Source organism: Streptomyces sp. NPDC058221 (genome assembly GCF_042882365.1).
In the GTDB taxonomy this organism is placed as follows: Bacteria; Actinomycetota; Actinomycetes; order Streptomycetales; family Streptomycetaceae; genus Streptomyces.
The window spans coordinates 1-51,058 of record NZ_JBHVWF010000006.1 but is presented as its reverse complement, the minus strand read 5'-3'; the positions used below and the strand labels follow the sequence as shown (position 1 = coordinate 51,058).

Here is a 51,058-nt window from a genome sequence, read left to right as displayed (position 1 = left end):
TACCCCCCCCCCCCCCCCGGCCCCCCCCGACGGGGGGGGCCCCCCCCCGACGTGGTGGTGCAGCACGGGCGCCGTGCCCGCCGACGGTCCTACTTGCGCAGCGCCGCCAGGCCGCCGTAGCTGATCCGCGCCTGCTTCAGGGACTGTGCGAGGTCCGTGTCGCTCGGTGCGGTGTCCTGCTCGACCATCGGGTTGCGGTAGTTCGTCTGCCCGACGCGGCGGAAGAACGTCCGGTAGTCGATGACTCCGGTCCCGAAGGGGACCATCTCGTAGCCGTCGCCGTTGGTGGTGCTGACCACGCCGTCCTTGGCGTGGAACAGCGGGTAGCGCTTGTTGTGGCGGCTGACCAGTCCAGCGGGGTCGAAGGTGTTCTCCACCTGCGATCCGTCGTGCGCGGTGTAGGTGTGGAACTTGTACTGGGCCACGTGCGCCCAGAAGATGTCCATCTCCAGCCACACGGTCTTCGGATCGGTGACCTTGAGGAAGTACTCGAGCTTGCGGACGCCCGAGCTGCCGGTGGGACGCCCCTGGTCGTCCGGCGCACCGCCGTCGAGCAGGAAGCCGTAGGCCGCGTCGTGGTTGTGGGTGTACAGCTTGATGCCCGCGCGATGGGCGATCTGTCCCAGGGCGTTCCACTTGTCGGCGGCCACGTCCCAGTCGGCACGGTAGTCACTGCCGGTGGGGTCACCACCGGTACCCATGTGGTCCATGCCGAGGATGTTCGTTATCTCCAGGTGCCGCTTGAACTCGTCCAGATCGCTCGGGGTCAGTGGCCAGGACCCCGGAATGAAGCCGTGGTTGCCCTGGGCGCGCAGCCCGTAGTCGTCCAGCCACGAGCGCAGCAGCTTCGCGCCCTCCACCGTTTCGAGGTTGTTCCCGCCGGGGGCGTTGGCGTGCTGGCCGTACCCGGCGAACTCGACCTGCTTGTAGCCGTAGCGGGCCAGCTCCTTGAAGACCTCGCGGAAGCCGGAGGGAAGGGTGGTGCTGAGCGGGTCCCGGGCCGTGGCGTCGCGCACGGTGTACAGGATGATGCCGCGCTTCGACGCCGGGACCAGCGCCTGGCCGTGGCCATGGCCGTGCTCGTGGCCGTGCCCGTGCCCCTGGTGGGCGGCGGGCCGGGCGAAGGCCGGCGATGCGCCGAGGACGGGTGCGGCGATCGCCGCCGCCCCGACAGCTGTGCAGGTGCTGAGGAAGCGGCGGCGGTTGACGCCGAGACTGCGGCGCAGGGCGCCGTCCGTTCCGGATGCGTCGTTGTGATCGGTCACGGTCTCTCTCTTTCTCGAAGATGCTCGCAACGCTGGGTACGGACCGGTCTCATACGAGGCCGGCAAGCGTGAGGAGCAGCGGCTTCACTTCGGTGGCGCGGACGGGGCCGGTGAACGCGTGGGGGGTGGAGCAGAGGATGAGCGGACCTTCTTCGTCGCTCAGGGGGAGGCGGCCGTGGCTGCCCCGGATGGGTGACGGGTCCAGGGGGACGACCGCCATGCGGTAGCGCATGCCGAGCTTCTTGCGGGCGACGGCCGTGGCCGCCTTGACCCGGACGTACGGGTCCTGGGGGTCCAGGAAGAGTTCGACGGGGTCGTAGCCGGGCTTGCGGTGGATCTCGACGAGCTGGGCGAAGTCCGGCGCGCGGTCGTCGTCGAGCCAGTAGTAGTAGGTGAACCAGGCGTCCGGGTCCGCGACGGCGACCAGCTCGCCGGAGCGCGGGTGGTCGAGACCGTGCGCCTTCTTGCCCTCGTCGTCCAGGAGCTGCTCGATGCCGGGGAGGTCCGCCAGGGCTTCGCGGGTCGCTTCGAGGTCCTCGGGGCGGCGTACGTAGATGTGCGCGATCTGGTGGTCGGCGACGGCGAAGGCCCGGGAGGTCATCGGGTCCAGGTACTCCATGCCGTCCTGGGTGTGGACCTCCAGGAGACCGGCCCGGCGCAGGGCGCGGTTGATGTCGACGGGCCTCTCGACGCGGGTGATTCCGTACTCCGAGAGGGCGACGACGGTGCGGCCCTCGCGGCGGGCGTCGTCGAGGAGCGGGGCGACGGCCCGGTCGAGGTCGGCCGCGGCCTTGAAGGCGCGCGGGTCGTCGGGGCCGTAGCGCTGGAGGTCGTAGTCGAGGTGCGGGAGGTAGCAGAGGGCGAGGTCGGGGTGGCGGGTGTCGATGATGTGCCGGGTGGCGTCGATGATCCACTGCGAGGAGACCAGGTCGGCGCCGGGTCCCCAGAAGTGGAAGAGGGGAAAGGTGCCGAGCTTCTCGGTGAGCTCGTCGTGGAGGGCCGGCGGCCGGGTGTAGCAGTCGGGTTCCTTGCGGCCGTCGGCGTAGTAGACGGGGCGCGGGGTGACGGTCCAGTCGGTGTCGGCGCCCATCGCGTACCACCAGCAGATGTTGGCGACGGTGTAGCCGGGGTGGGCGCGGCGGGCGGCGTCCCAGAGCTTGTCTCCGGCGACGAGCCCGTTGTGCTGACGCCACAGGAGGACGTCGCCGAGTTCGCGGAAGTACCAGCCGTTGGCGACGATGCCGTGTTCGGCGGGGGTGGTGCCGGTGAGGAAGGTGGACTGGGCGGCGCAGGTCACGGCGGGGAGCACGGTGCCGAGCGGGGCGTGGGTGCCGGACTGTCCGATGGCCTTGAGGTGCGGCATGTGGTCGAGGAGGCGTGGGGTGAGCCCCACGACGTCGAGCACGAGGAGAGGGGTGGGGTCGGAAGCAGGGGTGCTGGTCGTCCCGGCGGTGGTCATGGCAGCTCCTTGAGGCCGAGGTCGACCAGGAGGTCGCGGGCGAGGGTGAGTTCGGCGGCGATGCCGTCGGCGAGCTGGGCACGGGTCCGGGGGCGCAGCTCGGCCGGGAGCGCCTGCCAGGTGTACGTCTCGACCTCCAGGTGCCGGGTGAGCGGCCGCGCCCCGCCGACCAGCCGGGTCAGCGTGGACCGGAGTACGGGGAGGGTGGAGGTGAGCGGGGGTGCGGGCGGTGCGTGCAGCGGTACGTGGAAGTGGGCGCGCCACGGGGCGCTGTCGGGCAGGGTGTCGCCGGTGACCGCCTCGTCGAGGTCGTCGGTGCCGCGCAGCCCCGCGGCGGTGGAGATGCGGGTCTGGTGGAGGAAGCGGGGTTCGGCGAACGCGGCGAGCGCGGTGCGTACCTCGGGGAGGTGGGGGTGCTCGGCGTGCAGGGCGGCGGAGAGCTGGGCCTTGACGGCGGGGATGCCGGCGGCGGTGAGTTCGTCGATCGCGCCGTCCGGGTCCTCGAAGGAGGTGGCGAGATGGCAGGTGTCGATGCAGATGCCGATGCGGTCGTGGCCGATCGCGGTGAGGGGGGCGATCGCGTCGGCGGTGGTCTCGACGGTGCAGCCGGGTTCGGGTTCGAGGCCGATCCGGATGGACTTGCCCGTGAGCTCGGCCAGCGCGTCGAGGCGTTCGCCGAGGGTGGTGAGCGCGGCGAGTGCGGTGCGGGCCGCCTCGGGGTCGTCCGTGTAGGGGGTGCGCCAGGCCAGGGGCAGCGTGGAGATGGTGCCGTCGGTGACGTCGTCGGGCAGGAGCGCGGCGAGGAGCCGGGCGAGGTCGGTGGTGTGGGCGAGCCGTTCGGGGTCGGTCCAGTCCGGCTTGTACACCCGGTACTTGACCTCCTCGGCGCCGAACCCCTCGTACGGGAAGCCGTTGAGGGTGACGACTTCGAGCCCTCGGCGGTCGAGTTCCGCGCGCAGGGCGCGCAGGTGCGAGGGGTCGTTGATCAGGGTGCGGGCGGCGTCCCTGGCGAGCCAGAGGCCGATGCCGAGGCGGTCGCGGCCGAGCCGTTTGCGTACCGGTTCGCAGTGGTCCCGGAGTTGGGCGCGGACACCGTCGAGGGTTTCGGCCGGGTGGACGTTGGTGCAGTACGCGAGGTGGACGACGGTGCCGTCGGGGTGGCGGAAGCGCATGGCCTCACTCCCCGCCGCGGAGGATGGAGTTGCCCTCGTGGAGCGGTTCCGGGGCGGCGGTGTCCAGGTGGAGGCGGCCGCTCTGGCCGTAGAAGGCGACAGGGTTGCGCCAGAGCACCTGATCGACGTCGTCCTCGGTGAAGCCGGCCGCGAGCATGGCGTCGGCGACGCCGCGGGTCTTCAGCGGGTCGCTCTTGCCCCAGTCGGCGGCGGAGTTGACCAGGATCTTCTCGGTGCCGTGCAGTTTGAGGACGGCGACCATGCGGTCCTCGTCCATCTTGGTGTCGGGGTAGATGGAGAAGCCGGCCCAGCAGCCACTGTCGACGGCGTCCTTCACCGTCGTCTCGTTGAGGTGGTCGAGCACGACCAGTTCCGGGGCGAGGTGGGATTCGCGGACGACGTCGATGGTGCGGCGCAGACCGGCGAGTTTGTCGCGGTGCGGGGTGTGGACGAGAGCGGGCAGCCCGTGGTCGGCGGCGAGCTGGAGCTGCGCGGCCAGTGCGTGGTCCTCGGCCGGGGTCATCGAGTCGTAGCCGATCTCGCCGACCGCGACGACGGAGTCCTTGACGAGGTAGCGCGGCAGAGCGTCCAGGACGGGGGTGCAGCGGGGGTCGTTCGCCTCTTTGGGGTTGAGGGCGAGCGTGCAGTGGTGCGCGATGCCGTACTGGGCGGCGCGGAACGGCTCCCAGCCGAGCAGGGCGTCGAAGTAGTCGAAGAAGCTGGTGGGCGATGTGCGGGGCTGGCCGAGCCAGAAGGAGGGTTCGACCAGCGCCCGGACCCCGGCGTCGTACATCGCCTGATAGTCGTCCGTGGTACGGGAGGTCATGTGGATGTGGGGGTCGAAGATGCGCATCAGGACTCCTCCGATGGGGCCGTGGGGGCCGTGGGGGCGGCTGGACCGGTGGTGGTGGCGGAGCCGGGGGCGTCCGGGCCGGGTGCGGTGAGCGCGAGTACGCGGTGCAGGTCGGCGGGCACGGACCGGCCCGCCGCGGTGCGCTCGGCCGCGAAGTCGCCCAGCATCCGGGCGAGTTCCGCATCTCCTGCGGCGCGCCCGGCGAGTTGGCCGATGGCGCTGACGGGCACTCCGGTGAACAGGCACTTGAGGACGGCGTGGCGCCAGTTGTGCGGATCGAGATGGTCACCGGCGTACGGGCCGACGGCGGCGGCGATCAGCGTGGTGTCGTTGGCGCGCAGGGCGTCCTCGACGAGCGGCAGGGCGGTGGCGCCGATGTCCAGGGCGGGCAGCGTGAGCAGGACGGCACGCCGTTCGGCGGCGGTGCCCTGCTCGTAGATCCTGGTCAGGGCGGCCTGCCCGGCTTCCGCCGCGACGAGCAGCAGGGCCCGTGCCGAGTCGGCGTGTTCGAGTCCGCAGTGCCGGCCGGCGGCGGCGTACCGCAGCTCCCACGGGGGCACGGCGTACACGTTGCCGGCAAGCGCGTCGTCCGGGTGGGCTGCGGCGTGGGCGGCCTCGGCGAGGGCTTCGTCGAGCCAGGCGCGTGCGGCTCCGCCGAGCTGTGCGTCAAGCTCCTTGCGGGTCAGCAGCGGGGCGTCCGGCGATGACATCGGCATGGCGTTGCTCCCTTCGGCGGTGTGGTTGCCCGGCTGTCCAGTGGCTCGGGTCCAGTGGCTCGGCGGTCAGTGGCTCGACGGTGCGTGCTTGCGGAGGAACTCGATGGAGTTGCGGGCGAGTTCGGGGCCCGCGTGGGAGTGGCGGGGCAGCTCGACGACAGTCAGCCCGGCATACCCGCTGTCCCCCAGGGCGTCGAGTGCGGCGAGCACGGGCGGGAAGTCGATCTCGCCGTCGCCGAACGGGAGGTGCTCGTGCACGCCTCGGCGCATGTCCTCTATCTGGACGTGGCGCAGCCAGGGTGCGGCGTCGCGTACGCAGTCGACGGGCAGGGCCGGCTCCAGGCACTGGCAGTGGCCGATGTCGAGGGTGAGTCCGAGCGGCTCGGGGTCCCCGCACAGCACGCGGAGGTGGTGGAAGTCGGCCAGGTTGGCGAGGAGGTGCCCGGGCTCGGGCTCGATCGCCAGCGGAACGCCCGCGCGATCGGCGGCCTCCAGGACCGGGGCCAGGGCACCGGTGAGCCGTTGCCAGGCGGTGTCGGGGGCGGTGTCCGGGGGCCTGATGCCGCTGAAGCAGTGCACGGCGTGGGCGCCGAGCTCCGCGGCGACGTCCACGGCCCGGACGAGCAGGGCGGTACGGGCGGCACGGGCATCGGGGTCCGGGTCGAGGAGGGACGGGCCGTGCTTGCGGCGCGGGTCCAGGACGTAGCGCGCCCCGGTCTCCACGGTGACGCCGAGCCCCAGCTCCTGGAGCCTGGCGGCGACCTGGCGGGTGCGGGCGGCGAGGTCGGGGCCCATCGGGTCGAGGTGCATGTGGTCGAGGGTCAGCCCGACGCCGTCGTAGCCGAGGTCCGCGAGGAGGCCGAGGGCGTCGCCGAGGCGGAGATCGGTGAGCCCGTTGGTGCCGTAGCCGAGACGGATCGTCATGTGGGGCTCACCTTCCGGGCGAGACTGCGGGCGAGCGGGACGAGGCCCATGACGGCGAGCGCCGTGCCTGGGGCTCCGGCGCGGGCGGCGAGGGCTGCCTGGAGCGGGATCATCGCCCGGATGCCGCTGCCGACGGCCCGCTGGGTGAGCGGTGGCGACGGGTTGAGCGCGGCGTGGGCGAGGGGCCTGGCGGCGGTGCGGACGTAGGCGCCGGTGAGCGCGGTGAGCAGGAGCCGGGCGGGGGCGCCGTTTCCGGCGCGGTGGCCCGGCGTGGCGGTACCCCCTCGTCCGGCACGCGGGAATCCGTCGCTCTCCCCCTGCCGCTCCCGCACCGCGGTGCCACCGAGCGCGACGACCGCCGCGACTGCGGCGAGGGGCACGGTGGTGGAGCCGCCCTGCGCCTCATGGCGCGAGACCGCGGTGACCGCGTAGGTGTGTGCCGTCAGCAGTGCGGCGGCGGGCAGCGCCGCGCGGACCGAAGCGGCGGGAGCGGGGCGCACGACCGCGGCCGGGCCGGTGCGTGAGCCGACGGCCCCCGCCGGTTCCACGGCCGGGGCGGCCGTCCCCGTAGCCGTCGCGCCCAGGAGTACGTCCAGGCCCCGGGCCGCCGCCATGGCCGCCGGGCCCGCCGGGGTGTGCTTCAGGCGGAGGTCGTACGCCCAGACCGTCGCCGCGAGGCCGGTGGCGACCGTCAGGGCCGGGCGGCCCGCGCGGGCGGCGAGGGCCAGTCCCGCCGCGGTCAGCGCCCCGGCCGCGGTGAGCGCCGCGCGGGGCGTGATCCGGCCCGAGGGGATCGGGCGGTGCGGGCGGTCGACGGAGTCCTCGTCGCGGTCGGCCCAGTCGTTCAGCGCCATGCCCGCCTCGTACAGGCAGAGCGAGGCGCCCACGGCGAGGGCGGTGGAGCGGTTGGGGCGGCGTCCGACGGCCGCAGCGCCCGCGAGGGCGTCGCCCGGCACGGTGAACAGCGCCGAGATTCTGAGCAGTTCCGCCCAGGCGCCCAGCGTCACTTCTCCCCCCGCAGCCGCTCGGCGAAGGCGAGCAGCTCCAGGTACTGCTCGGAGAGGGCGGCCGGTCCGCCGTCCGGGTCCTTGAAGTAGAAGGCGAGTTCGGGGCGCGGGCCGGTCAGGCCCGTCTCCTGGGCGCGGGCCAGCAGCCGTGCCAGGTCCAGGACGAGAGGCGCGGCGAGGGCGGAGTCGCAGCCCTGCCAGGTCGTCTGGAGCACCATGCGGGCGCCGAGGAAACCGTCGAACGCGATGTGGTCCCAGGCCGTCTTCCAGTCGCCGAGCGCCGGGACGTCGTCGATGTGGACCTCGCCCTCGGGGGCGGAGCCGAGCGTGTCGGCGAGGACGCGTTCCTTGCCTGCGTTCTTCGCGGCGGCGGCGGCCGGGTCGGCGAGTGCGGCCCCGTCCCCGCCGCCGAGCAGATTGGTGCCGGACCAGGCGCGTACGGGCAGGGCGCGCTGCACGAACATCGGGGCGAGTACGGAGCGCAGAAGCGTCTGGCCCGTCTTGCCGTCGCGGCCCGCGTGCGGAAGTCCGCAGGCCGCGAGGGCGTCCTGGAGGGCCGGGGTACGCAGCCCGGTGGAGGGGGTGAAGTTGACGTACGGACAGCCGGCCCGGAGGGCGGCCGCCGCGTAGAGCGAGCTGGCGGGCAGCCGCTGCGCACCGGGTGCGGGCGCCGGTTCGGTGGAGGCGACGTTGACGACGACGGTTCTGGCCAGGCCGTTGCGGCGGCCGAAGTCGGTGAGGTCGGCGGCGAACGCGGTGATGAGTTCCTCGTCCGTGCGGGTGTCGCCGCGCAGTGGTCCGCCCGGGCGAATCTCGGCGTCGGCCGTGGCGAGTTCGGCGCGTACGGCCGAGGGGAGGTCGTGCGGCAGCACTCCCCCGGCCGCGAGTGCCTCGGCCCGTTTGGGGAGCGGGCAGTCCAGGGTGTCGTGTCCGCCGAAGACGAGCGAGGCCACCGGTGGCAGGCCGCTCTCGGCGAAGGGCGCGGTCTCGGTGACCATCCCGGCGCCCGGGTGGAGGCCCGCCGCCACCGCAGCGCACCCCGCCGTGGCGGTGGTGGCGACGGAGCCGCGTGCTCCGATGAACCAGACTCCGGTACGAACGGCGTGTGCTGACACGGGCTGCCTCCCTGGCTGGGGGTCCTGGCTGTGCAGAGCTGGTGGCGCTGTTCATGGGGCACGGGGGAAGGTGCCGCGGACGGCGGGCGGAGCTGCTGCCCCGCCCGCCGTCCGGGCGGTGGCCCTATGCGGAGGGCAGTTCCTTCAGCTGGATGTTGCGGAAGGACACCTGGTCGTCGGCCCCGTGGTTCTGGAGGCCGATGTAGCCGTCCTTGAGACTGCGGGCGGGATCGGTGTTGGTGAAGTCGTTGATCTTCACTCCGTTGAGGAAGATCCGGAGCCGTTCACCCTGGACCTTGATCTCGTAGCTGTTCCACTGGCCGGGCGGCCTGAGGACCCGGTCGCGGGCCTTGATGTCGGCCGCCTTGAAGGTGTAGACGGATCCGGTGGTGCGGTCGACGGCGTCGGAGGCGTCGATCTGGACCTCGTAGCCGTTGTCCACCGCGGACCAGGGGTCGTCGGACTCCGGGAAGCCCACGAAGACACCGGAGTTGTCGTCGCCCGCCATCTTCCAGTCGAGCTTCAGCGAGTACGACTTCAGCTCCTTGGCCTGGTAGGTGAGCAGGCCCATGCCGCCCTCGGAGCGCAGCTCGCCGTCGACGACGTCGAACTTTCCGGGCCCTGCCTGCTTCCAGCCCTCGAGCGTCTCGCCGTTGAAGATCGACCGGTAGCCGGTGTCCGGCTTGCAGTCGGCCTTCACCTGGCCGGCCGCGTACCGCAGCCCGCCGGAGAGCACCTTGCGGAAGTCCGCGTCGGCGTACGACTCCTTGGTGTGACCGAGGCCGGTGTAGAAGGAGCGGCCGCCCTGGTAGGTCTGGCACCAGGTGATCGGGTGGTCGCCCTTCATGTTGCCGCCGGTGTACGTCGTCTCGTCGAGGGTGGCGAGGACCTTGACCTTGTCACGCGGGTTGGTGCGGTAGTTGTACAGCTCGTCGGTGCGGTCCCAGGTGCCGCCCAGGTGTGCGGTCGCCGGGTTCTTGTGGTCCTCGACGCGGACGGTGACGGGCTGGATGGCGGGGTGGCTGTCGAAGTACGCGCCGACCAGCCCTCCGTAGAACGGCCAGTCGTACTCGGTGTCGGCGGCGGCGTGCACGCCGACGTAGCCGCCGCCGGTGGTCACGAAGTTCTCGAACGCCTTCTGCTGGTCGGCGTTCAGGACGTCACCCGTGGTCGACATGAAGACCACGGCGTCGTAGCGGGCCAGGTTGGCGGTGGTGAACTGACCGGCCTCCTCGGTCGCGTCGACCGTGATGTTGCTGTCCTTGCCGAGTTCCTTCAGTGCGGCGATGCCCTCGGGGATCGCGTCGTGGCGGAAGCCGGCGGTCTTGGAGAAGACCAGGACCCGCTTGGCGGTCCTGTCGGGCGGGGTGTTGGAGAGCTCGAAGTCGTCGATGTCGTAGAGCGCCCCTTCGCCTCCCTTGAAGACGAGGAAGAGCTCGGTGGACTTCTTCGGGACACCGCGCAGCGGTACGTCGATGTCCTGGAAGGTCTCCCAGCCGCCGGTCACCGGGACGGGTGCGGAGCCGAGGAGCTTCCCGTCGGCCGAGCCGGTCCGCACTTCGAGGAAGCCGCCGGCGCCGCCGGACGAGATCCGGGCGGTCAGCTTGGTGGAGTCACCGAGGATGTACGGCTTGAAGGAGATCCAGTCGTCGTTCTGGATCTCGCCGACGGTCTTGCCGCCGTGCGCTTCCGCCTTGTTCTGCTGTACGACGCCGGACGAGTCGCTGTAGTGCTCGGCCTGCCGGTGGCGCGGCTGCAGTTCGGACTGGTCGTGACCGGACAGGGCCGCCTGGCCGCCGCCTCCGCCGTCCGTGTACGAGGCGTCGATGACTCCGAAGATGTTGGCGTTCGGGTCGTGCCCGCCGTCCATCTCGGTCTTGATGGTGCCTTCGCAGCCGTGCGCCGAGGTGATCGGGTGACCGTGGGCGTCGTGGCCGAGGATGAAGCGGACCTCGATCTTGGAGCAGTCGATCGTGCCGTCCTCGGGATCGGTGACGGTGACCTTGAACGGGACCTCGTCGCCGAAGTCGAACAGCTGGCCGTCACCGGGCAGTTCCAGGTTCACGACCGGAGCGGTGTTGCCGACCGTCACATGGACATTGGCTGTTCCGGTGCGCCCGGTCGGGTCCGTGGCGGTGACGGTCGCGGTGTAGGTGCCGTTCTTCTTGTACGTGTACGTGGGGTTGGCCGCGGTCGATGTGCCGCCGTCACCGAAGTCCCAGCTGTAGGTGAGCGCGTCCCCGTCACCGTCGGTGGTGCCGTCGGAGGAGAAGGCGACCTTGAGCGGTGCGGTGCCGGAGGTCTTGTTCGCGGTCGCCTCGGCGATCGGTGAGCGTCCGCCCGTGGCGTTCTCGATGCGGTACAGGGCGGAGTTCTCGTCGCCGCCGAAGTAGCCCGTGCCGTAGTCCAGGACGTAGAGGGCACCGTCGGGACCGAAAGCCATGTCCATGATCTGGGTGCCGGACCACGGCATGTCGTTGATGGACTGCACCTTGCCGTCGGCGTCCTGCTCGATGCGCTTGATCCACTGCCGGCCGAACTCGCCGGCGAAGAAGTCGCCGTCGTAGGACTCGGGGAACTTCACGGGCGAGTCGAGGTCCGCGTCGTAGTGGTAGACCGGTCCGCCCATCGGGGACTCGGATCCGGTGCCGAACTCGGGTACGGAGCCGTTGTCGTACGGGATCCAGGCGGGCTGGGCCGGCGGCAGGTCCACCAGCCCGGTGTTGTACCGGGAGGTGTTCTTGGGCGCGGCGCAGTCGAAGGCCTCGCCGGAGGTGCTGGTCGCGAAGTCGTAGTCGATGAACGGGTCGTTATTGCCCGTGCAGTACGGCCATCCGAAGTTGCCGGGCTTGGTGACGCGGGCGAACTCCACCTGTCCGGCGGGCCCGCGCTTCGGGTCGGCCGCACCGGCGTCGGGACCGTAGTCGCCGACGTACAGGATGCCGGTGGTCTTGTCGACGGTGAAGCGGAAGGGGTTGCGGAAGCCCATCGCGTAGATCTCGGGGCGCGTCTTGTCCGTGCCCGGTGCGAAGAGGTTTCCGTCCGGGACGGTGTACGAACCGTCCTCCGCGACCTTGATGCGGATGATCTTGCCGCGCAGGTCGTTGGTGTTGCCGGCGGAGCGGCGGGCGTCGAACGCGGGGTTGCGGTCCGGGCGTTCGTCGATCGGGCTGTAGCCGTCGGAGGCGAACGGGTTGGAGTCGTCGCCGGTCGACATGTACAGGTTGCCCTGCGCGTCGAAGTCGATGTCACCGCCGACGTGGCAGCACATGCCGCGCGAGGTCGGGATGTCGAGGACCTTCTTCTCGCTGGCCATGTCGAGCGTGCCGTCCTCCTTGAGGACGAAACGCGACAGCCGGTTGACTCCGTCGAACTTGGCGAAGTCGGCGGCGGTGCCGTTCTCGGGAGCGTCCCCGGCCGGGGTGTCCAGCGGGGGCGCGTAGTAGAGGTAGATCGCCCGGTTCTTGCTGAAGTCCGGGTCGACGCCGACGCCCTGGAGGCCTTCCTCGTCGTGCGAGTAGACGGGGATGGTTCCGGCGAGCGTGGTGTCGCCGCCGCTGTCCGTGAGCCATAGTTCGCCGCCGCGGGCGGTGTGCAGGACGCTGCGGTCCGGGAGCACCGCCAGCGTCATGGGCTCACCGGTTTCGGCCACGCCCTTGGCGAGGGTCACCTGCTGGAAGTCCTCGTCGGCGGCAGCGGCGCCCGAGTCCGCGGGGGCGGTGTGGGCGGCGGCCGTTGCGGGTGTGGCACCCAGGGTGAGGGTGGCGGCGGCGAGCAGGGCGCCGGTGAGCAGGGCGAGGGATTTACGGACGCGTAGCCGGGTTCTGGGCCTGGTTCGGGTTCTGTGCACGAGTGTCCTCCGGAGAGTGCCGGTTGTACGGGCGGGTGCTGCCGTGCCGTTCCGCGCGGGGACTGCCGCGCAGGTCAGTCGGGGCCTGTGCGGCTCCGGTGACGAGTGTCATGTCATGTACACGTTCTGGACGGTAGACCTGTTCGTCCGGGACGGAAAGCCCTTGTGCGGCGGTGTTGTCGAGCTTTTTCCTTGGCCAGGACAAAGGGGGTTTCGGGCAGGGGGTGCCGTCCCGGCGGCGGGTGCGGTCTGCCGCCGGGCCTGGGGCGGGGGCCCTTCCCCTACCCGCCCCTTCCCGAACCTGGGGCTCCGCCCCAGACCCCGCGCCTCAAACGCCGGCGAGGCTTGATCTGGCGCCCAGCGCCCCGCATCCGGCGCTCAGTCCTTACCTCCGAACGCCGCGTCGAACGATGCGCTCGGCGGGTCGAAATCGAACCGCTTCAGCGATGTCAGCGCCTCCGGCGCGCCCGCCAGCCGGTCCATGCCCGCGTCCTCCCACTCCACGGAGACCGGCCCGTCGTACTCGATGGACCGCAGCATCCGGAACACGTCCTCCCACGGCACGTCACCGTGCCCCGCCGAGACGAAGTCCCAGCCGCGCCGCGGGTCGCCCCACGGCAGGTGGGAGCCGAGCCGGCCGTTGCGGCCGTCCAGGCGCTTGCGGGCCTCCTTACAGTCCACGTGGTAGATCCGGTCCCGGAAGTCGTAGAGGAAACCGACCGGGTCGAGGTCCTGCCAGACGAAGTGGCTCGGGTCGAAGTTCAGCCCGAACGCCGGCCGGTGGCCCACCGCCTCCAGCGCGCGGTGCGTGGTCCAGTAGTCGTACGCGATCTCACTCGGGTGCACCTCGTGGGCGAACCGCACCCCCTCCGCGTCGAACACGTCGAGGATCGGGTTCCAGCGCTCGGCGAAGTCCTCGTAGCCGCGCTCGATCATGTGCGGCGGGACCGGCGGGAACATCGCCACCAGGTGCCAGATCGACGAGCCGGTGAACCCGATGACCGTCTGCACCCCGAAGGCGGCGGCCGCCCGCGCGGTGTTCCTGATCTCCTCGGCGGCCCGGCGGCGCACACCCTCGGGCTCCCCGTCACCCCAGATCCGGGCGGGCAGGATGCCCTGGTGGCGCTCGTCGATCGGGCTGTCGCAGACGGCCTGGCCGACCAGGTGGTTGGAGATCGCCCAGCACTTCAGCCCGTACTTGTCGAGCAGCTGACGCCGGCTGTCCAGGTACCCCGGGTCGGCCAGCGCCTTGTCGACCTCGAAGTGGTCGCCCCAGCAAGCGAGTTCGAGACCGTCGTAGCCGAAGTCGCGGGCGTACCGGCAGACGTCCTCCAGGGGCAGGTCGGCCCACTGACCGGTGAAGAGGGTGAAGGGACGGGGCATGCGCAGGACCTCCTAGAGCTGGGCGGGGGTGAGGACGGGAGTGTGCACGGAGTTCTTCGCGGCGCTCTCCTCCACCGCCGCGAGCACCCGCTGCACCTGCAGACCGTCCGCGAACGACGGCGTGGGGGCGGCGCCTTCGGCGATCGTCCGGACCACGTCACGGGCCTGGTGGATGAAGGTGTGCTCGTAGCCGAGCGCGTGCCCCGGCGGCCACCAGGCCTCCAGGTACGGATGCTCGGGCTCGGTGACCAGGATGCGCCGGAAGCCGGCCGTGGTGGCGGGCTCGGTGTGGTCGTGGAAGGACAGTTCGTTGAGCCGTTCCAGGTCGAAGGCGAGCGAGCCGAGCTCACCGTTGATCTCCAGCCGCAGCGCGTTCTTGCGGCCGGCCGCCATCCGCGTCGTCTCGAAGGAGGCCAGCGCGCCGGAGGCGAGCCGGCCGGTGAAGAGCGCCGCGTCGTCGACCGTGACCGATCCCCGCTCCCCCGCCGCCGCCACCCCGCCGAGGCCCCCCGAAGGCCCGGCCTGCACGGGCCGTTCGCGTACGAAGGTCTCGGTCACCGCCGACACTCCGACCAGCAACTCCCCCGCCAGGTACTGGGCGAGGTCCACGATGTGCGCCCCGAGGTCGCCGAGGGCGCCCGAACCCGCGTGCTCCCGCTCCAGCCGCCAGGTGAGCGGGGACGCGGGGTCGACCAGCCAGTCCTGGAGGTAGGTGGCGCGGACGTGCCGCAGGGCGCCGATCCGCCCCTCGGCGATCAGCTTCCTGGCGTAGGTGATGGCGGGCACCTTGCGGTAGTTGAAGCCGACCACCGCCACCTGACCGCGGTCGGCGGCGCGCCGCGCCGCCTCGGCCATGGCCTCCGCCTCCGCCACCGTGTTGGCGAGCGGCTTCTCGCACAGCACGTGCTTGCCCGCTTCCAGAGCCGCGATGGCGATCTCCGCATGGCTGTCGCCGGGGGTGCAGATGTCGACGAGCTGCACGTCGTCCCTGGCGATCAGGGCACGCCAGTCGGTCTCCGCCGCCGCCCAGCCGTGCCGGTCGGCTGCGGCCTCGACCGCCCTTCGGTCGCGTCCGCAGATCGCGGCGAGAGCCGGCTTCATCGGCAGCTCGAAGACATGGCCGGCGGTCCGCCACCCCTGCGAGTGGGCGGCGCCCATGAAGGCGTATCCGACCATGCCGACCCCGAGCGTGGGCGCGCTCGCCATCGGCCGGTACGTCGGCGGCACCGCCGCCTCCTGCTCCGTCTCTTCCCTACGGGCCATCCGGGCTTCCTCCTCATCGGTGGTTCGGTGGGTGCGGCAGGAGGGTCAGCACCCTCCTGCGGGGCTGCTCAGTTGAAGCCCGTCGGCAGGTACTGATCGACGTTGTCCTTGGTGACCACCGCCGAGAAGAGCGTGAGGTTGGTCGGGATCTCGACCTCGGAGAGACCGGCGAGCCCCTTGCTCTGACCGAGGGCGCGGGCCAGGTCCACGGCGGAGGCCGCCATGCTCGGCGGGTAGAGAACGGTGGCCTTCAGCACGCTGTTGTCCGCCTTGATGGCATCCATCGCGGACTTGGCTCCGGCCCCTCCGACCATCAGGAACTCGTCCCGGCCGGCCTGCTGGATGGCGCGCAGCGCGCCGACGCCCTGGTCGTCGTCGTGGTTCCACAGGGCGTCGATCTTCTTCTGCGCCTGGAGGAGCTGGGACATCTTCGCCTGGCCGGACTCGACGGTGAAGTCGGCGGCCTGACGGGCAACCAGCTTGATGTTGGAGTAGTTCTTCAGCGCGTCGGAGAATCCCTGGCTGCGCTGCTTGGTGAGCTCCAGACCGTCGATGCCGGCCAGCTCGACGACCTTGGCGTTCGGCTTGTCCTTGAGCTGTTCGCCGATGTACGTACCGGCGTTGAGTCCCATTCCGTAGCTGTCGCCTCCCACGTAGCAGCGGTAGGCCTGCGGGGAGGCGAAGATGCGGTCCAGGTTGATGACGGGAATGCCCGCCCGCATGGCCTCCAGGCCGACCTGGGTGAGCGCCTTGCCGTCGGCCGGGAGGATGATGAGGACGTCGACCTTCTTGTTGATGAGGGTCTTGACCTGGCCGATCTGGGCGGCGGTGTCGTTGGAGCCCTCAGTGGTCTCCAGGGTCACCTCGGAGTACTTCTTCGCCTGCGACTTGGCGTTCTCGTTGATCGCGTTGAGCCAGCCGTGGTCGGCCTGCGGACCCGCGAAGCCGATGGTGACGGCCTTGCCGGGCTTGTCGTCGGCAGCGGGCGCGGCGCCCTGCGCGGCGGTGTCCTTCTCCTTGGGGTCATTGCTGGTGCAGGCGGTCAGGAAGGCGCCCGCGGAGAGTGCTGCGGTACCGAAGAGCAGTCCTCTGCGGCTGGTTTCTGGCATGGCTGTCAAACCCTTCATCCGGTGCGTGGGCATGCGGAACAGGTGCGAGCTGTACGGAAGGTGATCCGAGGTCAGGTATCCGTCCGGGCCGATGTGCGGCCCTGGACCAGGACGGCGGCGACGATGATCGCGCCCTTGGCGATCTGCTGGACGTCGCTCTGCAGATTGTTGAGCGCGAAGATGTTGGTGATCGTGGTGAAGACGAGGACGCCGAGCACGGAGCCGACGATGGTGCCGCGGCCGCCGGTGAGCAGGGTGCCGCCGATGATCGCGGCGGCGATGGCGTCGAGTTCGTACAGATTGCCGTTGGTGTTCTGTCCCGAGCCGGACAGGATGATCAGCATGAAGGCGGCGATACCGCAGCACAGTCCGGACAGCAGGTAGAGGTAGAGCCGTTGCCGCCGGACGTCGATGCCCGCCAGCCGGGCCGCCTCCGCGTTGCCGCCGACGGCGACCGTGCGGCGGCCGAAGGTCGTACGGTTCAGCAGCAGCCAGCCGACGACGGCGACCACGGCGAACATCATGACGAGCGGCGGGATGCCGAGGACGTAGGAACCGGGCAGGCCCAGGTCCAGGACGGACTTGACCGTGACGATCTGGGTCTTGCCGTCGGTGATCAGGAGGGCCACCCCGCGGGCGGAGGCGAGCATCGCCAGCGTCGCGATGAACGGCACCAGCCGGCCGTACGCGATGAGCACACCGTTGATCAGTCCGGCCCCGAGGCCGACGACCATCGCGGTGAACAGGATCCCCACGAAGCCGTACTCCTGGGTGGCCAGGGTGGTCGCCCAGACCGAGGCGAGGGCCACCATGGCACCGACGGACAGATCGATCCCGCCACTGGTGATGACGAAGGTCACTCCGACGGTCACCACACCGATGACGGACGCCTGGGTCAGGATCAGCTGGAGGTTCCCGGTGTCCAGGAAGGCGTCGGGTTCGGTGACGGCGCCGACGACGATCAGTACGGCGAGGACACCCAGCAGCGAGAGGCTGCGCAGGTCCACGCGCAGCCCGAAGGCTCGCGGGGATCTGTCCTTCTGCGGGGGCGCGGGGACGGATGCGGGCGCGGCGCCCTTGTCCGGCCCGCTCTGCTGTGCCGAGGAGACGGGCTGCGTCATGACGTCGGGCTCCCTTCCATCACGAGGTCGAGTACGCGGTGCTCGTCCAGTTCCCCGGCGTCCGCCGTATGGACGACGTGGCCTTCGCGGAGGACCAGCACCCGGTCGGCGAGGCCCAGGACTTCGGGCACTTCGCTGGAGACGAGCAGAACGGCGAGGCCTTCGTCGGCCAGCCGGCGGATCACGGCGTAGAGCTCGGCGCGGGCGCCGACGTCCACCCCGCGGGTCGGTTCGTCGAGCAGCAGGACCCGGCAGCCGCGCAGCAGCCAGCGGGCCAGGACCGCCTTCTGCTGGTTGCCGCCGGACAGGGTGCGGACGGGGGTGTCCGGGTTGTCGGGGCGCAGCGAGAGTTCCCGGGTCGCGGCGCGGGCCGCCTTGCGCTCGGCGCCCCGGTCGAGCCAACCACCCCTGGAGAAGCGGGACATGGAGGAGACGGAGACATTGCGGGTGACGGATTCGAGCATCAGCAGGGCCTGCGCCTTGCGCTCCTCGGGGGCGAGGCCGATGCCGGCCGCCACGGCGGCGCGGACGCTGCCGGATCGCAGCGGGCGGCCGGCCACGGTGACCCGGCCGGCCGTGGCACGTCGGGCGCCGTAGATGGTCTCCAGGATCTCGGAGCGCCCGGAGCCGACCAGCCCTGCGAGGCCGACGATCTCACCGGGCCTGAGTTCCAGGTCGACGGGGGCGAACTCGCCCTTCCTGGTCAGGCCTTCGACCTTGAGCACGGGCTCGGTCACGGCGTCCGCCGGGACCGTGTCGGGCTTCGGCGGGAAGACGTACTCGACATTGCGTCCGGTCATCATGGCAACGATGTCGCGCGTGGGTGTGGACTCCGCGGGCAGGCCGACGGCGACGGTCCGGCCATCCTTGATGACGGTCACCCGGTCGCCGATCCGGCGGATCTCCTCCAGCCGGTGGGAGATGTAGACGACTGCGACGCCGTCGGCGGTCAGCGCGGCGACGATGCGGAAGAGGTTGGCGACCTCGTCGGGGTCGAGGGCGGCGGACGGCTCGTCCATCACGATGAGCCGTACGTCGTGGGAGAGCGCCCTGGCCATCGACACGATCTGCTGCTGGGCCGCGGAGAGTTCACCGACGGCGCGGGCCGGATCGATCTCCGGATGGCCGAGGCGCTTCAGCAGCGCGGCGGCCGCGGTGCGGCCCTCGCCGGTGCGGACGACGAAGCCCGCACTGGTGGGTTCATGGCCGAGGAACACGTTCTCGGCGACCGACAGCCCTTCCACCAGGTCGAGTTCCTGGTAGATGGTGGCGATCCCGAGCCGCATCGCGGTGATGGGCGACTTCAGCACGGCCGGTGAGCCGCGCCAGATGATCTCGCCGTCGTCGGGCTGGTGGGCCCCGGCGAGCACCTTGATGAGGGTGGACTTGCCGGCCCCGTTCTGGCCGAGCAGACAGTGGACTTCGCCGGCCAGGACCTCCAGGTCGACGCCGTCGAGTGCACGCACGCCGGGGAAGGACTTGGTGATGCCGGACATCGTGAGCAGAGGTGGTTCTGGAGCCATGACAAATCCCCTCGGCGAATGGGGTCTCCCCGGCTCGGACGATGCCGAGGCGTGGGAGGGCCGGTGAGCGGGCAGGGCGCAGTGCTGTCCCGGGGTGTCCCCGGACCCCGGCCGGCGGCGCGGGGACGGTGCCTTGTTGCTGACCGGCCGAGGATCGGGCCGGCGGGAAACAGATCGAACCGGTGGGACAGGGTCGGGCCGGTGGAACGGGACGGACCGGTGCGGGACGCAGGTGCGGCCGGGCCGACGGGAAAGGGGTCAGGCGGGTGAGAAGAGGTGGTCGCTGATGAGCCTGGCCGCGCCGATCACTCCGGCGGCGGGTCCCAGCTCGCCCAGCACGATGGGGAGGTTGCCGGTGGCCAGCGGCAGTGACTGCCGGTAGACCTGGGTCCGGACACTGGCGAGCAGGGTGTGACCCAGTCCGGTCACCCCGCCGCCGATCACCACCAGACCGGGGTTGAAGAAGCTGACGAGTCCGGCGATGACCTGACCGACCCGGTTGCCGCCTTCGCGGATCAGGTCGAGCGAGGTGGCGTCACCCGCGGCCGCGGCGGCGGCCACATCGACGGCGGTGAGTTTCCCGGACGCCTCCAGCCGGGCCGCGAGCTCCACGGACTGACCGGCGCGGGCCGCGTCCTCGGCGTCGCGGGCCAGTGCGGCGCCGCTGAAGTGGGCTTCCAGGCAGCCCCGGTTGCCACAGGCGCAGGGGCGCCCGTCCGGTGTGACCTGGATATGGCCGATGTCGCCCGCACTGCCCGTCGTGCCGCGGTGGACCTCACCGCTGACGACGATGCCGCAGCCGATACCGGTGCCGATCTTGACGCAGAGGAAGTCGCCCACGGAGCGGGCGACGCCCGCGTGCTGCTCCCCCATCGCCATCAGGTTCACGTCGTTGTCGACCATCACGGGGCAGCCCAGCTCCTGGCTGAGCGCCTCGCGGACCGGGAAGCCGTCCCAGCCGGGCATGATCGGCGGTGCGACGGGGATTCCCTCGGGGAAGCGGACCGGTCCCGGTACACCGATGCCCGCGCCGTCGAACCCTTCGGCGAGCCCGGAGGCCCGGAGCTTGGCCGCCATGGACAGCACCTGCTCGAAGATGGCGACGGGCCCTTCACGTACGTCCATGGGGTGGTTGAGGTGGCCCAGGACCTCCAGCTCCGCGTTGGTGACCGCCACATCGACCGATGTGGCGCCGATGTCGACGCCGAGGAAGCGCAGTGCCGGGGCGAGCCGGATGTTGTGCGAGCGACGCCCGCCGCGGGATGCGGCGAGTCCGTCGGCCACCACAAGGCCGGTCTCCAGCAGTCTGTCCACCTCGACGGCGAGCTTGGAGCGGGAGAGATCGACCTGATCCCCCAGCTGTGCCCGTGAGTTGGGCCCGCCGTCGCGCAACAGCCGGAGCAGTCGCGCCTGATGCGCATTCGCGGGTCGTGCCGTCATACGTCTCACGCGCCCCTCCCCGCCACATCGGCCTGTCCGTCGGGCTTTGGAGGGGAACGTAGCAGCGCTTTCCGGGAGTGGGAAGAAGTTGCGCAGGAATCGACCACAACTTTCTCCACCCTGAGGACAAAGGGGTGCGGACGGCTGCCCGGGAAGGAGCGGTCGGGCCTCACCGGCGGAGCACGGCAATGCCCCCGACCGCCGGGCGGAAACGATTCCTCAGCCGGCGTTCGAGGGCATGGCGAGCGAGCGGGTCAGCTCTCCTCGCGTTCGTGGTAGGTCTTGCGGGTGTGCTCCGTGTGGGACCGCATGACCGCGGTGGCCTGCTGCTCGTCGCGCGAGGAGATCGCGGCGATCAGGGAGCGGTGCTCGATCCAGGACCGGGTGCCCCGCTGGCGTGCGACGGGTGTGTAGTACCAGCGGACCCGGCGGTCCACCTGTGCGGCCAGTTCGGCGAGGACCACATTGCCGGCCAGCTCCATGACCTTGGCGTGGAAGGCCGCGTTGGTCGCGACGGCCAGGTCCACATCGTCGTCGGCGACGGCCTGCTCACCCTTGGCGCACAGCTCCTCCAGAGCGGCGATGCCCGCGGTGCCGGAGTTGGCGGCGGCGAGCCGGGCGGCCTCGGCCTCCAGGAGCGTACGGACCGAGAGCAGCTGGTCCGCCTCCTCCTCGGTGGGCTCGTGGACGAACGCGCCCTGTGCGGGCCGCAGATCTACCCAGCCCTCGGTGTTGAGCCGCTGCAACGCCTCGCGCACCGGCTGCCGGGACACCCCGAGATGGCCGGCCAGCTCGCTCTCGACGAGGTGCTGTCCGGGGCGGAGAGCACGGGTGGTGATGAGTTCGAGCAGTGCCTCGTAGACCCGCTCGCGCAGCGGACCGGGCCGTTCCAGCTTCGGCACAGCCCCTTGCGGCAGTCCTGTGGACAACATTGCGGTCCCCCTCCGAGCGACGAGCAATTGCTTATCGTCTACAGTCTACCGAGCGCAGGTCCCCTCAGGGACAGCGGATCACCTGACCCGCGTAACTGAGATTCCCGCCGAAGCCGAAAAGCAGCGCCGGAGCACCGGCCGCGACCTCCCCGCGCTCCACCAGCTTGGACAGCGCCATCGGGATCGACGCGGCGGACGTATTGCCGGAATCCACCACATCCCGGGCGATGACCGCGTTGACGGCTCCGATCTTCCTGGCGACCGGCTCGATGATCCTGAGATTGGCCTGATGCAGCACCACCGCGGCGAGATCCTCGGGGGTGATTCCGGCCTTTTCGCATACCTTGCGCGCGATGGGCGGCAGCTGGGTGGTGGCCCAGCGGTAGACCGACTGCCCCTCCTGGGCGAAGCGCGGCGGCGTCCCCTCGATCCGCACCGCGTCCCCCATGCCGGGCACCGAACCCCAGAGCACCGGGCCGATGCCGGGCCGGCCCGCCCCGCCGGAGTCGGCGACCACGACCGCGGCGCCGGCGCCGTCCCCCATCAGCACACAGCTGGAGCGGTCGGTCCAGTCGACGATGTCACCCATCTTGTCGGCGCCGATCACCAGCGCACGGGTGGCCGCACCCGCACGCACGGCGTGGTCGGCGGTGGCGAGGGCGTGGGTGAAACCGGAACAGACCACATTGATGTCCATCACCGCGGGCGACGTCATGCCCAGCCGGGCGGCGACCCTGGCCGACATGCTCGGCGACCGGTCGATCGCCGTCGAGGTGGCGACCAGGACCAGGTCGATGTCCGTGGCCTGCAGACCGGCGGCGGCGAGCGCCTTCGCCGCCGCGTGCGCGGCCAGCTCGTCCACCGGCTCGTCGGGTCCGCCGAGGTGGCGGGTCTTGATGCCGACGCGGCTGGTGATCCACTCGTCACTGGTGTCGACCATGGCCGCCAGGTCATGGTTGGTGAGCACCTTGGCGGGCTGATAGTGGCCGAGCGCCACGACACGTGAGCCGGTCATATTCAGGTTCCCCTCGCTACATATGGCAGGAACCATCCAGTCTTGGTCGCTACCGACCGGTACAGCGGCACGTGATCCCACAGGATTCCCGGCTGCCGATTGGAGGCTTGACAACAGCCTTGACCGCCCAGACGGCATACTGTAGACAATATTCTGTCGACTTGACAGAGTCTCCTGTTCCCTCCCCCGCACTTCCCGCACTGCTTCCCCGCTCCCGCCTCGCTCGGTCCCTACCGAACGGAGAGCCCCCGTGAAAGTTGCAGTTGTCGGCGCCGGCGCGATCGGCGCCTATGTCGGGGCCGCGCTCCACCGCGCCGGCGCCGAGGTCCATCTCATCGCCCGCGGGCCGCATCTGGCCGCCATGCGCCGTGACGGCGTACGCGTCCTCAGCCCCCGCGGCGACTTCACCGCACGCCCCTCGGCCACCGACGATCCGTCGCAGGTCGGGCCCGTCGACTTCGTGTTCCTCGGGCTGAAGGCCAACTCGTACGCGGCCTCGGGCCCCCTCGTCCATCCGCTGCTGCACGACCGCACCGCGCTCGTCGCCGCGCAGAACGGCATCCCGTGGTGGTACTTCCACGGGCTCGCGGGCCCGCACGCCGGCCGCCGTATCAACAGCGTCGACCCGGCCGGCGCGGTCAGCTCCACCCTGCCGCCCGAACGGGCCATCGGCTGCGTCGTCTACGCCGCCACGGAGATCGAGGCGCCCGGCGTCGTCCGCCATCTCGAAGGCACCAGGTTCTCCATCGGGGAGCCGGACCGGACCGTGTCGCGGCGCTGCCACGCGTTCAGCGAGGCCATGGTCGCGGGCGGGCTCAAGTGTCCGGTGGAACCGGATCTGCGCAACGACATCTGGATCAAGCTGATCGGCAACATCTCCTTCAACCCGATCAGCGCGCTGGCCAGGGCCACCATGGGCCAGATCTGCCGCCATTCCGACTCCCGCGCGCTCGTCGAATCGATGATGCGCGAGACCCTCGACGTCGCCGCCGCGGTCGGCTGCCGGCCCGGGATCTCCGTGGAACGGCGCATCGCGGGCGCCGAACGCGTCGGCGACCACAAGACCTCCACCCTCCAGGACCTGGAGAAGGGCAAGCCCCTGGAGCTCGACGTACTGCTCGCCGCCGTCGTCGAACTCGCCGATCTGGCCGGGGTCCCCGTGCCGACGCTGCGCGCCGTGCACGCGCTCGCCGACCTCCTCGCCACCACCTCCTCGGCCGCCACGGCCCCAGCAGGGAGTGCACAGTGAACAACAACAACAACCGCCGCCGGCGTGAGCGCAAGCAGTACGAGCGGCTGACACATCCGCTGGTCCGGGACGCGGACGGCACCCTGCGCCGGGCAAGCTGGGACGAGGCGCTGGCCCGGGCCGCTGCCGGCTTCCGGCAGACCCGGCAGGAGCACGGCCCCGACGCCTTCGCGATGCTGTCCTGCGCCCGCGCCACGAACGAGATGAACTACGTGGCCCAGAAGTTCACCCGGGTGGTGATGGGCACCAACAACGTGGACTCCTGCAACCGGACCTGCCACGCCCCCAGCGTCGCCGGACTCTCGGCGGCCTTCGGCTCGGGTGGCGGCACCTCCTCGTACGAGGAGGTCGAGCACACCGATCTCATCGTGATGTGGGGCTCCAACGCCCGTTTCGCACACCCGATCTTCTTCCAGCACGTGCTGAAGGGCATCCACAACGGCGCCCGCATGCACGCCGTCGACCCGCGCCGCACCTCCACGGCGGAGTGGGCGGAGAGCTGGCTGGGTCTGAACGTCGGCACGGACATTCCGCTGGCCCATGCGATCGGCCGCGAGATCATCCACGCCGGACTGGTCAACCGGGCCTTCGTGGCCCGCGCCACGACCGGCTTCGAGGAGTACGCGGCACTCGTCGAACCGTGGACGCTGTCGGCGGCCGAGAAGGTGACGGGAGTGCCGGCCGAGGCGATCCGCGAACTGGCCCATGCCTACGCCACCGCCGAACGGGCCCAGCTCTGCTGGACGCTGGGCATCACCGAGCACCACAACGGCACCGACAACGTCCGCGCGCTGATCAACCTGTCGATGCTCACCGGCCACGTCGGCCGGTACGGCTCCGGCGTCCAGCCGCTGCGCGGGCAGAACAACGTGCAGGGCGGCGGCGACATGGGCGCCATCCCGAACAAGCTGCCCGGCTTCCAGGACATCCTCGACCCGCACTCCCGGCAGAAGTTCGAAAGCTCCTGGGACACCGTCATCCAGCCCCGGTACGGCAAGACGCTCACCGAGATGTTCGAGTCGATGGAGAGCGGCGGACTGCGGGCGGTGTACTGCATCGGCGAGAACCCGGCCCAGTCGGAGGCCGACAGCGAACAGGCCGTACGACGGCTGGAGGCACTGGACCATCTGGTGGTCCAGGACATCTTCCTGACCAAGACCGCCGAACTGGCCGATGTGGTGCTGCCCGCGACGGCCGCCTGGGCCGAGACCGACGGAACCACGACCAACAGCGAGCGCCGGGTGCAGCGGGTGCGGGCCGCGCTGATCCCGCCCGGCGAGGCGCGGGAGGACATCGACATCATCTGCGCCCTGGCCGGACTCCTCGGCCACGACTGGAAGTTCACCGATTCCGAGACGGTGTGGAACGAACTGCGCTCCCTGTCCCCCGATCACTTCGGGATGACGTATGAGCGGCTGGAGGAGCACCAGGGGCTCCAGTGGCCCTGTCCCGACACGGAGAAGCTGCCGTCGAGCTTCCTGCACGCCCGGCTCTGGGAGACCGATCCGGCACGACGAGGACCGGCCGCTCCCTTCGGCCTCGTCCAGCACGATCCGCCGGTCGACCTCACCGACGAGGAGTACCCGCTGCGGCTGACGACGGGGCGGCGCCTCGACTCGTACAACACCGGCGTACAGAGCGGGAGTTACGCATCGCCGCTGCGGCGCGGCGAATACATCGAGCTCTGCCCGGAGGACGCGGCCGCCTACGGAGTCGCGACCGGCGAGGAGGTTCGGGTGTCGTCCCGCCGGGGCAGCGTCACCGCTCCGGTGTGGATCGAGGACGGGCTGCGGCCGGGGCTCGCCTTCATGACGATGCACTTCCCGGACGAGGTCGACACCAACCTGCTGACGATCGAGGCGAACTGCCCGATCGCCGGCACCGCCGAGTTCAAGGCATCCGCCGTACGGATCGAGAAGCTGGTGCCCGCATGGACCTGAAATACACGGACGCCGCTCCGACGGACGCCGAACGGGACGCGGTGGACGGCCTGCTGGGACCGCCGCCGTCCGGCTGGGAGGGCGCGCAGACCCGCAGCGACGAGGACCTGCGGTGGGCGAAGGGCGGTGCGGCGGCCGCCAAGGACCGGCGCGACCAGCTGCTGCCCGCCCTGCACGCGGTGAACGACCGGGTGGGCTGGATCAGCGAGGGCGCCCTGGACTACATCTGCCGACGGCTGACGGTGGCCCCCGCGGAGGCGTACGGCGTGGCGACGTTCTACGCGATGTTCTCGGTACGCCCCCGCCCGGCGAAGGTCCTCCACGTCTGCACGGACCTGGCCTGCGCGGCCCGCGGTTCGGCCACGCTCTGCGCCGGCCTGACGGAGACCTTCGCCCCGGCGGGCACGGCCACGGAGGGCGCGGTCTGGCAGGAGAGCCCCTGCCTGGGCCTGTGCGAGAGGGCACCGGCGGCGCTGCTGATCCAGGCGGGCGAGCAAGCCCCGTCAGCCGGCCCGCCCCTTCCGGTCCCGGCCCTTCCAGCCCGTCCGGCGTCTGAGGACCGGGAGTCCGGGGGCGGAGCCCCCGGCTGCGCCGCAGGCGCCACCACCCACCGCCCCCACCGCACCGCGGTCATCGCCCCCGCCACCCCGGCAACCCTCGCCACAGCGATCCGCTCCCCCGAGTCCGCCCCCGCCGAACCCCCACCCGAGACAGCCGTCCCTCAGGCCGGCAGCCAGGACCTCGTACTCCTCAAACGCATCGGCACCGCCGACCCCGGCTCCCTCGACGACTACCGCGCAAACGGCGGCTACGCCGCCCTGCGCCGGGCCTTCGCCCTCGGCCCCGCCGGCGTCATCCGCGAGGTCCTGGACGCGGGCCTCGTCGGCCGGGGCGGCGCCGCGTTCCCCACCGGGCGCAAGTGGGAGGCCACCGCCCAGCAGCCCGACACCCCGCACTACCTCGTCTGCAACGCCGACGAGAGCGAGCCGGGCACCTTCAAGGACCGGGTGCTGATGGAGGGCGATCCGTACGCCCTCGTCGAGGCGATGACCGTGGCCGGCTACGCGACCGGCGCCCAGCAGGGATTCGTCTACCTGCGCGGCGAGTACCCGCGGGCGTACGAACGGCTGAGCCACGCCATGGACAGCGCCCGCCGAAGGGGCCTGCTCGGCCCCGACGTCCTCGGCCAGGGGTACGCCTTCGACATCGAGATCCGGCGGGGCGCGGGAGCGTACATCTGCGGCGAGGAGACCGCGATCTTCAACTCGATCGAGGGGCAGCGCGGTGAACCCCGCTCCAAGCCGCCCTTCCCGGTCGAGAAGGGCCTCTTCGGCAAGCCGACCGTCGTGAACAACGTCGAGACCCTGGTCAACGTGCTGCCGGTCCTGCAACAGGGCGCCGCGGCGTACGCGGCCACCGGCACCGGCTCGTCCACCGGCACCAAACTGTTCTGCGTATCGGGCGGCGTGAGCGCCCCCGGGGTCTACGAGCTGCCGTTCGGCGCGAGCCTCCGGGAGCTGCTGGAGCTCGCGGGCCCGCCCGGGGATCTGCGCGCGGTGCTCCTCGGCGGCGCGGCGGGCGGCTTCGTGCGCCCCGACGAGCTGGACATCCCACTCACCTTCGAGGGGACACGGGCGGCGGGGACGACGCTCGGCTCGGGCGTGGTGCTGGTCCTGGACGGTTCGGTCGACCTCCCGCGCATTCTGCTGCGGATCGCGGAGTTCTTCCGTGACGAGTCGTGCGGGCAGTGCGTGCCCTGCCGGGTCGGCACGGTACGGCAGGAGGAGGCGCTGCACCGGATCAAGGACCGTACGGGTGCCGCGGCCGCCGATGACATCGCCCTGATGAGAGAGGTGGGGCGGGCCATGCGCGACGCCTCGATCTGCGGTCTGGGGCAGACCGCGTGGAATGCCGTCGAGTCCGCCATCGACCGTCTGGGGGTCTACACATGACCGCTGTTCCGCTGCAACTCCCGCGCCGTCTGATCGAGTTCACGCTCGACGGGCAGGAGACGCGGGTACCGGAGGGGTCGACGATCCTGGAGGCGTGCCGGTCCGCCGGCAAGGACGTGCCGACGCTGTGCCAGGGCGACACGCTCACGCCGAAGAACGCCTGCCGGGTGTGTGTCGTGGAGGTGGAGGGCGCCCGTACCCTCGCCCCGGCGTGCTCGCGCCGGGCCGAGGCGGGGATGTCGGTGCGCACCGACAGCGACCGGGCCCGGCACAGCCGCAAGGTCGTGCTGGAGCTGCTCGCCTCGGCCACCGACCTGTCGACGACACCCCGGGCCGCCGAGTGGATAAAGGAGTACGGGGCGGAGCCCGGCCGCTTCGGCGCCGACGCGGCCCGTGTCAACGAGGAGCCGAAGGTCGACAACGACCTCTACGTCCGGGACTACGACAAGTGCATCCAGTGCTACAAGTGCGTCGACGCCTGTGGCGAGCAGTGGCAGAACACGTTCGCCATCGCGGTCGCGGGCCGCGGTTTCGACGCCCGCATCTCCACGGAGCACGGGGTGCCGCTCACCGATTCGGCGTGTGTCTACTGCGGCAACTGCATCGAGGTGTGCCCGACCGGGGCGCTCTCGTTCAAGAGCGAGTTCGACATGCGGGAGGCCGGGACCTGGGACGAAGCCGCGCAGACGCAGACCACCACGGTCTGCGCCTACTGCGGTGTCGGCTGCAATGTCACGCTCCATGTGCAGGACAATGAGATCGTGAAGGTCACCTCGCCGCACGACAACCCGGTGACCCACGGCAACCTCTGCATCAAGGGCCGCTTCGGCTTCCAACACGTACAGAATCGGGTCTAACGGTCATGGGACGGGTCACCGAGCGCCGCCGCACCATCCGCATCCGGGACGGGGTCGTCTCCACCCGCCCCGACACCCTCGTCGCCGAGGAACCCCTGGAGATCCGGCTGAACGGCAAGCCGCTCGCCATCACCATGCGCACCCCGGGTGACGACTTCGCGCTGGCGGCGGGCTTCCTGGTGAGCGAGGGCGTGCTCGGCGAGGGCCACGAGGTGCAGTCGATCGTGTACTGCGCAGGGGCGACGGCCGACGGGGTCAACACGTACAACGTGGTGGACGTGCGGCTCGCGCCCGGTGTCGTGGTCCCGGACATCACACTGGAGCGCAACGTCTACACCACGTCCTCCTGCGGCCTGTGCGGCAAGGCCAGCCTGGACGCGGTCCGCACCACGACCCGGCACCCCGTCGCCGACACTCCCCCGGTCCGGGTCGAACCCTCGCTGCTGGCCGCCCTCCCCGACCGGTTGCGCGCCTCGCAGCAGGTGTTCGACCGGACCGGGGGCCTGCACGCTGCGGCGCTGTTCTCCGAGACGGGGGAGCTGGTCGACATACGGGAGGACGTGGGCCGGCACAACGCCGTCGACAAGCTGGTCGGCCGGGCCCTCACCGACAACCGGCTGCCGCTGTCCCGGTCGATCCTGCTGGTCTCGGGGCGGGCCTCGTTCGAGCTGGCGCAGAAGGCGGTGATGGCCGGCATCCCGATGCTGGCGGCCGTGTCGGCTCCCTCGTCCCTCGCCGTGGACCTGGCAGCCGAGACCGGCCTGACCCTGGTCGGCTTCCTGCGGGGTCCTTCCATGAACGTGTACGCGGGTGAGCACCGCATCGCCCTGGAGGCGACGGCCGTCCGGGGCTGAGGCATCCCGCCCGCGCTGCACGGGTCAGGGGTCCGGCCGGCGGGGAGCGCCCCCTGCGCCGGCCGGCCTCAGCCCCTGACTGCGGCGGCTCCCGTCAGGTCACCGTGACGGGATCCCGCGTCACCGCCGAGCCGCCCGCGGCCGGCTCCTGCGGGTCGCGGGCGCGTCGCTTCGCGATCACCGCACACACCATGAGCTGCATCTGGTGGAAGAGCATCAGCGGCAGCACGGCCAGGCTCGCCTGCGCGCCGAACAGGACGCTGGCCATCGGCAGGCCGGCGGCCAGACTCTTCTTCGAACCGGCGAACTGGATGGCGATGCGGTCCTCCCGGCCGAAGCCGAGCCGCTTCGCCCCGTACCAGCTCACCGCCAGCATCAGCGAGAGCAGCACCGCCTCGGCCCCGAGCAGGGCGCCGAGCCGGGCCGGGGTGACCTGGTGCCAGATGCCGGCGACCATGCCCTCGCTGAACGCCGTGTAGACGACCAGCAGGATCGAGCCCCGGTCGACGAAGCCCAGGACCTTCTTGTGCCGGGCGATGAAGCCGCCGATCCAGCGGCGAAGAAGCTGTCCCGCGACGAACGGCAGCAGCAGCTGGACGCCGATCTTCAGCAGCGCGTCCCCGGAGAAGCCGCCGCCGCTGTTGCCGAGCAGTGCGGCCGCGAGCAGCGGGGTGACGAAGATCCCGGCGATCGAGGAGAAGGAGCCCGCACAGATCGCGGCGGGGACGTTGCCGCGGGCGATCGAGGTGAAGGCGATCGACGACTGGATGGTCGAGGGGACCAGGCAGAGGAAGAGGAAGCCGCTCTGCAGCTGGGGCGTCAGCACGTACGGCACCAGTCCCCCACTCGCCAGTCCCAGCAGCGGGAAGGCGACGAACGTGCAGGCCAGGACGGTGAGGTGGAGCCGCCAGTGCCTGAGTCCGTCGAGTGCCTCAGCGGTGGAGAGCCGTGCGCCGTAGAGGAAGAAGAGGAACGCGACCGCGCCGGTGGAGGCCCCGCCCGCGACGTCGGCGGCCGCGCCGGAGGCCGGCAGCAGCGCCGCGAGTACGACGGTGCCGATCAGCGCCAGGATGTACGGGTCGATCGGCAGCCAGGACGGCAACTGCAGGGTGCGGCGGCTCATGTGCTCCACGTGTTCTCTCGTTCATGGTCGTGCCCTCTCCATCCTGCTCCTGATCACCGACATCGGGAATCCGGCATACCGCTCTTACTGTGATCACGGATCGCGATAACGTGGCGTCATGTACGACCCCGCGCAGCTGCGCACCTTTCTCGCCGTCGCCCAGACCCTGAGCTTCACCCGGGCCGCCCGCCGGCTGGGAGTGCGGCAGTCCACGGTGAGCCAGCACGTGCGGCGGCTGGAGGAGGCGGCCGGGCGTCAGCTGTTCACCCGTGACACCCACCGGGTCGATCTCACCGTGGACGGCGAGGCGATGCTCGGTTTCGCCCGGACGATCCTGGAGGCCCATGAGCGGGCCTCGGCGTTCTTCACCGGCACCCGGCTGCGCGGGCGGCTGCGGTTCGGGGCCTCGGAGGACTTCGTGCTGACCCGGCTGCCGGAGATCCTCCAGTCGTTCCGCCGCGACCATCCGGACGTCGAGCTGGAGCTGACCGTGGAGCTGTCGGGCACGCTGCACCAGCAGCTGGCGGCGGGACGACTCGATCTGGTGCTGGCCAAGCGTCGGACCGGCGACACCCACGGGGAGCTGGTCTGGCAGGACGCGCTCACCTGGATCGGCGCGCCGGGGCTGCGGATCGACCCGGACCGCCCGGTGCCGCTGATCCTCTTCCCGCCGCCGGGCATCACCCGGGCCCGCGCGCTGGAGGTACTGGAGGGGCAGGGGCGGTCGTGGCGGGTCGCGTGCACGAGCGGCAGCCTCAGTGGTCTGATCGCGGCCGCCCACGCGGGGCTCGGCGTGATGGCGCACAGCCGGGGCCTGGTCCCGCCCGGACTGGTCCCGGTGCCGGCCAGGGCGGGGCTGCCGGAGCTCGGCGAGGTGGATTTCGTCCTGCTGCACGGCCGCCGCCGGGACGGCGCGCAACAGGCGGCGGACGCGCTCGCCTCGGCGATCCTGGCGGGCGGCGACCGGCTGATCCGACCGCCGGGCGGGCTCGGCGCAATCCGTGGCCGGGACGGTGCATGACGCGTCCGGGCAAGGGGGAGAATGGCTCGTGGCCGTGGTCCCTGCCGGGACGGCCCAACCCGGTCAGGGCCGACAGATGCGGACCAATCCCCCGTACCCGTCCGGACCGGCAGTGATTGCGGCGTACAGATTCGGTGGAGATTCCCGCGCGAGCCGCTTACGCCTTGGTCCAAAGCGCGCCCGAGCCTTGCCCATCTGGCCGGATTTCAGCCCCTGACCAGTGCAGATGCCACGTTTTACGGGCCGCTTACGACTCTCCCGCTACGGCGTCCGGTGGGGTAGCGTCACGGCGCTGTGCGGAGCGCCACAAGGAGCAGGTCATTGCGCGAGTTCACTGTCCCACCCATGGCGGCCGCGCCCCACGTGGGCGGGCTCGCCGACGTCGTTTTCGACTATGCAGAGGAGGATCCGAACCGGGTCGCCCTCTGCCGCAAGGACGCACAAGGTCGCTGGCTGGATGTCACCTCCGCGACGTTCCGCGACGAGGTGCTGGCTCTGGCCAAGGGGCTGATCGCGCACGGCGTGCGGTTCGGTGACCGGGTCGCCCTGATGTCGCGCACCCGCTACGAGTGGACGCTCTTCGACTTCGCCCTGTGGGCGGTCGGCGCGCAGTCCGTGCCGGTCTACCCGACGTCCTCGGCCGAACAGGTCCTCTGGATGCTCCACGACGCCGAGGTCTCGGCGGTCATGGTCGAGCACGAGGACCATGCGATGACGATCGCTTCGGTCATCGACCAGCTGCCTCAGTTGAAGCGGCTCTGGCAGCTGGACGCCGACGCGGTGACCGAACTGGTCGACGCGGGCGTCCACGTCGGGGACGACGTCGTGCACCGGCACCGGCGTGCGGTGACGCCCGACTCGGTGGCGACCGTCATCTACACCTCGGGCACCACGGGACGGCCCAAGGGCTGTGTGATCACGCACGCCAACTTCATGTTCGAGACGGACACGATGGCGTTGCGCTGGGAGTCTGTCTTCCACTCCCGGCCGGGCGACGAGGCCTCGACTCTGCTCTTCCTTCCGCTGGCGCACGTCTTCGGGCGGATGGTCGAGGTCACGGCGATCCGTGGCCGGGTGAAGCTGGGCCACCAGCCGGAGCTGTCGGCGAAGGCGCTGATGCCGGACCTGGTGACGTTCCGCCCCACGTTCATCCTGGCGGTGCCGTACATCTTCGAGAAGGTCTTCAACGGCGCCCGCCGCAAGGCTGAGGCCGAGGGGAAGGCAGGACCGTTCGACAAGGCCGTCGACGTCGCGGTGAAGTACGCCGAGGCGATGGAGGCGCGGGCGTTCGGCACCGGCCCCGGCCCGTCCGCCGGGCTGCGCATGCAGCACCAGTTCTTCGAGAAGGTCGTGTACAAGAAGGTCCGGGATGCGATGGGCGGCCGGATCCGGCACGCCATGTCCGGCGGCTCGGGGATGGAACGGCAGCTCGGGCTGTTCTTCGCGGGGGCCGGTGTCACGGTGTACGAGGGGTACGGACTGACCGAGTCGACCGCCGCGGCCACCGCCAATCCGCCCGAGCGCACCCGGTACGGCACGGTGGGGCAGCCGATCCCCGGCACCACGGTGCACATCGCCGAGGACGGCGAGATCTGGGTGTACGGCCGCAATGTGTTCTCCGGGTACCTGGGCGACCCGAAGTCCACCGACGCGGTACTGAACGACGGCTGGCTGGCCACCGGGGATATCGGGGCGCTGGACGAGGACGGCTATCTGACGATCACCGGGCGGAAGAAGGAGATCCTGGTGACGTCCGGCGGCAAGAGCGTCTCGCCTGCCGGTCTGGAGGAGAGGGTGCGGGCGCACCCGCTGGTGGCTCAGTGCATCGTGGTCGGCAACGACAGGCCGTACATCGCGGCGCTGGTCACCGTGGACCAGGAGGCTGTGGAGCACTGGCTCGCGATGCAGGGACGGCAGCAGCTCTCGCCGGGCGACCTGGTGCGGGACCCGGATCTGGAGATGGAGGTCCGGAGGTCGGTGGTGGCCGCCAACACCGCGGTCTCCCAGGCCGAATCGATCCGTACGTTCCGGATTCTGGCGCATCAGTTCACCGAGGAGCACGGTCTGCTCACGCCGTCGCTGAAGCTGAAGCGCAAGGCGATCGAGACCGCGTACTCGGCCGAGGTGGACGCGCTGTACCGCTGAGCCGGCCCGGGCCCGTACCGGTTCGTGCGGAGTGCCCCTCCCGCCGGTCGTGCCGGAGGTAGCGTGCCGGGAGAATCGGCCCGGACACGGGAATGTGCGGGCCGTATTGATCGTTCACACTGGGAGTCCCACCCCCCGACGTTAGGATCGACCGCTCGTGAGCCAGGTCCCCTCCCTCACCCTCAACAACGGCGTCGAGATGCCCCAGCTCGGTTTCGGAGTCTGGCAGGTGCCGGACGACGAGGCCGCGAAGGCGGTCGCCACAGCAATCGAGTCCGGGTACCGGAGCATCGACACCGCAGCGATCTACGGCAACGAGGGCGGCACCGGCAGGGCCATCGCCGCCTCCGGGGTCGCCCGCGACGAGCTCTTCGTGACCACGAAGCTGTGGAACTCCGAGCAGGGTTACGACTCGACGCTGCGCGCGTTCGACGACTCGCTGGACAAGCTGGGCCTCGACTACGTCGATCTGTACCTGATCCACTGGCCGGTTCCGGCCAAGGACGCGTACGTGGACTCGTACCGGGCGTTCGAGAAGATCTACGCCGACGGCCGCGCGAAGGCCATCGGCGTCTCGAACTTCCTTCCCGAGCACCTGGAGCGCCTGCTCGGCGAGACCTCCGTGGTGCCGGTGCTCAACCAGATCGAGCTGCACCCGCAGCTTCAGCAGGCCGAGTCCCGCGCGCTGCACGCGAAGCACGGCATCGCGACCGAGGCCTGGTCCCCGCTGGGTTCGGGCAAGGGCCTCCTGGAGGTCCCGACGGTCGTCGCGGTCGCGCAGAAGCACGGCCGCACACCGGCCCAGGCGGTGCTGCGCTGGCACCTCCAGACGGGCAACGTGGTGATCCCCAAGTCCGTGACCCCGTCGCGGATCGCGGAGAACATCGATGTGTTCGGCTTCGAGCTGGACGACGACGACCTGGCCGCGTTCGCGGCGCTGGACGAGGGCAAGCGGCTGGGCTCGCACCCGGGTGAGTTCAACCTCGGCGCCTGAGGCCTCGTCTCGCCGCTGATCGACTGCGCAACCGCCGTCCGGCCGTCGGCCGGGCGGCGGTTCGCTGTACGAAGGGACCGGAAGATGACCGGGGAGACCGCGCCCCTCGTCGGGGCGGGGCCGTACCGGCTGCGCAATGTGGGCAGCGGGCTGGTGCTCGAGGTGCGCGACGCCGCGAAGGGCGGCGGCGCACCGGTGCAGCAGAACGCGGAGAACGGGACGGCGGCCCAGCACTGGGAGTTCACCCCGGTCCACGAGGGCGCGGCCCTGCACCATGTGGTCAACGCGCACAGCGGCAAACGGCTGGACGTGCGGGGTGCCTCCACGGAGAACGGCGCGCTGATCCAGCAGTGGCGGGCCAACAACTTCGGCGCGCAGGAGTGGCTGATCGAGCGGCACCTGGAGGCCCCGGGCACGGTCACCCTGGTCAGTTTCGTGAGCGGCCTGGTCCTTGAGGTCGCCGACGGCAGCACGGCGGAGGGGGCCGCTGTCCAGCAGTGGGAGGACACCGACTCCCCCGGCCAGTGGTGGCGGCTGGAGCCGGTGTCCGGCACTGCGTAGAGCGGTCGCGCTCAGGCCTTACGACCGAGGTGGACTGTCCGGGCCAGCAGCAGGAAGGTGTCGGTGCGCCGGTGCAGTCCGGCCGGGTCCTCGGGGTCGAGCAGCCGGTCGAGCATCGCGTTGTCCTCGGCGTCGAGCCGCTCCCCGAGGCCGGCACGGCGGCGGCCGAACTCGGCGATGACATGGTCGCGTGCGACATCGGTGAGGGGCGCGGGCAGGTCGAGCAGGAAGCTGCGGGTGCCCTGCGGGGCGAGGCCCACCGCGGTGAACAGGGCCGCCCAGTCCTCGGTCTCCCGCTTGGTGCCGGGCAGATCCGCCCGCATCTGCTCGAAGGCCTCGGCCTGGATCACATCGAGCCGCTCCTCCAGACCGGGCCGGCCGAAGCCGAGGTCACGCGGCAACTGCCGGGGCTGCAGCCCGCCCTCGACGAGTGCGACGGTGCCGCCGGGGCGCAGGAGCCCGGCGAATCCGGCCAGCGCGGCGCGCTGGTCGCCCAGGTGGTGCAGGGCGTTGCCCGCCCAGATCAGATCCGCCTCACCCGCGCGTCCCAGCTCCGCGGGAAGGTCGGCGTGCAGGGTGGTGACGCGGTCGCCGAGCCCGAGCCGGTGGGCTCGGTCGCGGGTGCGCTCCAGCAGGGCCGGGGTGCCGTCGACGGCGACGACCTCCGCCTCCGGGAACGCCTCGGCGAGCAGACAGGCGATGACGCCCGGGCCGCTGCCGATGTCCACGATCCGGCGGACCTTCGGGGCGTCGGGCCGGGTGGCGATCCAGCGGGCCGCCTGCGTGTACTGTCCGCTGCTGAGTTCGGCGTTCCGCTCCAGCAGCGGTCCCATGACATCCCAGTCGGGATGGGCCGCGTCGTGGTGGTGGCCGTGGCTGCTGTCGTGGTGGTGACCGTGACCGGTGTCGTTGCTCATGGGAACAGCGTCACCGCACATCAACCCGTGGGCAAACTTTCTTGCCGATCCGGCAAGCCCCTTCTGTTGCGGTAGTCCTGCGGCCCGACCCCGCGGACCCTTTTGAAGGCGGTGCTGAAGGCGAACGCCTGGCTGTAGCCGACCTTGCGGGCCACCGCCTCGACCGTCGCGTCCGTCTCCCGCAGCAGGTCGGCCGCGACGGCCAGCCGCCATCCGGTCAGATAGCTCATCGGGGGCTCCCCCACCAGCTCGGTGAAGCGCCTGGCGAGTCCGGCCCGGGAGACTCCGGTCCGTTCGGCCAGGGCCGCGACCGTCCAGGGGTGGGCCGGCTCGTTCTGGAGCAGCCGCAGCGCCCGCCCGACGACGGGATCGCCCATGGCGCGGTACCAGGCGGGGGCCTCGGCCCCGGGCCGGGAGAACCAGGTGCGCAGCGCGTCGATCAGCAGCAGATCCAGGAGCCGGTCCAGCACCACGCTCTGCCCGGGCTCGTCCCTGGCGATCTCGCTGTCGAGCAGCGCGAGCAGCGGACTGCTCCGGCCGTCGGCGGGCAGCAGGAGCAGCGGGGGAAGGGCGTCCAGCAGCCGTCTGCTGATCTCGCCGTCCAGCAGATAGGTGCCGACGAGCATGGCCGCCGCACCGTCCGGTGCGTTGCCCCAGGTGCGTACGCCCAGCTGCATGGACTGGGAGAGCGGTTCACCGCGCAGGGTGGTGCAGGTGCCGCCCGGTCCGATCCGGGTCTGCGGGGCGGTGCCGGGCAGGTCCCCGACGGTGTACGGCTCGGGCCCGCGCGCGACGGCGAGGTCACCGGGGCGCAGCAGTACGGGTTCGGCGCCCCCGGCGGGGACGATCCAGGCCTCGCCCCGGGCCATCGACATCAGACAGAGCGGCGCCCGGTCCTCGATCCGTACGGACCACGGCGGTTCCATCACCATCCGCAGCAGGAAGGCCCCCCTGGCCCGCGGCCCGTCCAGGAGTCCGGCAAGTGCGTCCATGGGCAGCAGCGTAGACGTTCGCGTAGGGAGCCGAGCGGCTCGGAGATGGAACGGACGGCGCTCCGCGGCGAGCCTTGAGTCATGACACAGGACAGGGTGAACGAGAATCGGAAGACCCCCGGTACGGGCCGGGTGCTGGTGACGAGCGGGACGGGCAAGACGGGCCGCCGGGTGGTGGAACGGCTCACCGCGCGCGGGGTACCGGTGCGGGCCGGATCACGGCACGGCGAGGTCCCGTTCGACTGGGCGGACGAGGCGGGCTGGGAGGCCGCGCTGCGGGGTGCGGACGCGGCGTACATCGCGTACTACCCCGATCTGGCGGCGCCCGGTGCTCCGGAGGCGATGACGGCCTTCGGGCGGATCGCACGGGGCTGCGGGGTAAGTCGGCTGGTGCTGCTCTCGGGTCGGGGCGAGCCGCAGGCGGTGATTGCGGAGGAGGCACTGCGCGCGGCGGCGGGGGACGGCGAACTCACCGTGGTGCGCTCGGCGTTCTTCGCGCAGAACTTCAGCGAGGGCGCCCTGCTCGACGGGGTGCTGGGCGGCGAGCTGGTCTTCCCGGCCGGCTCCACCGCCGAGCCGTTCGTGGACGCCGGTGACCTCGCCGACGTGGTGGTCGCGGCGCTGTGCGGCCCCGGCGCCGGCGAGGTGCACGAGCTGACCGGCCCCCGGCTGCTGACCTTCGAGGAGGCGGCATCGGAGATCACCCGGGCTGCCGGGCGGGAGGTGCGCTATGCCGCGGTGTCGGGCCCCGAGTACGCGGTGATGCTGGAGCGGTACGGCGTACCGGAGGCCGAAGCAGGCTTCCTGGCAGGCCTGTTCGCGATGCTGCTGGACGGGCACAACGCGACGCTGACCGAGGGCGTCAAGCAGGTCCTGGGCCGTGATCCGGAGTCTTTCACGGCCTTCGCCGCCGAGGCCGCCCGGAGCGGAGCGTGGGACGCCTGAGGGCTGTCCGGCGGATCAGACCGCCCCGCGGTCCGTGCCCTGCCGGCGGCAGAACGCCAGCAGCCGGTACACCGGTTCGGCGCGGGGCCGGTCGGGGCCCGGCAGCGCGGCCAGGGACTCGACGAGCTGTTCGGCGGCCGGTCCGGGCAGTTCCAGGCGTGAGGCGTAGTAGCCGCGGCGCACTCCGCGTGCCGCGCTCATCGGCGTCCGGCCCTGCCCGTGCCCGCGGAAGACGGCACTCCCCGTCACGTCGAGACCGCACTCGGCCCCGTACGCGATGACCCGGTCGGTGGCGTCGGACGGAGAGGGTGCCAGGTACGGGGCGAACGCCTCGTCGATGTCGCTGCCCACGTCGTGCGAGGCGTCCTTGTCGACGGTGGCGACGAACACCCCGCCGGACCGCAGCACCCGGGCTGCCTGGGCCACCACGGCCCGTACGTCACCCTCCTCGCGCAGCAGGTGGAGCAGCCAGACGGCCGTCACCGCGTCGACCGCCCCGTCCGGCAGGGGAAGCCGCCGTGCGTCGGCGAGGACGACGGCGCCGACCCGCTGCCGGGCGACCCGCGCCATACCGACGGCGGCATCGGAGCCGGTCACCCGCAGGCCGGGCCGGCCGACGGCGATCCGCTCGGTGACCAGTCCGGTGCCGCAGCCGATGTCGAGCAGGGAGCGCGCACCGGGCGGGACCAGATCCAGCACCGCGGTGGCGGCGGCATCGGCCCGGGGCACACCGCCGCGCGTGGAGTCGTAGACGGCCGCCTCGCTGTTGTAGTCCAGCATGCGAAGGACTCTAGGACACGGCCCGGCCGGCCGGGCATTCCGCGCCTCGGCGGGACGCCCTGACAGCCAAGGTCCGCCCGCTACTTCGCCCCGTGCCCCGGAGCCACGGCCGCCACCCTGGCGGCGAGTGCCAGGTCCTTCTCGGTCACCTTGCCGCCGGCGTCGTGGGAGTTCACCGAGAGCGCGACGGTGTTGTAGCCGAGCGTCAGATCGGAGTGGTGGTTCAGCTCGTCCTGGATCTGGGCGACATGGACGGTGAGCCCGGCGGCGGCGAAGTGTGACGGGAGCCGGTAGGTGCAGCTGATCCGGTCCCCGTCCAGCGTCCAGCCGGGCAGTTCACGCAGCCCGTTCTCGATCTCGTCCTGCGGCAGCGGTGCGGCGGGCATACAGGGCTCCCTCGCTCGTGGTCGGTGCCGGTGACGTTACGGTCTCGGTATGACAACTGTCGCGCCTGACACGGGAGTGGGGCCGCTTCTGCGCAGCTGGCGGGAGCGGAGCCGGATCAGCCAGCTGGAGCTGGCGCTGCGGGCCGACTCCTCGGCCCGGCACATCTCCTTCATCGAAACGGGGCGCTCGCGCCCCAGCGAGGAGATGGTCCTGCGGCTGGCGGAGCACCTGGACGTGCCCGTGCGGGAACGCAACGCCCTGCTGGTGGTCGCCGGTTACGCCCCCCGCTACACGGAGACCGCACTCGACGACCCCGCGATGGGCGCGCTGCGCGAGGGGATGGACCGGCTGCTTCAGGGCTACGACCCGTATCCGGCGCTCGTCGTGGACGGTATGTACAACGTGGTGGCGGCCAATCAGGGAATCGCCCGGCTGACGGAGGGGGTGGCCGAGCATCTGCTCGCCCCGCCGCTGAACGCGATGCGGCTCACCCTGCACCCGGAGGGGCTGGCGCCGCGGATCCGCAATCTGCGGGAGTGGCGGGCCGATCTGCTGGCGCAGATGGAGCGTCAGATCGCCCTGGTCCGTTCCGCGGAGCTGCGTGAGCTGTACGAGGAGGTCGCGGGCTATCCGGTGGGACCGGAAGCCGGCGGGCGGGAGTGGGACGAGCCCTCGGCGTCGGTGCCGTTCGCACTGCCGCTGCTGATCGAACAGGACGGCCGGCTGCTCTCCTTCGTCGCTTCCATCGCCACGTTCAACACCCCGATGGACGTGACGGTCGCGGAGCTCGCCATCGAGACGTTCCTGCCCGCCGACCAGGACACCGCGGCGTATCTGCGGTCGCTCGCCCCCTAAAGCGGAGTGTCCGCGGACGGGGCGTGTCCGCGGCGCTCACTTCTTGACGACGGGCAGGGTCCACGGGCCGTCCGCCCGGGCGAGGAGCTGCGCGGCCAGGCACACCACCGCGAGGATCACGACGGCCAGGACCAGCGGCAGGGTCGGATGTCGGTGCAGCACGGCCACGGCTCCGACGAGGGCGCCGGCCAGCATCGCGGCGGCCGAGAGGATCCGGCGTCCGGCCCTGCTGCCGCCGCCCCCGGCGAGCCGGCCGTCGGAGGCGATGCCGGTGATGGTCAGTGTCAGCACGGTGGTGGTGAGGTCGGGTACGGCGAGCGCCCGCGAGACGGCGTTCTGCACGCCCAGGCCGAGGGCGAGCAGCACGACGAGGGTGAAGCGCACGCCGCCGTCGTACGGGCTGCCGGAGATCAGCGTGACGACCAGGGCGGCCAGGACGCACAAGGTCTCGACGCACAGCGCGTGCAGCAGCATGCGGCCGCGGTGGGCGTGGGAGTGGTGGACGATCAGACCGCCGGCCAGCGCCCCGGCCACGAACGCGGCGAGCGCGACGAGCGAGGCGGCCAGGGAGAACCCCGGGGCTCCGGCGAACGCGAAGCCGGAGAACACCACGTTCCCGGTCATGTTCGCCACGAAGACCCTGCCGAGCTCCAGATAGCTGACGGCGTCGACCAGCCCGGTGACGACGGTCAGGGCGAGCATCAGCGGCGGCAGCGGTCCGTGCCGGTCGTTCATGTCGGGTACGAGGGTGGTCCATGCCTCACGCAGCACGACGGGCACAGGCACGCTCCGATCATGGGTGTCTGACCAGGATTGTGCCGTTGTGCCCGGTGCGATTGCCACAACCGACGCGCGTCGCCCCGCGCCGCCCGGGCGGCGCGGGGCGACGGGGACTACACGCGGGCCCCGTTGTCGAGCGGGTCCCGGCGCCCGGCTCCGGATCTCCCGCGCGGGCCGCGTGTGCGGACGGGCGGCGGCGCCTTGCTGCCGCGCTCCAGGAGGAGCGCCGCCGGCACCGCGGTCATGACCGAGGAGTACGTCCCGACGACGATGCCGATCAGCAGCGCGAGCGCGAAGTCCGCGAGCGAGTCACCGCCCAGCACGGCCAGTGCGACGAGGATGAACAGGGCGCCCATCCCCGTGTTGACGGTTCTGGGAACGGTCTGCAGAACGGCCCGGTTCGCCACCGCCCCGAGCGGCTCCCTGCGGGCCTTCGCCCACAGCTCCCTGACCCGGTCGAAGACCACCACCGAGTCGTTGACGGAGTACCCGATGACGGTGAGGAGCGCCGCCAGGAAGATGCCGTCCACGGTGCGTCCCAGCCAGGCGAAGGCACCGATCAGAATGATCACGTCGTGGACCAGCGCCCCGACCGAGGCCACCGCGAACGTCCAGCGGAACCGGACCGCCAGATAGGCCAGTTGGACGAGGACGGCGATGGCCAGTGCGATCAGGGCATTGCGCCGCAGTTCGTCGCCCAGGCTGGGGCCGATGAGCTCGTCCCTGACCTTGGTGGTCTCGCCGCCCTCCTCGGCGAGTGCGGCGCGCACCGCGTGCTCGCCGGCGTTGTCGAGTTCACCGGTCCGCACCGAGATGTCGCCCGCGCCCGCCGTGGTGACCTCGGCGTCCGGGAAGCCCGCGCCGGTCAGCGCGGTACGTGCGCTCTCCACGTCGACGGGGCGGCTGGTCGCGTACTCGACGAGGCGGCCCCCGGTGAACTCGACGCCGAAGTTGACGCCGCGCACCAGGATGCCGGCCACCGCCACCGCGATCAGCACCGCGGAAACCAGCAGCCAGCGGCGCGGGGAGCGCATCAGCTGCGGGTCGCGGCGGTTCAGCCAGGTCCTCACCCGGCCGGGGGCGGCGATGCCGTTGACGCCCCGGTAGTTGCTGACGAAGCGGGAGCCCGCGGCGGTCTCGGTGAGGGCGCGGGCAATGACCAGCGCGGAGAACATCGACGCCAGGACACCGATGCCGAGTGTGACGCCGAAGCCCTTGACCGGTCCTGAGCCGAGGAAGAAGAGCAGCCCGGCCGCGATCAGGGTCGTCACGTTGGAGTCGGCGACGGCGCTCCAGGCATGCCGGAACCCGGCGGTCAGCGAGGTGCGCAGGGACCGGCCCGGATGCTGTGCGTGTTCCTCCCTGGCCCGTTCAAAGACCAGCACGTTGGCGTCGACCGCCATGCCGACGGCGAGGACGAAACCGGCGAGTCCGGGCAGGGTGAGGGTGACGCCGAGCGCGACGAGCGCGGCGTACGAGATCACTCCGTAGGCGCCGAGAGCCACGGCGGCGAGCGCGCCGAAGAGCCGGTAGACGACGGTGATGAACAGGGCCGTTGCCGCGGCCCCGATGAGGGCTGCGCGGGCACTGGCGTCGATGGCGGCGGCGCCGAGCGTCGGGCCGACGGTCCGCTGCTCGACGATCTCGACGGGCACCGGCAGCGCGCCGCCCTGGATCAGCAGCGCGAGCTCGCGGGCCTCGTCGGCGCTGAAGGAGCCGGTGATCTGGGTGGAACCGGAGGGCAGTCCGGTGTCGCAGCCGACGGTCGGCGAGACCTGCGGTGAGGAGATCACCTGTTTGTCCAGGACGATGGCGACCCGGCGCCGCTCGTCCTGGACCGGGTGACAGGCGGCCTCCCCGGTGAGCCGGGTCCAGTCCCGGCCGGCGTCCTTGTGGAAGTCGAGGGAGACGGACCAGCCGGCACCCTGCTGGGCGTCGAACGAGGCGGAGGCATCCTTGACGCCCGCGCCGGAGAGCGCGGCGGGGCCGAGCGCCAGGTCGCGGCCCTGCTCGTCGGGGAGCGTCAGCCCGTCGGCGGCCTCCGGACCGCCGGAGGCTCCGGAGCCCTGGACGGCGTGGAAGGTCAGCTGGGCGGTTCTGCCGATGACCTCGGCGGCCTTGCGGGGGTCCTGGACGTCCGGGAGCTCGACGATGATCCGGTCCTCGCCGGACCGGGTCAGGGTCGGTTCCGCGACTCCGAGCGAATCGATGCGTTTGCGCAGCACCTCCAGGGTGCGGTCGGTGCTCTCGCGGTCCGCCTTCGCGGTGCCGGAGTCCTCGGCCTGGAGCACCATTCTGGTGCCGCCCTGGAGGTCGAGGCCGAGTCTGGGGGACATGGTCAGCGTGATGAGCACGGCGACGAGCAGGACGGCCGCAGCCAGAACCGCCCGCACCGTGGTGGCGCGAGTCATGGGATTCCTCCGAGGGGCGCCGGGCCCCTGGAGTCCTTCGTCCGGATCAGGGTGCCGCGGCGGGGATACGGGACGGGACCGGTGACAGGTCCCGGGGCCGGTGAACGGCCTCGCCCGGAGGCCCGCGCACACCGGGGAGCACGGCGCGGAAGCGGTCGGCGGCGGCCGGGGTCACGGCCAGGGTGCATCCGGGGACGGGGTGCGGCGGCAGGAGGCCGGGCGGGCGCGGGAGCGGGGCGCCCGGACCGGGCGGCGGAAGGTGCTGAGGGGTGCGGGGGTGTTCGGCGACGGCCTCCGGCAGGGGCGCGGTCTCCGGTCCGGGCCGCAGCCCCTCGACCGCGACACGGGCACGCAGGAGGTCATGGGCGCCGGGCCCTGGGCGAGGGTTCGTGCGGTCGGTGCGGTCGGTGCGGTCGGTGCGGCCGAGGTTCCGGACGGCCGGGCGTGCTCCGGACAGGTCACCGGCGAAGGATGTCGCAGCGGCCGTGGACCGGGCGGGGAGACCCGCACCGACGGCGGCGGGCGCGCCGCCTGCGACGGTGAGCACGGCAAGGAGGAGTGCCGCGAGGAACTCCCGCGCCGCGCCCGCGCGTCGGCGGTGCGCCGGAGGAGCCTGCCGCTCCCGCGGATGCGCGTCGCCCCGGGGCGCACCCGGGAGGGCGGTCACCCCGCTCGGCCGGGCAGGGCAGGCGCGACGGTGGCGTGGCGGAGCACGGAGCTGAGGAACAGCCCTGCGCCGCGCACGACCGTGGTCGCCGGGTCGTCCGGAAGGCGGACCGGGACGCCGAGGCGGATCGCGATCCGGTTGGTGACGTCCGGGCGCAGTGCACCGCCTCCGGCGAGCAGCGGGCCCTTGCGCAGGGCCCCGAGCACCGCACCGTGGCTGTCCTGCTGCCACATCGCCATGACCATGTCCAGGACGGCCCGGACGACGGCGGTGGGCGGATCACCGGGCTCCAGATCGCTCAGCCCGGTCTCGGCCAGCCGCGCGTCGCGCACCTGCCCGTCCACCAGGAGTGTCGCCTCGGTCAGTTCGGCACCGAGGTCGACGACGAGCAGCGGGCCGCCGTCCTGCGGTCCGGCGTCCGCGGCGGCGGCCCTGGCGCTGTCCAGGACGATGACGCTCGACGGGCCGAGCGAGGCGAGGATCTCCCGTGCGGCGGCACGGTGTTCGAGGCCTGCGAGCACGGGGTGGCTGAGGACTATCACCGTGTCGCTGCGGTCGGCGCCCAGTGCCGTGTCGGCGATCCGGCCGAGCATCCGGCCGCAGGACTCCGTGTCGACGATGCGTCCGCGCCGGACCGGACTGTCCTGGCCGTACCCGTCGCCCGGGTCGGCCCCGGTGTCGGCGACGACGCCCTGTCCGGGAATCCAGGCACGGGTCCGGGAGCTGCCGAGGTCGAGCGCGAGCCCACGGGTCGCTGCCCGGTGCTGCCGGTGAACGGAGCGGGCGTGCCGCTGTCCGTCGCGCAAAGAACGCATCGCCCCTCACCCCCGGCCCGCTGTCGCAGCCGTTCACACACCCATTGACCCGCGGATAGCGAGGCATGACCGAGCCCTCACTATGCAATAGACAGGCAAAGAAAGCCACTCCCACGCAAAATCAAAGGGCTGCGTCGTTCACGCCTCGGACGGTCACGCCTCGGACGGCAGGGGTTCCCCGGTCGGCAGGAACTCCTCGATCAGTTCGGCGAACTCCTCGGGGGCTGCGATCCGGACTCCGAGATCCTCCGCCTTGGTCCGCTTGGAACCGGCCTTCTCGCCGGCCACAAGCAGCGTGGTGCGCTTGGAAACGCTGGAGGAGGCCTTCCCGCCCGCCCGTTCGATCAGCTCGTTCATCTCGTTGCGCGAGAGCTTCTCCAGCGCTCCCGTCATGGCACCGGTGACCACCACGGTCATCCCGTCCAGCGGCCGTCCGTCCGCGCCCCCGGCCTCCCCGGCGGCCTCCTCGCCCGGCTCCGGGGGCGGGGTCGCGCCCGGTTCCGTCATGTTGACCCCGGCGGCGGTCAGCTTCTCGATCAGCGGAGCCAGCTCCACCAGCTCCGCGACGACGCCCGCGGCCTTCTCCTTGCCGATGCCGTCGACCCGTTGGAGCGTCTCGGCGTCGGCGGCCCTGATGCGGTCCATGTCCGCGAAGTACCGGGCGATCCGCCGCGACATGGAGCGTCCGGTACCGCGCACGCCCAGGGCGCAGAAGACCCGCGAGAGCGGCTGGACGCGCGCCGCGTCGATCGCGGCCAGCAGGTTGTCGGTGCTGGTGTCGCCCATTCGTTCCAGTTCGAGCAGTTGCGGGCGCTCCAGCGTGAACAGGTCGGCGAAGTCGGCCACCAGCCCGGCATCGACGAGCTGGACGACGCGGGTGGCGCCGAGGCCCTCGATGTCCAGCTGGTCGCGCCCCGCCGCGTAGGAGACGGAGGCGACGAGGCGGCAGTTCCGGCCGCGGACGCAGCGCCAGCGCTGCTCGCTGGTGTCGATCTCGGAACCGCACTGCGGGCACGCCTCGGGGAAGACGACCGACTGCTCCTCGCCCGTCCGCAGATGGGCGACGGGCGCCTCGATGCGGGGGATGATGTCACCCGCCTTGTAGACCATCACATGGTCGCCCAGGCGCAGATCACGGCGGGTGATGTCGGCCGGGTTGTGCAACGTGGCGTAGCCGACGGTCGATCCGTCGATCTCGACCGGCTCCAGCACCGCTCGCGGCGCGATGATGCCCGTCCGGCCCACATTCCACTCGACACCGAGGAGCCGGGTGACCTTCTCCACGGCCGGAAGCTTGTACGCGATGGCCCAGCGCGGCGCACGGGTCCCTGAGCCGGCGTCGTGCTGGTCGGCGGCGAGGTCGGCCTTGATCACGATGCCGTCGATACCGAAGGGCAACGAGGCGCGCAGCGCCGCGATTTCCTCGACCCGCAACTGGACGTCCTCGACGGTGGTCACCGTACGCGGCGCCACATCCGTGTCCGCCGCGGTGTGCACGCCGAGGGTTGCCGCATAGCCGAGGACCTCGCTGTGCGGCAGCTCGGCCAGGGTGCCGGTCAGCTCGCCGGAGTCGGGCAGCGGCAGGGCGCCGTACGCGAAGAACGTCATCTCCACGGTGTAGGCACGGTCCTTGGCGCGCAGGGTGCCCGCCGCGCCGTTGCGCGCGTTGGCGAAGGGAGCGCCACCGTGTTCGGTGCGGACCGTGTTGGCCTGCTCGAACTGCTCGGTCGTCATGAGGACCTCGCCGCGCATCTCGATGGTGACGGGCTCGGCAAGCTCTTCGGGGAGCCCGACGACGGTTCCGATCGCATGCGAGACATCCTCACCGGCTGTGCCGTCACCGCGGGTGATCAGCCGCTCCAGCCGGCCCGCACGGTAACGGGCGGCGACCGCCAGCCCGTCGAGCTTCGGCTCGACGCTCCAGGCGGTGACCGGCCTGCCGATCCGGCGCTCCAGCGAGGCGGTCCAGGTGGCGAACTGCTCCGCCGAGAAGACGTTGTCCAGGGAGAGCATCGGCACGGTGTGCGGCACGTCCCCGACGGCCGCGCCGCCCGCCACCTTGCCGGTCGGCGAATCGGCCAGCACATCCTGCGGATGGGCCTCCTCGTACGCGGCGATGCCGCGCGCCAGCCGGTCGTACGCGTCGTCGTCGAGCGTGCTCTCGCCCGTGGCGTAGTACGCGGCGGCGGCCTGCGACGCCTCTTCGACCGCGACGGCGTAGGCAGCGGTATCGGCGAGCACAACAGCTGAGTTCGTCATGACCCCATCCTGCCGCCCACCACTGACAATGCCCCGCGAGCGGGCTCGGGGCGCCGCCCCGCGGCACCTTCCGGCCGTCCCCGTGGCCCTGTATGCGGCGGCTTCCGAGGAAACCATCCGCGAGAGAGCGCTCTCCCGACTTCAGGGCACAACAACTACGTTCAAACAACAGGCAGTTGAAGCACTGTGTGTTCTATTGACATGCCTGGAGGCCGCTTTTACTTTCCTGCGAGAGAGCGCTCTCTCGCATCATCCAGGAACCCCCACTTCCTCCGAACAGGAGTGCCGTGCTCTTCTTCCGTGCTCGACGCACCGGCGAACGCAGCCGTCGCAGAACCCTGCCACCCAGGCGGTACCGCACGGCGGGGCTCGTCGCCGCCGTGCTCGCCCTGTCCTTCCTCCGGGCCACCACCGGCAACGCGTCCGCCGGGCCGGACGCGGGCACGAACGCCGCACCGGTCCCCGAGGCCGCCGCCGATGTCGTCCGGGTGGCCGAATTCCTCGCCGAATGCCCCTACACCCACCGGGCACCCGACGACCCGATCGTCTTCCCCGGTCTGCCCGGGGCCTCGCACATGCACAGCTTCTTCGGCAACGACTCGACGAACGGCAACTCCGACCTCGCCTCGCTGGAGCAGGCCAGGAGCAGCTGTTCACCCGACATCGACCTGTCCTCGTACTGGGTGCCGACCCTGTACGACGGCGACAAGGAGGTCGAACCCACCGGCACGACGTTCTACTACCTGGGCGAAGGGGTCCGGGACGACGTCATCCAGCGGATCCAGCCCTTCCCCCGCGGACTGCGCATCGTCGCGGGGAACGCGAAGGCGACCGGTCCCGACGACAACACCATCTCGCGCTGGTCGTGTCTGCATCACGGCGAGGTCAACCCGTCCCACGACTTCGTGAACTGCCCGGCGGACGCGATGCTGGAGTCGTATCTGGACTTCCCGCAGTGCTGGAACGGCAAGGACCTCGACTCGGCCGACCACAAGAGCCACATGGCCTATCCGGTCGGCGGTGAGTGCCCCTCGACCCACCCGGTGCCGGTGCCCAAACTCCGTCAGGTGCTCCGCTATCCGGTCAACGGCGACCCGGCCCGCTTCCGGCTGGCGTCCGGCCCCGGGTACACGATGCACGGCGACTTCTTCAACGTGTGGCCCGAGGCCGAGCTGGCCCAGCGCGTCCGTGACTGCATCAACGCCATCGTGAAGTGCGGTGCCGACGGCACTCCCTGACCGGCCACCGGCCTTCGGCTGAACGGCCGTTGTCCGTCCGATGCCCGCCCGGGACCCCACGCCCCGGGCGGGCCCTCCCCCGAGGACCTCGTCATGAAGGCGGCCCGCAGCACCGCAGCACTGTCCCTGTTGCTCCTCCTGGCCGGATGCGCGGCTCCGGCGGACGCGGAGCGCCCCGCCGCATCGCCCCCCTCGGGCTCCGCCGCCGCGCCGTCCAGCACCCCGGGGGCCGCTCCGGCCGATCCGACGGATGCCGCCTGGGCGCAACTGATGACCCCGATGAACGAACAGGCCGTGGCCCTGCTGTCGCTCGCCGGACAGCGCGCCGGCGATCCGCGGGTGCGGCGCTGGGCGGCCCGGCTCCGTACCGCGCAGAACGCCGAACTCACCCGGCTGCGACCGCTGCTGGCCCGGATGGGGCTGCCGGACACCAATGTGCACGAGGGGCACGACATGCCGGGGATGGTGACGGAACGCGACCTCGGACAGGCCCGCGCCGTCGAGGGCGGCGCGTTCGACCGGCTCCTCACGGCGCGGATCCGTGAGCATCTGCGGCAGTCCGCGCAGGTGTCGCACTCCGAGACCGAATCCGGGACCAGGCCCGATGCGAAACGGCTCGCCGGCAGCCTGGTGTCGGCCCGCAGGGCCGAACTCGCCGAGCTCGACGGGCTTCCGGTGCCGCCCGGAGACACCGGCTGATGCCCCGGTCAACGTACTCCCAAGGGCCGCGCACTCGTTTCCGGACCGGTCGTACCACCCGGTATAAAGACTGCATGACTGCCGATGCACCGCTGCCCGCACGCCCCGCCACCCTGGAGGACGTGGCCGGTGTGGCGGGGGTGTCACGGGCCACCGTCTCCCGGGTGATCAACGGGGCGACGACCGTGGATCCGGCGCTGCGGCGGATGGTCCAGGAGGCGGTGGACGCCACCGGGTACGTGCCCAACCGCGCGGCCCGCTCGCTGGTGACGCGGCGCACCGACTCGGTCGCGCTGGTCGTCTCGGAACGGGAACGGCGTCCGGTCTCCGAACCCTTCGTCGGCCGGATGTTCTCCGATCCGTACTTCGGGCGGGTGGTCAGCGGGCTGCTCGACGTGCTGCGCCCGGCGGGCATCCAGCTGGTGCTGATGCTGGCCGACGACCAGGCCTCCCGGGACCAGTTGCTGTCCTATCTGCGCCACGGCCATGTCGACGGGGTGGTGCTCATCTCCTCGCATGCGGACGACCCGCTGCCGGGGCTGCTGCACGGCACCCGGCTGCCCGCCGTGCTGGCCGGTCAGCCCCTCCGGCCGGCTCCGCTCACCTATGTCGAGGCCGATCAGCGGGCGGGGGCGCAACTGGCCGCCGACCATCTGGCCTCGCTCGGCCGCCACCGGATCGGCACGGTGTCGGGCCCGCAGGACATGCCGGCCGGCCAGGCGCGGCTCTCGGGTTTCCTGGACGCGCTCGCCGTGCACGGCATCCGGGACGTGGCGGCCGCCGAGGGCGACTTCACGCATGCGGGCGGCGCGGCGGCGATGCGGCGGCTGCTGGGTGACCGTCCGGATCTGGACGCGGTGTTCATCGCGTCGGATCTGATGGCGCTGGGCGCCCTGCCGGTGCTGCTGCGGGCCGGCAAGGAGATTCCCGAGGATGTCGCCCTCGTCGGATTCGACGACAGCAGCGCGGCCATGGCCTGCGATCCGCCGCTGACGACGGTCCGGCAGCCGGTGGAGGAGATGTCCGCGGCCATGGCCGAGCTGCTGCTGAAGCAGATCGGCACGCCCGGTGTACCGGTGCCGTCGGTGGTCTTCCATCCGACGCTGGTGCGGCGGCAGTCGGCCTGACGCCACCGCTGTCGCGCCCGGCCGGTCAGTCGTCAGCCGGGCGGGCCGGTGCCCGCGTCCGCCTCGCCCGCCCACTCGCCCTGCCCCACGGGCACCTGCGGCCCCGAGACCTCGCCCAGCCAGCGTCTCAGCACCCGGTGCACCGTCTCCGCACCGACCAGTTCGGCCGGCCGCGCCCCGCCCTCGGTGGCTGCCGCGTCGAGGGGGTCCGTCATGGTGCGCGGCCAGAGCAGGAAGGGCCGGGACTGATCGCCGCCCAGGCCCCCGTGCGAACCGATCTGCTCCTCGAAGGCGTGCACGGTGCCGGCCTTCGGGTCGTACATCGAGTTGACCATCACATCGGCGACGTGCGGGAAGGAGTCGGTGCGCCGGACCGCGGCCGCCGCGCCCGCGCCGAAGGGGGCCAGCGGGCCCTGTCCGTCGCGCAGCTCGGCCACCGGGACCCGGACGCCGCCGTGCCCCAGCACCACCGATCCGTGGTTCTCGCTGTGCACCAGCAGGAAGCCGATGCCGGGGTGGTTGGCGAGTGTCCTGAGCAGCGCCGGGTGGCGGCGGTCGAGCTGCTCCAGCGAGGCGCGTCCCTCGATGTCGGGGAAGGAGATCAGGCCGAGGTTGCCGGAGGCGAGGACGACCGGGTCGGAGGGTTTGGACAGGTTCTCCTGCCGGTCCCCGTCGACCGGCCGGTGGAGCGCGATCCGTACCGCGTCGCGTGCCTCGGAACCGCTCCGGGTGCGCTGCGCCCGGCGCGGCACCGGCAGTCCGCTGCCGGCCCGCACCAGATCCTTGAGTGTCAGCCCGTACACGCCCGCGAAGGTCTCTCCCGGGCTCTGTCCGTGGTCGGACAGGAGCACGATCCGGTAGCTGCGCGGGGTGTGCTCGGCGACCTTGACGATCAGGGCGAGCGAGCGGTCCAGCCGGGCGAGGACCTTCTCCGCGTCCCGGCTCCGCGGGCCGGAGTGGTGGGCCACCTCGTCGTAGGCGACCAGGTCGGCGTAGACCGCGGTCCGTCCGGCGAACATGTCCCCCATGACGGCGGCGACCACCACATCGCGTTCGACGACGGTCGCGAAGGCCCGGATGAAGGGGTAGAGCCCGCCGCGCTTGATCCGGGGTGTCTCCTTGCGGACGCGGGCGCGGGTCGACTGGCCGATCTCCCGGCCGACCTCGGCGACGAACGACAGCGCGGTACGGACGGCGTTGGCCGGGTCGGAGAAGTAGGCGAAGTAGCCGGCCCGGGAGCGGCGGCCCTTGCCGCGTCTGGCGGTCGTCGAGAGGACGAGCGCGAGCTGGTCGGCGCCGCCGCTGAAGAGGTTGCCGCGGCTGGCCCCGTCGAGGGTGAGGAG

General features: G+C 71.5%; 42 protein-coding genes. 14 read left to right on the top strand and 28 right to left on the bottom strand.

Features of this window, described 5'->3' with window-relative positions:
* Positions 1-89: 89 nt before the first annotated feature.
* The 17 genes from ACFVW8_RS03780 to ACFVW8_RS03700 all read right to left on the bottom strand — a co-directional run bounded on the left by ACFVW8_RS03780 (position 90) and on the right by ACFVW8_RS03700 (position 22,147).
* Entirely contained in the window at positions 90-1,265 is a 1,176-nt protein-coding gene (locus ACFVW8_RS03780) for a sugar phosphate isomerase/epimerase family protein (RefSeq protein WP_389685951.1), read from the bottom strand.
* A gap of 49 nt (positions 1,266-1,314) precedes the next feature.
* Complete coding sequence (locus ACFVW8_RS03775; protein ID WP_389685950.1) at positions 1,315-2,724, bottom strand: alkaline phosphatase family protein; 1,410 nt, start codon at positions 2,722-2,724, stop codon at positions 1,315-1,317.
* Positions 2,721-3,896 (bottom strand): metabolite traffic protein EboE, encoded by a 1,176-nt coding sequence (gene eboE, locus ACFVW8_RS03770; protein ID WP_389685949.1) that lies wholly within the window; start codon positions 3,894-3,896, stop codon positions 2,721-2,723. The genes ACFVW8_RS03775 and eboE overlap by 4 nt, the downstream gene beginning before the upstream one ends.
* Positions 3,897-3,900: 4 nt before the next feature.
* Positions 3,901-4,749, bottom strand: a complete 849-nt coding sequence (locus tag ACFVW8_RS03765; RefSeq protein WP_389685948.1) for a TatD family hydrolase — start codon at positions 4,747-4,749, stop codon at positions 3,901-3,903.
* Complete coding sequence (locus tag ACFVW8_RS03760; protein WP_389685947.1) at positions 4,749-5,465, bottom strand: EboA domain-containing protein; 717 nt, start codon at positions 5,463-5,465, stop codon at positions 4,749-4,751. Before ACFVW8_RS03760 ends, ACFVW8_RS03765 begins: the two co-directional genes overlap by 1 nt.
* Before the next feature lie 66 nt (positions 5,466-5,531).
* Complete coding sequence (locus ACFVW8_RS03755; protein WP_389685946.1) at positions 5,532-6,389, bottom strand: sugar phosphate isomerase/epimerase family protein; 858 nt, start codon at positions 6,387-6,389, stop codon at positions 5,532-5,534.
* Positions 6,386-7,396 (bottom strand): SCO3242 family prenyltransferase, encoded by a 1,011-nt coding sequence (locus ACFVW8_RS03750; protein WP_389685945.1) that lies wholly within the window; start codon positions 7,394-7,396, stop codon positions 6,386-6,388. The genes ACFVW8_RS03755 and ACFVW8_RS03750 overlap by 4 nt, the downstream gene beginning before the upstream one ends.
* Entirely contained in the window at positions 7,393-8,511 is a 1,119-nt protein-coding gene (locus ACFVW8_RS03745) for an inositol-3-phosphate synthase (protein ID WP_389685944.1), read from the bottom strand. The genes ACFVW8_RS03750 and ACFVW8_RS03745 overlap by 4 nt, the downstream gene beginning before the upstream one ends.
* A 124-nt stretch (positions 8,512-8,635) precedes the next feature.
* Entirely contained in the window at positions 8,636-12,361 is a 3,726-nt protein-coding gene (locus ACFVW8_RS03740) for a ThuA domain-containing protein (RefSeq protein ID WP_389685943.1), read from the bottom strand.
* Between the two features lie 378 nt (positions 12,362-12,739).
* Positions 12,740-13,744 (bottom strand): sugar phosphate isomerase/epimerase family protein, encoded by a 1,005-nt coding sequence (locus ACFVW8_RS03735; protein ID WP_389685942.1) that lies wholly within the window; start codon positions 13,742-13,744, stop codon positions 12,740-12,742.
* Positions 13,745-13,756: 12 nt separating this feature from the next.
* Positions 13,757-15,007, bottom strand: coding sequence for a Gfo/Idh/MocA family protein (locus tag ACFVW8_RS03730; protein WP_389685941.1), 1,251 nt, complete (start codon positions 15,005-15,007; stop codon positions 13,757-13,759).
* 68 nt (positions 15,008-15,075) lie between these two features.
* A complete protein-coding gene (locus ACFVW8_RS03725; protein WP_389685940.1) occupies positions 15,076-16,116 on the bottom strand; it encodes a substrate-binding domain-containing protein in 1,041 nt (346 codons plus the stop codon).
* A gap of 71 nt (positions 16,117-16,187) precedes the next feature.
* A complete protein-coding gene (locus ACFVW8_RS03720; RefSeq protein WP_389685939.1) occupies positions 16,188-17,237 on the bottom strand; it encodes an ABC transporter permease in 1,050 nt (349 codons plus the stop codon).
* Positions 17,234-18,760, bottom strand: coding sequence for a sugar ABC transporter ATP-binding protein (locus ACFVW8_RS03715; RefSeq protein WP_389685938.1), 1,527 nt, complete (start codon positions 18,758-18,760; stop codon positions 17,234-17,236). Before ACFVW8_RS03715 ends, ACFVW8_RS03720 begins: the two co-directional genes overlap by 4 nt.
* A 258-nt stretch (positions 18,761-19,018) precedes the next feature.
* On the bottom strand, positions 19,019-20,200 hold the full coding sequence (locus ACFVW8_RS03710; RefSeq protein ID WP_389685937.1) for an ROK family protein: 1,182 nt from the start codon (positions 20,198-20,200) through the stop codon (positions 19,019-19,021).
* Positions 20,201-20,454: 254 nt separating this feature from the next.
* Positions 20,455-21,132, bottom strand: coding sequence for a GntR family transcriptional regulator (locus ACFVW8_RS03705; protein WP_389685936.1), 678 nt, complete (start codon positions 21,130-21,132; stop codon positions 20,455-20,457).
* A 64-nt stretch (positions 21,133-21,196) separates the two neighbouring features.
* Positions 21,197-22,147, bottom strand: coding sequence for a beta-ketoacyl-ACP synthase III (locus ACFVW8_RS03700; protein WP_389685935.1), 951 nt, complete (start codon positions 22,145-22,147; stop codon positions 21,197-21,199).
* A gap of 250 nt (positions 22,148-22,397) precedes the next feature.
* On the opposite strand from ACFVW8_RS03700, the gene ACFVW8_RS03695 reads away from it, so the two are divergent.
* The 5 genes from ACFVW8_RS03695 to fdhD are packed head-to-tail and all read left to right on the top strand — an operon-like array spanning position 22,398 to position 28,999.
* Positions 22,398-23,396, top strand: coding sequence for a 2-dehydropantoate 2-reductase (locus tag ACFVW8_RS03695; protein ID WP_389685934.1), 999 nt, complete (start codon positions 22,398-22,400; stop codon positions 23,394-23,396).
* Positions 23,393-25,336, top strand: a complete 1,944-nt coding sequence (locus ACFVW8_RS03690; protein ID WP_389685933.1) for a molybdopterin oxidoreductase family protein — start codon at positions 23,393-23,395, stop codon at positions 25,334-25,336. The genes ACFVW8_RS03695 and ACFVW8_RS03690 overlap by 4 nt, the downstream gene beginning before the upstream one ends.
* Positions 25,327-27,288, top strand: a complete 1,962-nt coding sequence (locus ACFVW8_RS03685; protein WP_389685932.1) for an NAD(P)H-dependent oxidoreductase subunit E — start codon at positions 25,327-25,329, stop codon at positions 27,286-27,288. Before ACFVW8_RS03690 ends, ACFVW8_RS03685 begins: the two co-directional genes overlap by 10 nt.
* Positions 27,285-28,145 (top strand): 2Fe-2S iron-sulfur cluster-binding protein, encoded by an 861-nt coding sequence (locus tag ACFVW8_RS03680; RefSeq protein ID WP_389685931.1) that lies wholly within the window; start codon positions 27,285-27,287, stop codon positions 28,143-28,145. Before ACFVW8_RS03685 ends, ACFVW8_RS03680 begins: the two co-directional genes overlap by 4 nt.
* 5 nt (positions 28,146-28,150) lie before the next feature.
* The gene (gene fdhD / locus ACFVW8_RS03675) at positions 28,151-28,999 is read left to right on the top strand and encodes a formate dehydrogenase accessory sulfurtransferase FdhD (protein ID WP_389685930.1); all 849 of its coding nucleotides are present in this window, start codon (positions 28,151-28,153) and stop codon (positions 28,997-28,999) included.
* Positions 29,000-29,093: 94 nt separating this feature from the next.
* On the opposite strand, the gene ACFVW8_RS03670 is transcribed toward fdhD, so the two are convergent.
* Positions 29,094-30,122, bottom strand: a complete 1,029-nt coding sequence (locus ACFVW8_RS03670; RefSeq protein WP_389685929.1) for a bile acid:sodium symporter family protein — start codon at positions 30,120-30,122, stop codon at positions 29,094-29,096.
* Positions 30,123-30,240: 118 nt separating this feature from the next.
* Between ACFVW8_RS03670 and ACFVW8_RS03665 the strand changes: the two genes are divergently transcribed.
* From ACFVW8_RS03665 to ACFVW8_RS03650, 4 genes are all read left to right on the top strand, one after another.
* Positions 30,241-31,143 carry a LysR substrate-binding domain-containing protein gene (locus ACFVW8_RS03665; protein ID WP_389685928.1) on the top strand — a complete coding sequence of 301 codons (903 nt, stop codon included), beginning with the start codon at positions 30,241-30,243 and terminating at the stop codon, positions 31,141-31,143.
* Positions 31,144-31,488: 345 nt separating this feature from the next.
* Positions 31,489-33,288 (top strand): AMP-dependent synthetase/ligase, encoded by a 1,800-nt coding sequence (locus ACFVW8_RS03660; protein ID WP_389685927.1) that lies wholly within the window; start codon positions 31,489-31,491, stop codon positions 33,286-33,288.
* Positions 33,289-33,445: 157 nt separating this feature from the next.
* Positions 33,446-34,282: an aldo/keto reductase gene (locus ACFVW8_RS03655; protein ID WP_389685926.1), complete on the top strand. Its 837-nt coding sequence runs from the start codon at positions 33,446-33,448 to the stop codon at positions 34,280-34,282.
* 84 nt (positions 34,283-34,366) lie between these two features.
* Entirely contained in the window at positions 34,367-34,843 is a 477-nt protein-coding gene (locus ACFVW8_RS03650; RefSeq protein WP_389685925.1) for an RICIN domain-containing protein, read from the top strand.
* A gap of 11 nt (positions 34,844-34,854) precedes the next feature.
* Here the strand turns inward: ACFVW8_RS03650 and ACFVW8_RS03645 are convergent, their stop codons facing one another.
* Positions 34,855-35,760 (bottom strand): class I SAM-dependent methyltransferase, encoded by a 906-nt coding sequence (locus tag ACFVW8_RS03645; RefSeq protein WP_389685924.1) that lies wholly within the window; start codon positions 35,758-35,760, stop codon positions 34,855-34,857.
* A 20-nt stretch (positions 35,761-35,780) separates the two neighbouring features.
* Entirely contained in the window at positions 35,781-36,752 is a 972-nt protein-coding gene (locus tag ACFVW8_RS03640) for a cupin domain-containing protein (protein WP_389685923.1), read from the bottom strand.
* A gap of 81 nt (positions 36,753-36,833) precedes the next feature.
* Between ACFVW8_RS03640 and ACFVW8_RS03635 the strand changes: the two genes are divergently transcribed.
* Positions 36,834-37,697 carry an NmrA family transcriptional regulator gene (locus tag ACFVW8_RS03635; RefSeq protein ID WP_389685922.1) on the top strand — a complete coding sequence of 288 codons (864 nt, stop codon included), beginning with the start codon at positions 36,834-36,836 and terminating at the stop codon, positions 37,695-37,697.
* A 15-nt stretch (positions 37,698-37,712) separates the two neighbouring features.
* Here ACFVW8_RS03635 and ACFVW8_RS03630 read toward each other — a convergent pair whose 3' ends face one another.
* Both ACFVW8_RS03630 and ACFVW8_RS03625 read right to left on the bottom strand, forming a co-directional pair.
* The gene (locus tag ACFVW8_RS03630) at positions 37,713-38,477 is read right to left on the bottom strand and encodes a class I SAM-dependent methyltransferase (protein ID WP_389685921.1); all 765 of its coding nucleotides are present in this window, start codon (positions 38,475-38,477) and stop codon (positions 37,713-37,715) included.
* 80 nt (positions 38,478-38,557) lie between these two features.
* Positions 38,558-38,863, bottom strand: a complete 306-nt coding sequence (locus tag ACFVW8_RS03625; protein WP_389685920.1) for a 4a-hydroxytetrahydrobiopterin dehydratase — start codon at positions 38,861-38,863, stop codon at positions 38,558-38,560.
* A gap of 49 nt (positions 38,864-38,912) precedes the next feature.
* Between ACFVW8_RS03625 and ACFVW8_RS03620 the strand changes: the two genes are divergently transcribed.
* Positions 38,913-39,719, top strand: coding sequence for a helix-turn-helix domain-containing protein (locus tag ACFVW8_RS03620; RefSeq protein ID WP_389685919.1), 807 nt, complete (start codon positions 38,913-38,915; stop codon positions 39,717-39,719).
* A 36-nt stretch (positions 39,720-39,755) separates the two neighbouring features.
* Here the strand turns inward: ACFVW8_RS03620 and ACFVW8_RS03615 are convergent, their stop codons facing one another.
* The 5 genes from ACFVW8_RS03615 to ligA all read right to left on the bottom strand — a co-directional run bounded on the left by ACFVW8_RS03615 (position 39,756) and on the right by ligA (position 46,651).
* Positions 39,756-40,499 (bottom strand): DUF1275 family protein, encoded by a 744-nt coding sequence (locus ACFVW8_RS03615; protein ID WP_389686000.1) that lies wholly within the window; start codon positions 40,497-40,499, stop codon positions 39,756-39,758.
* Between the two features lie 113 nt (positions 40,500-40,612).
* Complete coding sequence (gene secD, locus ACFVW8_RS03610; RefSeq protein ID WP_389685918.1) at positions 40,613-42,910, bottom strand: protein translocase subunit SecD; 2,298 nt, start codon at positions 42,908-42,910, stop codon at positions 40,613-40,615.
* Positions 42,911-42,956: 46 nt separating this feature from the next.
* A complete protein-coding gene (locus ACFVW8_RS03605) occupies positions 42,957-43,577 on the bottom strand; it encodes a hypothetical protein (RefSeq protein ID WP_389685917.1) in 621 nt (206 codons plus the stop codon).
* Positions 43,574-44,392 carry a rod shape-determining protein MreC gene (locus ACFVW8_RS03600; RefSeq protein ID WP_389685916.1) on the bottom strand — a complete coding sequence of 273 codons (819 nt, stop codon included), beginning with the start codon at positions 44,390-44,392 and terminating at the stop codon, positions 43,574-43,576. The genes ACFVW8_RS03605 and ACFVW8_RS03600 overlap by 4 nt, the downstream gene beginning before the upstream one ends.
* 153 nt (positions 44,393-44,545) lie before the next feature.
* The gene (gene ligA, locus ACFVW8_RS03595; protein WP_389685915.1) at positions 44,546-46,651 is read right to left on the bottom strand and encodes an NAD-dependent DNA ligase LigA; all 2,106 of its coding nucleotides are present in this window, start codon (positions 46,649-46,651) and stop codon (positions 44,546-44,548) included.
* Between the two features lie 287 nt (positions 46,652-46,938).
* Between ligA and ACFVW8_RS03590 the strand changes: the two genes are divergently transcribed.
* From ACFVW8_RS03590 to ACFVW8_RS03580, 3 genes are all read left to right on the top strand, one after another.
* On the top strand, positions 46,939-47,889 hold the full coding sequence (locus ACFVW8_RS03590) for a DUF1996 domain-containing protein (RefSeq protein ID WP_389685914.1): 951 nt from the start codon (positions 46,939-46,941) through the stop codon (positions 47,887-47,889).
* Positions 47,890-47,982: 93 nt separating this feature from the next.
* On the top strand, positions 47,983-48,588 hold the full coding sequence (locus tag ACFVW8_RS03585) for a DUF305 domain-containing protein (RefSeq protein WP_389685913.1): 606 nt from the start codon (positions 47,983-47,985) through the stop codon (positions 48,586-48,588).
* A 74-nt stretch (positions 48,589-48,662) separates the two neighbouring features.
* Positions 48,663-49,715, top strand: a complete 1,053-nt coding sequence (locus ACFVW8_RS03580; RefSeq protein ID WP_389685912.1) for a LacI family DNA-binding transcriptional regulator — start codon at positions 48,663-48,665, stop codon at positions 49,713-49,715.
* Positions 49,716-49,747: 32 nt separating this feature from the next.
* Here the strand turns inward: ACFVW8_RS03580 and ACFVW8_RS03575 are convergent.
* The coding region (locus ACFVW8_RS03575) for an alkaline phosphatase family protein (RefSeq protein ID WP_389685911.1) at positions 49,748-51,058 on the bottom strand (1,311 nt) is incomplete at its 5' end.

Bases quoted from the DNA above. Each gene is read 5' to 3' on its own strand.
- secD (WP_389685918.1), bottom strand. From the start codon at position 42,910: ATGACTCGCGCCACCACGGTGCGGGCGGTTCTGGCTGCGGCCGTCCTG.
- ACFVW8_RS03735 (WP_389685942.1), bottom strand. From the start codon at position 13,744: ATGCCCCGTCCCTTCACCCTCTTCACCGGTCAGTGGGCCGACCTGCCC.
- ACFVW8_RS03645 (WP_389685924.1), bottom strand. From the start codon at position 35,760: ATGAGCAACGACACCGGTCACGGTCACCACCACGACAGCAGCCACGGC.
- ACFVW8_RS03725 (WP_389685940.1), bottom strand. From the start codon at position 16,116: ATGCCAGAAACCAGCCGCAGAGGACTGCTCTTCGGTACCGCAGCACTC.
- ACFVW8_RS03680 (WP_389685931.1), top strand. From the start codon at position 27,285: ATGACCGCTGTTCCGCTGCAACTCCCGCGCCGTCTGATCGAGTTCACG.
- ACFVW8_RS03660 (WP_389685927.1), top strand. From the start codon at position 31,489: ATGGCGGCCGCGCCCCACGTGGGCGGGCTCGCCGACGTCGTTTTCGAC.
- ACFVW8_RS03720 (WP_389685939.1), bottom strand. From the start codon at position 17,237: ATGACGCAGCCCGTCTCCTCGGCACAGCAGAGCGGGCCGGACAAGGGC.
- ACFVW8_RS03715 (WP_389685938.1), bottom strand. From the start codon at position 18,760: ATGGCTCCAGAACCACCTCTGCTCACGATGTCCGGCATCACCAAGTCC.
- ACFVW8_RS03600 (WP_389685916.1), bottom strand. From the start codon at position 44,392: ATGCGTTCTTTGCGCGACGGACAGCGGCACGCCCGCTCCGTTCACCGG.
- ACFVW8_RS03700 (WP_389685935.1), bottom strand. From the start codon at position 22,147: ATGACCGGCTCACGTGTCGTGGCGCTCGGCCACTATCAGCCCGCCAAG.
- ACFVW8_RS03580 (WP_389685912.1), top strand. From the start codon at position 48,663: ATGACTGCCGATGCACCGCTGCCCGCACGCCCCGCCACCCTGGAGGAC.
- ACFVW8_RS03685 (WP_389685932.1), top strand. From the start codon at position 25,327: ATGGACCTGAAATACACGGACGCCGCTCCGACGGACGCCGAACGGGAC.
- ACFVW8_RS03710 (WP_389685937.1), bottom strand. From the start codon at position 20,200: ATGACGGCACGACCCGCGAATGCGCATCAGGCGCGACTGCTCCGGCTG.
- ACFVW8_RS03630 (WP_389685921.1), bottom strand. From the start codon at position 38,477: ATGCTGGACTACAACAGCGAGGCGGCCGTCTACGACTCCACGCGCGGC.
- ligA (WP_389685915.1), bottom strand. From the start codon at position 46,651: ATGACGAACTCAGCTGTTGTGCTCGCCGATACCGCTGCCTACGCCGTC.
- ACFVW8_RS03635 (WP_389685922.1), top strand. From the start codon at position 36,834: ATGACACAGGACAGGGTGAACGAGAATCGGAAGACCCCCGGTACGGGC.
- ACFVW8_RS03625 (WP_389685920.1), bottom strand. From the start codon at position 38,863: ATGCCCGCCGCACCGCTGCCGCAGGACGAGATCGAGAACGGGCTGCGT.
- ACFVW8_RS03650 (WP_389685925.1), top strand. From the start codon at position 34,367: ATGACCGGGGAGACCGCGCCCCTCGTCGGGGCGGGGCCGTACCGGCTG.
- ACFVW8_RS03760 (WP_389685947.1), bottom strand. From the start codon at position 5,465: ATGCCGATGTCATCGCCGGACGCCCCGCTGCTGACCCGCAAGGAGCTT.
- ACFVW8_RS03585 (WP_389685913.1), top strand. From the start codon at position 47,983: ATGAAGGCGGCCCGCAGCACCGCAGCACTGTCCCTGTTGCTCCTCCTG.
- ACFVW8_RS03765 (WP_389685948.1), bottom strand. From the start codon at position 4,749: ATGCGCATCTTCGACCCCCACATCCACATGACCTCCCGTACCACGGAC.
- ACFVW8_RS03640 (WP_389685923.1), bottom strand. From the start codon at position 36,752: ATGGACGCACTTGCCGGACTCCTGGACGGGCCGCGGGCCAGGGGGGCC.
- ACFVW8_RS03620 (WP_389685919.1), top strand. From the start codon at position 38,913: ATGACAACTGTCGCGCCTGACACGGGAGTGGGGCCGCTTCTGCGCAGC.
- ACFVW8_RS03670 (WP_389685929.1), bottom strand. From the start codon at position 30,122: ATGAGCCGCCGCACCCTGCAGTTGCCGTCCTGGCTGCCGATCGACCCG.
- ACFVW8_RS03755 (WP_389685946.1), bottom strand. From the start codon at position 6,389: ATGACGATCCGTCTCGGCTACGGCACCAACGGGCTCACCGATCTCCGC.
- fdhD (WP_389685930.1), top strand. From the start codon at position 28,151: ATGGGACGGGTCACCGAGCGCCGCCGCACCATCCGCATCCGGGACGGG.
- eboE (WP_389685949.1), bottom strand. From the start codon at position 3,896: ATGCGCTTCCGCCACCCCGACGGCACCGTCGTCCACCTCGCGTACTGC.
- ACFVW8_RS03665 (WP_389685928.1), top strand. From the start codon at position 30,241: ATGTACGACCCCGCGCAGCTGCGCACCTTTCTCGCCGTCGCCCAGACC.
- ACFVW8_RS03730 (WP_389685941.1), bottom strand. From the start codon at position 15,007: ATGGCCCGTAGGGAAGAGACGGAGCAGGAGGCGGCGGTGCCGCCGACG.
- ACFVW8_RS03775 (WP_389685950.1), bottom strand. From the start codon at position 2,724: ATGACCACCGCCGGGACGACCAGCACCCCTGCTTCCGACCCCACCCCT.
- ACFVW8_RS03705 (WP_389685936.1), bottom strand. From the start codon at position 21,132: ATGTTGTCCACAGGACTGCCGCAAGGGGCTGTGCCGAAGCTGGAACGG.